This window comes from Microbacterium sp. JB110 (genome assembly GCF_003335195.1).
Classification (GTDB): Bacteria; Actinomycetota; Actinomycetes; order Actinomycetales; family Microbacteriaceae; genus Microbacterium.
On the sequence record NZ_QPGM01000003.1, the window covers coordinates 345,129 to 401,718 of the forward strand.

Sequence of the window (56,590 nt, forward strand, 5' to 3'; positions counted from 1 at the left end):
GACCACAGGTCTCTCCCGCCGCGGGTTGATGCAGGCGGCCGGTGTCACGACGATTGCGGGCCTGGCGGCCGCGACCACGACGGGAGCGGCGGCGGCTCCCGCGGGAGCGGTGAAGAAGCCCTCACGCGGCGACGCCGCACTCGTGCTGCTGGGTACGGCGGGAGGTCCCACGGTGTACGCGGACCGCGCCGGCGTCTCCTCCGCGATCGTCGTCGGCGACGCCTTCTATCTCATCGATCTCGGCCACGGTGCCCTCAGCCAGGTCGCGGCCGCGCAGCTGAGCACCGCGACCGGTCCCGCGGCCCGGCCGCTCAGCGGGTTGGCCGGTGTGTTCCTCACCCACATGCACTCCGACCACCTGGCGGAGTTCTCCTCGCTCATCATCAACGGCATGTGGAACGGCATCACCGATCCATCCGATCCCGTCCCGATCTACGGACCAGGCGATCGCGGCGGGCTGCCGCCTGTACTGGGGGACCGCGACGCGCCTCCCGTGATCGCACCGGATGACCCCACGCCGGGAACCGTGACGATGACCACCCGGGCCATCGAGGGATATGCGCAGGATCTCAACGAGCGGCTTCGCGGCAGCGGCGGCGTCGACCCGGGAGCCGCGTTCGCGCCGCACGACATCGTGCTGCCGGATGGCGTGGACGCACCGGTCGATGCCGCGCCGATGCCGCGCGTCAGTCCCTTCCTCGTGCACGAGGACTCTCGCGTCAGGGTCACGGCCACTCTCGTCGAACACTCACCGGTCTTCCCGGCGTTCGCGTTCCGCTTCGAGACGGAGGGCGGCTCCGTGGTGTTCTCGGGCGATACCGCGCCGTCGGAGAATCTCATCGAACTCGCGAACGGCACCGACATCCTGGTTCATGAAGTGATCGACCAGGCGTGGGCGGAGGCGCGCTTCCCGGAGCCGCGCACGCCCGCTCAGGAGGCGACGCTGAAGCACCTGCTCGAGGCGCACACGACGATCGAGCAGGTCGGGCCCGTCGCGGAGTCCGCCGGTGCGGGCACACTCGTGCTCAACCACCTCGTGCCCGGCGACGGACCCGTGCCGCAGTATCGCAAGGCCAAGAAGGGCTTCAGCGGTCGTCTGGTGGTCGGGCGCGACCTCGACGAGGTCGCCATCGGCGGATGAACTCGCCGAGCGTACCCTCCGTGCCGAACGTACCCCGTGCGTACGCACACAAGTGGGCCACTCGAACACAAGAGGTACGCTCGCGGGGTCTGCGCGTCAGCCCAGGCGGTACTCGGCGACCACGGGGGCGTGGTCGCTCCAGCGGACCTCGTACGACGGGTAGCGGTCGACGCGGTAGCCGCTGGCCCGCTCCGCGAGCGCGGGGGTGACGATGTGGTAGTCGATGCGCCATCCGGTGTCGTTCTCGAATGCCTGACCGCGGTTCGACCACCATGTGTACGGGCCCTCGACCTCGCCGGCGGACTGGCGGCCGAGGTCGATCCAGCCGAGCCCGACGGCACCCTCGGAGAACGAGCGGGTGTCGCTCAGCGGCGCGTTGGATCCGCGCCCGATCGCCTCCTGACCAGCGACCGGCTCGCCGCGACTCGTGAAGAAGCGGTCGAAGTACGCACGCTCCCGTGCGAGATAACCCGACTTCTTGACGTTGCCCTTCCAATTCTTGATGTCGAAGGGCGTGTGCCCCACGTTCAGGTCGCCGGTGACGACCGCGAGCGCACCGTCGGCGGCGAGCTGCGGGAGCCGCTGCTCCATCGCGTCGAGGAACGCCCACTTCGGGTCCTGCTTCGCCGGGGTCTCGGCCTCGCCGGAGAACACGTACGCGCTCACCACCGTGAGGGTCTCGCCTCCGATGCGGAAGTCTGCCTCCAGCCACCGCCCGTGCGAGTCGACGGTGTCGTCGCCGAGCCCGATGCGCGTGTCAGCGATCTCCTCGCGGGCGGCCACGGCGACGCCCGCGCGCCCCTTCTGCAGCGCCTCGTCGTTGACGATGTGCCAGCCGGGCAGCGCTGCCTCGAGGTGCTGCAGCTCGCCGCGCACTTCCTGGATGGTCAGGATGTCGGGGGCCGCTTCGTCGAGCCACGCGCCCATGCCGTTGCGGGTCGCGGCCCTGATGCCGTTGACGTTGACGGAGGCGATGCTGAGGGAACGAGAAGTCATTCCCCCAGCCTAATTCGGGGTTCCGACATCGCCTTCCAGGCGAGAAAGAGGGGGCCAGGCCGAAGCCTGACCCCCTCTTCACACAAGCGCGGGCTCAGCGGCCGCCCTTGATGACGGCCTGCTTCACCTCGGCGATCGCCTTGGTGATCTCGATGCCGCGCGGGCATGCCTCGGTGCAGTTGAAGGTCGTGCGGCAGCGCCACACGCCCTCCTTGTCGTTGAGGATGTCGAGACGCACGTCGGCGGCGTCGTCGCGCGAGTCGAAGATGAAGCGGTGCGCGTTCACGATGGCAGCCGGGCCGAAGTACTGACCGTCGGTCCAGAACACGGGGCACGACGAGGTGCACGCTGCGCACAGGATGCACTTCGTCGTGTCGTCGAAGCGCTCGCGCTCGGCGATCGTCTGAGGGCGCTCCTTGCCCTTCTCCGGCGCGGAGCGCGCCTGCAGGAACGGCTGCACGTCGCGGAAGGCCTCGAAGAACGGGTCCATGTCGACGATCAGGTCCTTCTCGAGAGGCAGGCCCTTGATCGCTTCGACGTACACGGGCTTCGAGATGTCGAGATCCTTGATCAGCGTCTTGCAGGCGAGGCGGTTGCGGCCGTTGATGCGCATCGCATCGGAACCGCAGATGCCGTGCGCGCACGAGCGGCGGAACGCGAGCGTGCCGTCCTGGTGCCACTTGACGCGGTGCAGGGCGTCGAGCACGCGGTCGGTGGGGTACATCTCGACGTCGTAGTCGACCCACTTCGGCTCCTCATCGACCTCCGGGTTGTACCGGCGGAGCATGAACGTGACCAGATAGGACTGAACGGCCTGCTCCTCGGCGGGGGCGGCGTCTGCGACGGCAGTCGACATCAGTACTTCCTCTCCAGCGGCGGGTAGCGCAGCTCGCCGTTCTCGTCCTTCACGAACACGACCGGCTTCCAGTCGAGCTTGATGTGGTCATCCGGGTCGGGCGAGTGGGGGTCGCCCGTGAGGTAGGCCATGGTGTGCTTCATGTAGTTCTCGTCGTCGCGCGTGGAGTAGTCCTCGCGCATGTGGCCGCCGCGGCTCTCCTTGCGGTTGCGCGCGGCGTACGCGACGATCTCGGCGAGGTCGAGCAGGAAGCCCAGTTCGACGGCCTCGAGCAGGTCGGTGTTGTACCGCTTGCCCTTGTCATCGACGTAGACGTTCTGGTAGCGCTCGCGCAGCTCGTGGATGGTGCCCATCACATTGGTGAGCGTCTCTTCGGTGCGGAACACCTGCGCGTTCTTGTCCATCTCGTTCTGGAGAGTGGTCCGGATGTCGGCGATGCGCTCGGTGCCCTTGCGGTTCCGGATCTCGTCGAGCATGTCCCTGACGCCCGCTGCCGGATTCTCGGGGAGCGGCACGAAGTCGGCGTCCTTGGCGTATGCCACGGCGTTCTGCCCCGAGCGCTTGCCGAACACATTGATGTCGAGCAGCGAGTTGGTGCCGAGACGATTCGAACCGTGCACCGACACGCAGGCGCACTCGCCGGCCGCGTACAGACCGGGCACGATGTTGTCGTTGTCGGCGAGCACCTCGCCTGCGTTGTTCGTCGGGATGCCGCCCATCGCGTAGTGTGCGGTCGGCATCACGGGAACCGGCTCGACGACCGGGTCGACGCCCAGGTACGTGCGGGCGAACTCGGTGATGTCCGGCAGCTTCGTCTCGAGCACCTCCGCGCCCAGGTGGGTGCAGTCGAGGTAGACATAGTCCTTGTCCGGCCCGGCGCCGCGACCCTCGAGGACTTCCTTGACCATCGAGCGGGCGACGATGTCGCGCGGCGCGAGGTCCTTGATGGTCGGGGCATAGCGCTCCATGAAGCGCTCGCCCGACGCGTTGCGCAGGATCGCTCCCTCGCCTCGGGCGCCCTCGGTGAGCAGGATGCCGAGTCCGGCCAGCCCGGTCGGATGGAACTGGAAGAACTCGATGTCCTCCAGCGGCAGGCCCTTGCGCCAGACGATGCCGACGCCGTCGCCCGTGAGGGTGTGGGCGTTCGAGGTGGTCTTGAACATCTTGCCGAAGCCACCGGTCGCGAATACGACCGACTTGCCCTGGAACACGTGCAGGTCGCCCGTGGCGAGCTCGTAGGCCACGATGCCTGCCACGCGGGTCGTGCCGTCGTCCTGCTTCACGGTGAGCAGGTCGAGCGCGTAGAACTCGTTGTAGAACTCGATGCCGAGCTTGACGCAGTTCTGGAACAGCGTCTGCAGGATCATGTGGCCGGTGCGGTCGGCTGCGTAGCAGGCACGGCGCACGGCCGATTTGCCGTGCTCGCGCGTGTGCCCGCCGAAGCGGCGCTGGTCGATCTTGCCGTCAGGGGTGCGGTTGAACGGCAGCCCCATGTTCTCGAGGTCGATGACCGCGTCGATGGCTTCCTTGGCCAGGATCTCAGCCGCGTCCTGGTCGACGATGTAGTCGCCGCCCTTGACAGTGTCGAAGGTGTGCCACTCCCACGAATCCTCTTCCACGTTCGCCAGCGCTGCGGCCATGCCGCCCTGTGCGGCGCCGGTGTGCGAACGGGTCGGGTAGAGCTTCGTCACCACTGCGGTCTTCGCGTGCGGGCCGGCTTCGATGGCTGCGCGCATGCCCGCGCCGCCCGCGCCGACGATGACGACGTCGTGCTGGTGGTAGTAGACGCCGTCCTTGTACTCGGCGTCTGGGTACTTGGTAGTCACGTGTTTGCAGCCCCTACAGTTTCGTTGGTCACGCCGCCTGGCAGGCATCCCACAGGACGCTGTCCTGGGTGACGCCGAGGCATGGGTCGAAGGTGAACACGACGAGCGTGCCGAGGACGATCAGCAGGCCGGCCGCGATCCAGATGGCGGCGACCAGCGCGGTGCGCAGCGACTTGCGCTGCACGTAGTCGTTCACGATCGTGCGCATGCCGTTGGCGCCGTGGATGAATGCCAGCCACAGCATCAGCACGTCCCAGATCTGCCAGAACGGTGAGGCGAGCTTGCCTGCGACGAAGGCGAAGTTGATGGCGTGCACGCCGCCCTCTGGGATGATCAGGTTCGAGATCAGGTGGCCGAAGATCAGGACGATGAGCAGCACGCCGGAGACGCGCATGTACAGCCAGCCCCACTTCTCCCAGTTCGACCCGGAGTTGCGGGCGGAGCGCGGAGCGGCGATGGTGTCGGCAGTCATCAGTGACCCCCTCCGAACACGTTCATGAGATGGCGCGGTGTGAACCCGGCCATCACGACGACCCAGGCTCCGATGACGACCCAGAACATCACGCGGTGGTAGCGCGCACCCTTCGACCAGAAGTCGATCAGGATGATGCGCAGACCGTTGAAGGCATGGAACGCGATGGCTCCGACGAGGGCCACTTCACCCACGCCCATGATCTCGGTCTGGTACGTGCCGATGACGGCGTCGTAGGCCTCAGGCGAGACCCGGATGAGCGCTGTGTCGAGGACGTGCACCAGGAGGAAGAAGAAGATGGCGACGCCGGTGATGCGATGCAGCACCCACGACCACATTCCTTCGCTGCCGCGGTAGAGCGTTCCCCGCGGCGTCTTCGAGGTGGTGTCCGACACGGACAGCGTCTGTCGTGTGGAAGTGGACACGAGACTGCCTCCTAGTCGATGCAAGCGTGTCGACGCGCACACAGACCGCCACGTCGATGCCACCAATCCTATTCCCGCCGACGGCTTTCAGCGACAAAGGCGTGCCTAACTATCTTGATGTCGAGAGAAACTTCCTGGTTTCGCCGCGGGCCGCCACGGCGCAGGGGTCGCGTGGGCCGCACCGATAGCCTGAGACCATGACATCCGGAATGGACGACTTCTTCGCCGTCATCCCCGCCGGCGGCGTGGGATCGCGCCTCTGGCCGCTCTCGCGCGCCGACGCACCGAAGTTCCTGCACGATCTCACCGGCTCTGGCGCCTCGCTGCTGCGCGGTACGTGGGACAGGCTGCTGCCGCTGACGGGAGAGGACCGGATCGCCGTGATCACCGGCGTCGCACACGGCGATGCCGTTGCGAGGGACCTCCCGGACATCCGGCAGGAGAACGTGTTCCACGAGCAGGATCCGCGCGAGTCCGCCGTCGCGATCTGTCTGGTCGCCGCCGTGCTGCACAAGCGGAATCCGGATGTCATCGTCGGCTCGTTCGCCGCCGATCATGTGATCACCAGGCAGCGCGCGTTCGAGTTCGCCGTGCAGCAGGCCGTGGCCGTCGCGCGTGAGGGGTACATCTGCACGATCGGCATTCAGCCGACAGAGCCGTCCGTGGGCTTCGGGTACATCAAGACCGGGGCGGAACTCGTGATCGACGGCGCCCCGACGGCGGCGATCGTGGAGCGGTTCGTCGAGAAGCCCGATCTCGACACGGCGAGGCGCTACTTCGCCGACCGGTCGTTCCTGTGGAACGCCGGCATGTTCATCTCGCGCGCCGACGTGCTGCTCGACGAGCTCGCCGCTCATCAGCCGGAGCTGCACGCCCAGATCCGAGAGATCGCGGAGGCGTGGGACGACCCCGATCGCCGTGACGAGGTCGTTGCGCGCGTGTGGCCGGAGCTGAAGAAGATCGCGATCGACTACGCCGTCGCCGAGCCTGCGGCCGAGAGCGGCAGGCTCGCCGTGGTCCCCGGTCAGTTCGACTGGGACGACGTGGGCGACTTCGCCAGCCTGTGGAACCTCGTCTCGAGCGGCAGCAGGCAGGAGATGACGATTCTCGCCCGCGAGGACCACGTGCTCGAATCGGAGTCCACGGGCTTCGTCGTCTCGCAGACGGACCGTGTGATCGCCGTCGTCGGCCTCGACGAGGTGATCGTCGTCGACACCGAGGACGCCCTGCTCGTGACCAACAGCGCGCACGCCCAACTCGTGAAGAACGTGGTCGGGACTCTCCACCAGCAAGGCCGCGACGCCGTCCTCTAGCCCGGCGCGTCGCTGGCACGCGCATCGCGGCGTTCTCCTCGGTCGACGTGCGGAGCACGCCTCCCTCGTCGGCCTTGCGCTGCACGCACCATCGACGCGCCGGGTAGGGAGTTGCTGGCGCGCACATCGCGGCAGCCGCGGTCAGGGCGACTGCTGCAGGTGGTGTCGCAGGGCGTCTGCGGCGAAGCAGGCGGCTTCGCGCGTGCCGAACGCCCGGTGGAAGGCGGGGTCGGTCTCGTACTGATCGGCGATGCCGAGGACCATGGCAGCGGACTTCTCGGCGTCTCCGGCGTGCGCCGGCGTTCCCGGGATGTCGGCGAACCAGGCCACGTGCACGGCGGCGTGCTCCTGAGTCGCTTGCGCATCGGGATCGAATCCGCTCTCCTGCAGTTCGCGCCAGCGGGCGAGGAGGGCCTCCGCGTTCCGCTTCCACTCGCGCTGCTGCGCAACGGACTTGCTGTGCCACCAGCGGTTCGATGCATCGAACGCCTCGCGTCCCCAGCGCTGGACGACCTCGTCCTCGTAGCGGTCGTTGAAGCCGTCGAGCATCACATCCATCCGCGGTTCACCGCCCTGCTGTCGCATCTGGATGGTGTGCCTGACCGCATCGATGCGCCGGTCGATGGCCGTACGGTCCCGTGCTAACCGTTCCAGGTGCTCCTCGAGCGCCTCGAGCTCCGCCGAGGGCGACTCCGGTGCGTCGAGCACCGCGGCGATGTCGACGAGCGGCATTCCCGTGTCGCGCAGCAGCAGAACTCGCTGGAGGCGAGCGACGGCATCCGGTCCGTAGTAGCGGTAGCCGTTGGCGCCCACGCGGTCGGGCGGGAGCAACCCGATTCGGTGGTAATGGCGAAGCGTGCGGCCGCTGATGCCAGCGCGCTCGGCGAGTTCGGCGACCGTCCACTCCATGGCTGCCTCCCGTCTCGTCCGTGTTGTTCAGTATCCCTCGGTGCGCGAAAGTCCGAGCCGAGGCAGAGCGGTGCGGATGATGTCGGCCGCCGGGGTGCGCACGCTCCGCGCCGCGGTGCCTCCCGCGGCTTCGAGATAGGCACGGACGAGTCGTGCTCCCGCGGCGTAGCCCGCTCCGGTCGGCAGCCCAACGGGTTCCCCGCCGAACCGGCGCGCCGTGGCATCGCCGAGCACCCAGGCGGCGAAGTCATGCATACCCGTGACGTCGAGCCCGGAAGCGACCTTCGCCAGCACGTCGTCGTCTGAGCGGGTCGCATCTGCGACGAAATGCGTGTAGCCCGCGTCGCCGTACAGCTCTGCCGCGAATACATCGGCGAGGCCCTCGGACACGACATGCTCGCCGACGGTCACCGTGGCGGGGTTCCACGCAACGCCACCGGGCGAGTACCGGATGTTGTGGTGCAGCTCGTGAACGGCGATGGCCTCGAGTCTGTCGAGGACGCGCGGCGTGGGCCAGACAGTGATGGCGATGTAGCCGCTGATCCCGCCGAACCCGGAGAGCCCCTGCACCTCGTCGAGGAAGTGCTCGTCGGTCGGATCGCCCAGCACGAGCAGCACGGTCAGGTCCGGAATCGTCGCACCGGGGTCCGCCGATGCCAGAGCGGCGATTCCGTCCTCGAGGGCTCTCTCGATCCGCTTCCATGCGTCAGCGGCGACCAGGGCGTCCAGGCCCTCCCGCACGCGGTCGGACGGGTCGTCCCAGTCGAAACCGAAGCTCTGCCGATGCACGGCGGCCATATCGACACCGTCGGGGAGGAACCGGTACATCCCCGTCATCGGGGCCCACAACTCGCGCACGAGGTCGGCGCGAGCATCCGGGGCGGCATCCAGAACTCGTGCCATCATCGAGCCACTGCTGATCATTGAAACGGTCATAGCGCTCAACGGTAGACATTGCCGCTGCGGCAAGGTCAACCTCAGCGCTCATTCTCCTTCCCCTGTGCATCCGACCGGCGCGCCGCTGTCCGGACGATGTCGGAGGGGCACGGGATACTAGAGGCATGGACATCGACTGGAACGCGTTGCGGCTGAATGCCGTTGAGGCATGCGGGCGGGCGTACGCGCCGTACTCCGGGTATCCGGTGGGCGCGGCGGCTCTCGTCGACGACGGGCGCGTCGTGTCGGGGTGCAATGTCGAGAACGCGTCCTACGGTGTCGGATTGTGCGCTGAGTGCGGGCTGGTGTCGAACCTCACGATGACCGGTGGCGGCAGGCTCGTCGCCTTCACGTGCGTGAACGGCGCAGGCGACGTGATCATGCCGTGCGGTCGCTGCCGCCAGCTGCTGTTCGAACATTCCGCGGACGGCATGCTTCTCGAGACGGTGTCGGGCATCCGCACGATCGACGAGGTGCTGCCTGATGCCTTCGGCCCCCGAGACCTCGAGACGACCGGTGCCTGAGCGCGGCAGCGGCACTTGGACGGACGAAAGCGAGAGACCGATGACAGAGGCATTCGACGCGGTCGACGTGATCCGCCGCAAGCGCGACGGCGGCGCCGTTCCGGAGCCCGAGCTGCGCTGGCTCGTCGATGCATTCACTCGGGGGTATGTATCCGACGCGCAGATGTCGGCGTTCGCGATGGCGACGCTGCTGAACGGAATGGCGCGTGACGAGATCCGGGTGCTCACCGATGCGATGATCGCCTCAGGCGAGCGGATGGACTTCGCCGGGCTCGGCAAGCCCACCGTCGACAAGCACTCGACGGGCGGGGTCGGCGACAAGATCACGCTCCCGCTGGCGCCGCTGGTGGCCTCGTTCGGCGTCGCCGTGCCGCAGCTTTCTGGTCGGGGCCTCGGGCACACAGGCGGAACGCTCGACAAGCTGGAGTCGATTCCCGGATGGCGCGCGAACCTGACGAACGAAGAGCTGCGCGATCAGCTGCGAGACGTCGGGGCCGTGGTGTGCGCGGCAGGGGGCGACCTGGCGCCTGCGGACAAGCGTCTCTACGCGCTGCGCGACGTGACGGGCACCGTCGAGGCGATCCCGCTGATCGCCTCGAGCATCATGTCGAAGAAGATCGCGGAGGGCACGGACGCGCTGGTGCTCGATGTGAAGTTCGGCTCCGGCGCGTTCATGCGCGATGAGGCCCTTGCCCGTGAGCTGGCCGAGACGATGGTCGCCCTCGGCACGGATTCCGGGGTGCGCACGACTGCGCTGCTGACAGACATGAACACGCCGCTGGGACGTACGATCGGCAACGCCAACGAGGTGCGTGAGTCGGTCGAAGTGCTCGCGGGAGGCGGACCGAGCGACGTCGTCGAGCTGACCGTCGCGCTGGCGCAGGAGATGCTGCAGGCCGCGGGCGTGCACGATGCCGACCCGGCCGAGGCGCTGCGGACGGGCCGAGCCATGGACTCCTGGCGCCGGATGATCGAGGCGCAGAACGGTGATCCGGATGGGATGCTGCCGCAGGCGCGCGAATCCGAGACCGTGACCGCACCGCGCGACGGATACGTCACGCGGATGGACGCGTTCGACTTCGGCATCGGTGCCTGGCGCCTCGGTGCCGGTCGGGCACGCGCGGACGACGACGTGGTGCACGCCGCAGGCATCGACCTGCACGCCAAGCCGGGCGACGCGGTGCAGGCGGGGGAACCGCTGTTCACCCTGAGCGCCGACGACGCTGCACGTTTCGACCGTGCACTCGACGCACTGAGCGACGCGTGGGAGATTGGTGATCAGCCGCCGGTCCGCCAGCCGATCGTGCGCGAACGCATCACGTCCTGACCCGCCCGACCCATTCGGAACACTCACACCAGGGAGAACACTCATGCCTCGCCCCAACAACAGCAAGGCCCAGCGCCACGAGGCGACGATCGAGGGCGTGCCGGTGCGGAGCCTGCCGAAGATCGCCCTGCACGAGCACCTCGACGGCGGGCTGCGCGCCGAAACCGTGCTGGAGCTGGCGCGCGAGGCAGGCGTGGAGGTGCCGGTGAGCGACGAAAGGGGGCTGGGCGAGTGGTTCGCCGAGCAGGCGGCAGGCGGGTCGCTCGAGGCGTACCTCGAGACGTTCGCGCTGACGGGGGCGGTGCTGCAGACCGCTGATGCGCTCACCAGGGCAGCGCGAGAGCTCGTCGAGGACCTCACCAAAGACGGCGTCATCTATGCGGAGGTGCGCTGGGCGCCGGAGCTGCACACGTCAGGCGGTCTGTCGATGGCTGAGGCCGTCGACGCCGTGCAGGAGGGCATCGAGCAGGGCGAGGACGACGCGGAGGCCACGGGGCATTCCATTCGGGTCGGTCAGATCCTGAGCGCGATGCGTCAGGCGGAGAACTCGCTCGAGGTCGCCGAGCTGGCGCTCGACTACCGGGACGACGGCGTGGTCGGCTTCGACCTCGCCGGCCCCGAGTCCGGTCATCCGGCATCGGAGCATCGCGACGCGCTCGACCTGCTTGCGACGGAGTTCTTCCCCGTCACGCTGCACGCGGGGGAGGAAGAGGGAACGGACTCCATCCGCAGCGCGCTGCTCGACGGGCGTGCGCTCCGGCTCGGGCACGGTGTGCGCATCGCCGAAGATCTCGACGTGATCGCCGAAGAGGGCGAAGACGTGCGCGTGCGCCTCGGCGACCTCGCCGCGTGGGTCAGGGACCGAGAGATCGCGCTCGAGGTGGCTCCGAGCTCCAACCTCGGCACCGGCGCGATCGCGCGGTGGGGGAGCCAGCTCGAGGATCACCCGTTCGACCTGCTCTATCAGCTCGGCTTCGCCGTGACGGTGAACACCGACAACCGCCTGATGAGCCGAACCACGCTCACCCGCGAGCTGTCGATGCTGGCCGACACGTTCGAGTACCGCCTCGCTGATCTCGAGCGGTTCCAGCTCAACGCCGCGGCCGCCGCGTTCCTGCCCGTCGAGCAGCGCGAGGAGCTCATCGACCTCATCAGCGAGGGCTTCGACCGCTGACAGTGCGGGGCGGCCGCCGTGCCGCACGCTTCTCGCCGAGATGCCTGGCCCCGGATGTCCGGATGTCGATGGGGCGCGGTGCGAGTGCGCCATCCGACCCAGGGAGCGCGTGCACCAGGCGTAGGGCCCCGTGGGCACGGCGCCCTACGCCTGGTGGCGCGCCACCAGACTCCGGATGGGCGGATGCAGCGGGTGCGCGGCGTCGAGTCCTGTGACTTCTGTGGTGAACCCGTCGGCGTCGAGTGTGCGCAGCTTCTCGTGCATCTCGATCGCCTGCTCGTCTTCCGGAGCGTCGAACGACAGGGCGGCATCGACGGCCGACAGCAGTCCGTCGACGCTCAGCCCGCGCTCGGCCGCCTCAGCGGCCGGCCCGATGAAGCGTTCGTGCCGCGACAGCTTGCGCAGCGGTTGCCTGCCCACGCGGGCGACCGTATCGGGCAGGGCGGGGTTGCGGAATCGGCGCAGAATCGTTGACCGGTACTCGGCGAGATCGTCCTCGGCGAAGCCGTGCTTCGCGGCGAGCACGGCGCTGGTCTCGGTGATCGCGGCTGCGACTCTCTCGGCGACCTGCGCATCGGCCAGAGCGTCCGCGATCCGCTCGATCCCGGCCCGTGCCCCGTGGTACGCCGCCGCGGCGTGCCCCGTGTTGACGGTGAACAGCTTCCGCTCGATATAGGGCGTGAGGTCGTCGACGAAGTGCGCGCCGGGAATCGACGGCGGCGAGTCGCCGAACGGCCCGCGCTCGATCGCCCACTCGAAGAACGGCTCCACTGTGACGTCGATGCCCGCTTCCTCGGGCTGCCCCGGCACGATCCGGTCGACGGCGGTGTTCGCGAACGCTGCCCGACCGGCGAGCGTGGTCCACTCGTCGCCCGCCAGCTCCTCGATGTGGGCACGCAGTTGATCGGTGGCGCCGATCGCGTTCTCGCACGCCATCACCTGCACGGGCGGAGCGTCGTCGCCGCGAAGCCGGAGCCCGGCGAGGATGTGCGGCGCGATGAAACGCAGAATCGTCGGTCCGACTGCGCACGTGACCACATCGGCGTCTGCGACCTGCGCGGCCACGCCATCCGGATCGTCCGCGCTGTTGATCGCGTGGAAACCGGTCACGACGACGTCCCGCCCGCCCTCGCCGACCTCGTGCACCGTGTAGCTGTCTGCGGCGTTGATGGCGTCGACAAGACCGCCGGCGACGTCGGAGAACACGATCTCGTAGCCGCCCTCGGCCAGCAGCATGCCGACGAACCCGCGCCCGATGTTGCCCGCACCGAAATGAACCGCTCTCATGATGGACTCCCTCAGCCGATCTCGCCGGCGAGCATGTCGTACAGCTCCTGCTCGGACGAGGCTGCGTTCAGCTTCGCGACGATGTCGTCGTCGCCGAACTGCTGGGCGACGCTGGCGAGGATCTCCAGGTGCGCGCCGCCCTTGCCGGCGATGCCGATGACGAAAGTCGCGGTGTCGCCTTCGCCCCAGTCGACGCCGCCGTCGTAGCGGATCACTGCGAGGGCGGAGCCGAGCACGGCGTCCTTCGCCGCATCCGTGCCGTGCGGAATCGCCAGACCGTTGCCCATGAAGGTCGACACCGTCTCCTCACGGTCCTTCATCGCCTGCAGGTAGTCGGCGGTCACAGCACCTGCCGATTCGAGGATTCCCGCGGCCTCGGCGAGCGCCTCGTCGCGGCTGACGCTGCCGGGGTGGATGCGCACGTACTCCCGCTTGAGCACGGCGTCGCTCGGAGGCGCGTCCTGCGACGCACCCGCCGTGCCCTCGTCCGGGCTCTGTGCCGCATCGGCCGCGGCAGGCTCATCCGGAGTCTCGGCCGCCTCATCCTCGGCGCCGCCCTCGCGCTGAGCGCGGATCATCTCGACGACGTCGTCGTATTCGGGCGCGTTCATGAACTGGCCGACCGAGACGTGCACCGCGTCGGGTTCGTTCTGCCGTGCACGGTCGGTGAGCTGCGCCTGCGTGACGACGAGATCGGCGGTGCCGTCGAGGTTCGCAATCGCCTTGTTCGTGACGCTCACACCCTCGATGCCGGCGTCCTTGATCTTCTTGCGCAGCACTCCGGCGCCCATGGCGGATGAACCCATGCCCGCGTCGCAGGCGAAGATCACGTTCTCGATCGTCTTCGTCGCCGTCGTCTGCGCGGCACTGAGACCACCCAGCACGGAGGACGACTTGCCCTTGTTGGCCTGCGTCTGGGCGACGGCGGCCGAGAAGCTGTCGCGCCCTGCGGCATCCGCGGCGAGGTCGCTCCTGCGGCTGGCGAGCAGGAACAGGGCGCTCACGGCGAACGTGACGGCAGCAGACAGTACGACAGAGAGGATCACACCGAGGTGACTGCCCGGCGCGGTCTGGATGAGCACCGCGAAGATCGAGCCGGGGGAAGCCGGAGCGACCAGCCCCGAGTCGAAGATCACGTTCGTGAGAACACCCGTCGCGCCGCCGGCGATGAGACCGACGATCAGGCTCGGTTTGGCGAGCACGTAGGGGAAGTAGATCTCGTGGATGCCGCCGAGGAACTGGATGATGAATGCGCCGGGGGCGGTTGCGCGTGCAGCGCCCACACCGAATACGGTCAGTGCCAGCAGCAGACCCGCACCGGGCCCGGGGTTCGCCTCAACCAGGAACAGCAGGCTCTTGCCGAGACTCGTCGACTGCTCGGTGCCGATCGGCGTGAACACGCCGTGGTTGATGGCGTTGTTGAGGAACAGGATCTTCGCCGGCTCGACGATGATGCTCGCCAGCGGAATCAGCCCTGTGCTGACGAGCCAGCCGACGGCACCACCGAGCAGATCGGTGAGCCACCGGATGATGGGAGCGAGCCAGAAGAACGCGGCCAGCGCCGTGAAGAAGCTGACGAAGCCGGCGGAGAAGTTGTTCACCAGCATCTCGAAGCCCGCGCGGATCTTTCCGTCCCACAGCTTCTCGATGGTCTTGAGGATCCATGCGGAGCCGGGGCCGGCGATCATCGCACCGAGGAACATCACCGTTCCCTCTGCGCCGATGATCACGCCGAACGCCGTGACGGCGCCGACGACGCCCCCGCGGTGCCCGTACACGACGTTTCCGCCCGTGAACGCGATCAGCAGCGGCAGCAGAAAGGTGATGATCGGGCCGACGAGCCCGGTGTACTCCGTGCCGTCGGATGCGACACCGCCGCCGAGGAACGCGGCGTCGGGCCAGCGCATCCATTCCACCGGGCCCTCGGCACCGAGCCAGCCTGAGGGGATGAACAGCGCCGTGATGAGGCCCCACGCGATGAACGCGGCGATGTTCGGCATGATCATTCCGGAGAGGAACGTGCCGAACCTCTGAACGCCCACGCGGAAGCCGCCCGGCGCCTTCGTAGTGCTTGTCTGAGAGGACATGACTGTGTCTGCTTTCGTCATTGACAGGAACGGGAAGGGATCAGGCCGCGTCGCGCGCAGCCTTCTTGGCGCCGGCTGCGTCGCCGGCGGAGACGGCAGCCGCGGCGATGCGGCGCGCGTCGTCGATGGTGTGTCGCTTCAGCTCCGCACGCACCTCGGCCAGAGCTGCAGGCGTCATCGACAGAGACGTCACGCCGAGACCGACGAGTACGACGGCCAGCAGCGGATCTGCGGCGGCCTCGCCGCAGATGCCGACGGGCTTGCCGTTCTTCTCGCCGCCGTCGGCGACCATCCGGATGAGGCGGAGCACGGCCGGATGCCATGGGCTCTGCAGGTGCGCGACGGTACCGAGCAGCCTGTCGGCGGCCATCGTGTACTGCGTGAGGTCGTTCGTGCCGATCGACGCGAAGTCGGCCTTGCGCAGGATCTCCTCGGCCAGGATGGCGCTGGAGGGCACCTCGACCATGACGCCCGTGGTGCGCAGGCCGAGTTCGCGGGCGAGGGCCGTGAAGTACTCCGCTTCGTCGACGGTGGCGACCATCGGCGCCATCACCCAGAGGTCGGCGTCGGTGTCACTGTCCGCCTCGGCGAGGGCGGTGAGCTGGTCGCGCAGCACGTGCTCGCGGTGCTGCAGCGCCCGGATGCCGCGGCGGCCGAGAGCGGGGTTCTCCTCGTCGGCGTCGGTGAGGAACGGCAGCGGCTTGTCGGCGCCGGCGTCGAGTACGCGCACGACGACCTTCTTGCCGGCGAATGCTTCGAGCAGCAGCCGGTAGCTCGCGGTCTGGTCGGCGACCGACGGCGCCTCGTCGGAGGAGAGGAACAGGAATTCGGTGCGGAACAGGCCGACGCCCTCCGCGCCCAGTTCGAGTGCCTCGGTCGCGCCGTCGGGCGAGCCGAGGTTCGCCAGCAGCGGCACCTCTGTGCCGTCTGCGAGGGCGCCTGGAGTGATCGGCGCGCTGACCGCGGCGGCCCGCGCCGCTGCGCGCTGGTCAGCGGCGGCGATCTCATCCGGTGTCGGGTCGGCGACGACCACGTCGCCTGCGGCGTCGACGATCACGGTCTGCCCCTCGGTGAGCGACGCGTCTCCCGTGCCGACGACCGCCACGATGCCCTTCTCCCTGGCGAGAATCGCCGTGTGCGAGGTCGGGCCGCCGTCAGTCGTCACCACCGCGAGCACCTGATCGAGGTCGAGCAGTGCAGTGTCGGCCGGTGCCAGATCGCGCGCGACGAGCACGAACGGATGTCCGAGGTCGGGAACGCCAGGGGCTGCCGCACCGCGCAGCTGGGCGATCACGCGCTGTGCCACGTCGGCGAGGTCGGCGGCACGCTCGCCCAGGTACCCGCCGATCTCAGCGAGCTGCTCGGCGAACTCGGCGAACGATGTGTGCACCGCGTATTCGCCGGTCGCGCCGCCGTCGATCTTCGCCTCGACGGCCTCGGCGAGCGTCGGATCCTCGGCCATCATGGCCTGCGCCTCGAGCACGTCTCTGGCTGAGCCTCCTGCGCGCTCGCCGCGCTCGTTCAGGTCGGCCGCCGTCGCCGACACAGCCGATGCGACCAGCGCCTTCTCCTCATCCGGAGTCCGCGTCGACGGCGCATCCGTCGGCGGTTCCAGCGGTGCGGCCATCAGCGCGACCGGGCCGTGGGCGATGCCGTGGCCGATTCCGACGCCTGCGATCTCGGTCACGCCGCTCACTCTCCGTCTTCGAGCAGCATCGCCGAGAGCCGGTCGAGCACCGTCTCGGCCTCGTCGCCTTCGACCGTCAGCGTGACGTCGTCGCCCTGGTCGGCGCCGAGTGCGATCACGCCGAGGATGCTCGCCGCATTGGCCGGCTTTCCGTCGCCCTTGACGATGGTGACGTCGGCGCCGGAGTTCTTCGCGGCCTCGGCGAACAGCTTCGCGGGGCGGGCGTGCAGCCCGTGCGACGATGCGATGGTGACAGTGCGAGTGGCCATGGTGGCGTCCTTCCGTTGGGGCGGTTCAGCAGCCCGCGACGCGGCGGGCCGGATGAGTGACAGCACGCGCGTGCCGTCGCGGTCTGCGGCGATGTCTTCTGGGAGGAGGATCACCTCGGCGTCAGGCAGGGCCAGGCGCACGCGGTCGGCGGCGTCGTCCGGCAGATGCGCGCCGAGCAGCACCGTGTCGGTGCCTTCCGCGCCGGCGGGGAGATCGGCGAGCGCGGCAGGGGCGACGGACATCGCTGCGCCCGCGGATGCTGCGGCGCGCTTCAGACGCATGGCGACGAACGTGCTCGACGCGCCGGCGCCGCAGATGACGGTGATCCTCATCGATCTCAGTGCTCCTTCTTCCCCTCCAGCATGGGAGGAGGCGCTGCTTCCGGCAATGCACTCGTGTTTCCGCTCCGGCGGAAATCCCCTTCCGCCCCGCACGTGGTTGACTGGTCTGCCATGACGGCTGAGCGGCAGGAGCAGGTGCTGGGCATCCTGCTGCGCCGTGCCGGCTGGGTGACGGCCGCGGACCTTGCAGACCGACTCGGCGTCACCGCTCGCAGTGTGCGCTCGTACATCACGGCGATCAACGCGCTCGCTCCTGCCGGCGATGCGATCGAGTCGGGCCCGCACGGCTACCGTGCGATGCCGTCGGCGGCAGCCGTGCGCGACGAGCTCGCCGGAGCGCAGCACGGTGCACCGCGCGAGCGCGTGCGCGGGATCATCCGGAGGCTCATGGGCGCACCGGAAGGCATCGACGTGTTCGACACGGCCATGTCCCTGCACGTCAGCGACGCCACGGTGGAGGCCGACCTGCGGCGTGTGCGGGGCATGCTCACCGACAGCGAGCTGACCCTGCAGCGAGACGACGGCATGGTGGCGCTGGCCGGCACCGAGCGCAGCCTGCGGCGGTTCCTCACCAGAGTCGTGCTCGACGACCTCGATGAGCGGGTCTTCGACACCGAGGCGCTGGAGCGGGCAGCAGATGCGATGGGCGTGCCCGCGCCGGGGCTGGCGGAGTTCCGCGCGGGGCTGATCGCACGGCTGTCGGGGCTCGGGTTCGCGGTGAACGAGGTCGCCGCGGCCGAGGTGATGCTGCGCGCAGCGATCGCGGTCGAACGCACGCGGCGAGGGCGGTCGACACCGGAAGCGGACGACGACGGCGGACCGGATCGCGTGCGGGTGGGTGAGGTGCTCGACGAACTCGCCGCGAGGCACCTCGGTTCGCATCTCACGCCGGCTGACCGGCGGCATCTGGCGGGCGTCGCGCTCGTCTCACTCGTGGAGCCAGGCGAATCCTCCGATGAGCCGGAGCGGCGCGTGGCGGAGGCGGTGAGTGTCGCGCTTCGTCGTGCGGCGGCCACGTACGGCATCGACCTGAGCGAGGAGGATTTCGTGCGCGGCTTCGCGCAGCACGTGCACAACGTGGTGCAGCGCTCGCACGAGCATGTCGGTTCGCGCAATCCGATGACGCGGGCGGTCAAGCTCGCCTCTCCTCTGGTCTTCGAGATCGCCGTCTCGGTGGCGGGCGACCTCGCCGATGAGCTGGGCGTGGCGATACCGGATGACGAGATCGCCGACATGGCGATGCGGATCGGCAGTCTGGTCGGCGCGGAGCCCGACGCGGGAGATGTGCTGACGGCGGTGCTCGTGTGCCCGGGGTTCGAAGGCATGCGGAATCGGCTGCAGGTGCATCTGGAGCGTGCACTGGGCCACGAGCTGGCGATCACGCGCGTGGAGACCGGATATGCGCAGGATTGGGCAGGCATCGACGCGGACCTGGTGCTTTCGACGATCGACCCTTCCAGTACCGGCGACGACCGGATCGTGCGGATCCAGCCGTTCCTCACATCTCGGGACATCGCACGCGTAGCGGACGCGGCGCAGCGCGTGCGGCGCCAGCGGCAGCTGCGCGGTCTGCGCTCGCAGATGCGCCCGTGGTTCGCGCCGACGGCGTTCATCCGGAATGCGCGAGCGGCTGCGCCCGAGGCGATGATCCGTCTGCTCGGCGACGCGCTCATGCGCGAGGGCGTGATCGACGAGGAATATGTGGCCAGCGCGATCGAGCGCGAGGCGCGTTCATCGACTGCGTTCACGGAGAGCCTGGCGGTTCCGCACGCGATGACGATGTCGGCCGTGCGCACCGCGATCGCCGTAGCAGTCAACGAGCAGTCGATCGATTGGGGCGCCGAACGGGTGCACGTCGTGGCTCTCGTGGCGTTCAGCGAGACCGACCGCGCCGCGTTCCAGACTGTGTTCGAGCAGTTCGTCGACGTCTTCGCCGACCCCGACAATGCCGCACGCATCGTGCGCCGCGGTGACACCCTCGAAGCCTTCCTCGACGAGATCGCCGCCCTCATCGACGCCCCCGCCTGACCCGCGCGCCGGCTGCCGAGATGCGCACTTGTCGTCGAGATGCGCCGGTTCTGACGTGATCTCGTCGGAAAAGTGCGCATCTCGCGAGCCCTTCTGGAGCATCCGGTCAGGAACCTTGTTGTGCAAGTCTTGTTATGCAAGATAAAGTTGCGGTGTGGACCAGCCGCACGAGCGCATCGCGACGAACATCCGGAAAGGGGTGCTCGAGTTCTGCGTGCTCGCCATGCTCCGCCGGCGTGACATGTACGGCCTCGAGCTCGCCGATGCGCTCGTCGCGCGGGGGCTCAGTGCCAGCGAGGGCAGCCTGTACCCGCTGCTCGCGCGGATGCAGCAGGCAGGGCTGGTCGGGTCGCGCCGCGAGGCTGAGGCCGGCGGCCGCCCGCGCAAGTACTACGAACTGACCGACGCGGGCCGTGCGCAGCTGGCGGCCTTCACCGAGGTCTGGGGTCTCATCGCGCCGCAGGTGGCGGAACTTCTGGAGGAACGATCATGACGACGAATCCGGCATTCGCGGCCGAGCGATATCTGGAGAAGCTGCACGCTCAGCTCGCGGCGCTTCCGGATGGGCAGCGGCGCGTGATCGTCGAGGGCGTCGAGGAGCACATCGCCGACGCGCTCGCCGAAGGTCGCGACATCGACGAGGTTCTGACGGGGCTCGGTTCACCCGACCAGGTCGCCGCCCAGTACGGGGAGGAGCTCGGTGCGCGCGTCGGTCCGGATCCGTCGCGGCGGGCGACGCGCCTGCTGAGTGCGACGGCGGCACTGACAGCGATCGTCGCAACAGGTGCGAGCCCGCTGCTGCTGGGATTCGACGGTTTCGCCTCCGCGATCGATATCGCGTCGTCGATCGCGATGTTCGTCGTTCCTGTTGTGCTGGCCGCGCTTCCGCTGGTGCTGCCCCGAGCATCCGGATACGTTGTGGCGGCTCTCGGCGCCGTGGCGGTGATGGCACTCGCGCTGCTCGCGCTGGTCGGCATGCTGCCGGATGCCTCGCCGCTGAGCCAGGCGTACCTGCTGCTGCCAGTCGGCTTCGCGATGTGCGCCACGGCGATCGTGCCGCCGGTGACGCGGCTGTCGCCGAGATGGCGGACAGGGAGCCGGATGATCGGAGCGGTGCTGACGATGATCCCGGCCGTCCTGCCGCTGATGGGCACGCTGTCTGGGGCGGTGGAGATGACTTGGGTGCCGCTCGTCTCGGCGGCCGTGGGGCTCGTGATGGGAGTGCTGTATGCGTGGGGGCATCGCGCGGTGTGCATCGTGCTCGCGACGCTGGGCGCCGTGGTGCTCATCGCCGCGCTGATCGACCTCGGAATGATGTTCCTGGCGTTCTGGGTGGTCGGGGGCTGGTGGCTTGCCCTCGGCATGGGCGGGTTCGCCGCGCTGTCTTCCCGCGCCCGACGCGTGTAGAGCGCCCGCCGAATGTTTTCACTTTCGGCGGTGACCTCATCGACCTAGACTCGAAGGTCAGAGGCGGGAATCGTCCCTGATGACGCGCGACAGCATGGCCGCGCGATCCGAGCGCGGGAGGCCGCCGATGATGTCGATTCCGCAGACGATGAGTGCAGTCAGGCTCATGGGCCACGGCGGGCTCGAGCAGCTCGTCTATTCCGGCGACGTGCCGACGCCGAGCCCAGCGCCAGGTGAGGTGCTGATCGATGTCCACGCATGCGGGATGAACAACACCGACGTGTGGGTGCGGGAGGGCGCCTACGGCAGCGACACCGACCCGCAGGAGGTCTCCTCCTGGCGGCGCGGCCGCTCCACGCTGGAGTTCCCCCGCATCCAGGGCACCGACATCGTCGGCCGGATCGCCGCGGTGGGGGAGGGCGTCGATGAGAACCGCATCGACCAGCGCGTGATGGTCGACTTCAGCATCTACAACCGGCCAGAGGGCGATGACAGCCTGGCCGATATCGACTACATCGGCCACGGCCGGGATGGCGGCTACGCGGAGTACGTCGCGGTGCCCTCGGAGAACGCGCACGAGACGCGCGCCGACATCACCGACGCGGAACTGGCGACATTCTGCTGCGCCTACCTCACCGCCGAGCAGATGCTTGTGCGCAGCCGCCTCGCCGAAGGGGAGCGAGTGCTGGTCACCGGCGCCTCCGGCGGCGTCGGCTCCGCCGTCATCCAGCTCGCCAGGGCGCGAGGAGCGATCCCCTACGCCGTCACCAGCGCGGGCAAGGAAGAGGCGATGCGCGAGATCGGTGCCGAGGGCGTCATCCTCCGCGGCACCGACGACCTGGTCGCCGAGGTCGAGCGAGTGGTCGATGCCCCGGTGGATGTGGTCGCCGACCTGGTCGCCGGTGGGATGTTCAACGACCTGCTGCGGATCCTGCGTCCTGAGGGCCGCTACAGCACCGCCGGAGCCATCGGAGGGCCGGTGGTCGACCTCGACCTGCGCACCATGTACCTCAAGCAGCTCGAGCTGCACGGCTCCTCCCAGGGAACCCGCACCGCGTTCCGACGCTTGTCCGGCTACATCGAAGACGGCACGATCCGGCCGCTGCTGGATCGAACGTTCCCGCTCTCGGACTTCCACGAGGCACAGCGCACCTTCATGGGCAAGACCTACATCGGCAACCTGGTCGTCGTGCCCGACCGGCACTGGGAGAGCGTGGGGGCTCAGCATGCATCGTGAACGCGCTCTCGAACTGATCGACACCCAGGCAGGCGGAGACGTCAGCCGCATCGTCACCGTCGGCATCGAACCGCTGCCAGGGCGCACCGTGCTCGAGAAGGCGCGGTTCCTGCAGAAGGAGGGCGACGGCCTGCGCCGGCTGCTGCTCTCTGAGCCCTACGGCGACCCTGCCATGTCGGTCGATCTCATCGTCGAACCCGGCCACCCCGACGCTCAGGCCGGCTACATCATCATGGAGGCGATGGGGTACCCGATGTACTCCGGGTCCAACACCATCTGCGCCGCCACCGCTCTGCTTCAGAGCGGTGCGATCCCGATGACCGAAGGATCGCAGCAGGTGGTCTTGGAGTCGCCAGCTGGACTTGCTCGGATCACCGCGCACAACGTGAACGGACGCGTGGAATCGATCACCACCCAGGGCGAGCCGGCCTACGTCGCCGAACGCGGCCTGTCGGTGAACGTCCCCCACTACGGGCGAGTGGAGTTCGACCTGGTCTGGAGCGGCGCCTACTTCGCCATGCTCGACGCCGGCGCCCACGGCTTCGAGCTCACAGCCGACGAGCAGATCGCCCTGACCGCTTTCGGTGACGCGTTCGTCCGCAAGGCCCGTCCCGGTCTGCGCCAGGAACATCCGACGCTGGGCGATGTGGGCCCGTTGCCCTTCGTCCACTTCATGGGGCGGGTGCGCACTCTGGAGAACGGCAAGGTCGAGTCCCGCTCGGCGACGTACGTGCATCCGGGCGTGATCTGTCGCAGTCCGACGGGAACCGGCACCTCGGCCCGCCTGGCGCTGATGGCGGGGCAGGGCGAGCTCGCCCCGGGCGACACGCTGGAGACGATCTCACCGCGCGGCAACCGCTTCGTGGGCACTGTGATCGGCGAAGCCACCGTGGGCGACTTCCCCGCGTGGAACTCGACGATCACGGGCCGGGCCCGGCTCATGGCGCACTCGCGGATCATCGTCGACTTGGATGATCCGTTGGTGGATACGTCGGATCTGGAGAAGCTGCTGACGCCGTGACGGAGCGCTTTCTGCGTGCCGGGCCGGCGACAGCAGGGCTCAGGCAAGTCGGGCTCGGACCGCCGTCTCCAACGCGGTGAGACGGGCCTCGGCGTCGGCGGGGGAGGTGCCGCGCACGTCGAGATACACTTTGAGCTTCGGCTCCGTTCCGCTGGGGCGGAAGATCACGCGCGACCCGTCGTCGAGCATGTAGCGCAGGATGTCGCCGGATGGGGCGTCGCCGGATGCCGCGAGCAGGTCGGTCGCCTCCGTCACGGTGCGCTCACCGAAGGCCGTGGGAGGCTCTGCGCGCAGCGACGCCATCGCGTGCGCGATGACCGAGGTGTCGTCGACCCGGATCGATACCTGGCCGCTGGAGTAGTGACCGATCTCGTCTGAGACCTCGTCCACCAGATCGGCGAGCGTGCGGCCATCGGTGCGGGCCTCAGCGGCGAGGGCGAGCACCGCCACTGCCGCCGAGATGCCGTCCTTGTCGCGCACTGTCTCGGGGTTGACGAGGTAGCCCAGCGCCTCCTCATATCCGTACACCAGGTCGGGCGTGCGCGAAATCCACTTGAATCCTGTCAGCGTCTCGGCCGAGCGCAGCCCGTAGCGCTCCGCGATCGCCGAGAGACCGGGGGAGGAGACCAGCGAGCATGCCAGGGTGGCGTCGGGGTCTCCGGATGCGGCGCGCGCTGCCCGCAGCCCCAGCAGGAGACCGACCTCGTTGCCGGTGAGCCGCCGCCACTCACCGTCGGGGCCGGGAATCGCGACGGCGAGCCGGTCGGCGTCGGGATCATGCGCCAGCGCGAACTCGGCATCGGCCTCGCTCGCCGCTTCGAACACGAGGTCCATCGCGCCCGGTTCCTCCGGGTTGGGGAACGCGACGGTGGGGAACGCTTCGTCCGGATGGAGCTGAGCGGCAGCGGCTGCGGGCCATGGGAACCCCGCCTCATCGAGCACGCGCTCGAACGTCTCCCAGCCGACGCCGTGCATCGCGGTGTACGCCCACGCCATTCCGTCCGCTCCGCGCGGAGCCCTGGCCCCGGCGACGGCCGCCGTCGCGCGCACGTACGCGTCGACGGCCTCGTCGCCCGCCACGCCGTAGTCACCGGAGCGCGGCAGGTCGGCCACAGAACCCTCCGCGACGCGGTCGATGTGTGCGGCGATGTCGCCGTCGGCGGGCGGCACGATCTGCGCGCCGCCGTTGTCGCCGCCGAGATACACCTTGTAGCCGTTGTCAGCCGGCGGGTTGTGACTGGCGGTGACCATCACGCCCGCGTCGGCGCCCAGGTGCCGCACGGCGAACGCGAGCACGGGGGTCGGCAGCATCCGCGGCAGCAGCACTGCGCGCATCCCTGCGCCGGCGAAGATCTCCGCGGAGTCGCGGGCGAACACGTCGGAGTTGCGGCGGCCGTCGTACCCGATCACGACGACGGGCGCGCGTCCGCTCGCGGTCTCGCGCAGGTAGGCGGCGAGCCCCGCGGCGGCCTGTGCGACCAGCACGCGATTCATGCGCATGGGGCCGGCGCCGAGCGCGCCGCGCAGCCCCGCCGTGCCGAACTGCAGGCGCCCCGCGAATCGGGAGCGCAGCTCGTCTGCGGCATCCGGCTCTTCCTGAGCCCGCGCGATCAGCATGTCGAGTTCGGCGCGGGTCTCGTCATCCGGATCCTGCGCGCTCCACGTCCGCGCCGCCGCAACGACATCGTCCAGCGCGCCCGCACCCTGTTCGCTCACGACTTCCTCCCGATGCTCCTGTCCCGTGCGGTGCCGTATCGGCCGGCCGCGGCATCCGGGCCGGCACCCCGCCCCAGGGAGCTCATCAGATCTTTCCGACGACGTCGGCCAGCAGCTGCGAGATCCGCCCCTCCGCCGAGCGCCCGGCCTCGATGACCTCCGCGTGGCTGAGCGGGGTGGGGGAGATGCCGGCTGCGAGGTTCGTGATCAGCGAGAAGCCCAGCACCTCCATGCCCGACTGGCGGGCGGCGATCGCCTCGAGAGCGGTCGACATGCCGACGATGTGCCCGCCGAGGGTCCTCGCCATCTGCACTTCGGCCGGCGTCTCGTACTGCGGCCCGCGGAACTGGCAGTACACGCCCTCATCGAGCTCCGGATCGACCGAGCGTGCCACCTCGCGCAGCCGTGCCGAGTACAGATCGGTCATGTCGATGAAGGTCGCGCCCTCGAGCGGACTGTCGGAGGTGAGGTTGAGGTGGTCGCTGATCAGCACGGGCTGCCCCGCCGACCATGCGGGCCTGATGCCGCCGGCACCGTTGGTGAGCACCATCACGGTCGCGCCGGTCGCCGCCGCCGTGCGCACGCTGTGCACGACTCTGCGCACGCCGTGGCCCTCGTAGTAGTGGGTGCGCGCGCCGATCACCAGCACGTTCCTGCCGCCGGGAGTGCGCACGCTCCGGATGGTGCCGACGTGGCCCTCCAGCGCGGGCTTCGAGAAGCCGGTGACCTCGGTCGCGGGAATCGTCGCGACCGTTTCGCCGAGCAGCTCCGCTGCCTTGCCCCACCCGCTGCCGAGGGTGACGGCGATGTCGTGCTCGGCGACGCCGGTGAGCCTCGCGATGTCATCTGCCGCGGCCTGCGCGACGGCGAACGGGTCTGCCGGATGGTCGAGCGGGTGCGTCATGCGACCACCTTAAGCACAACCGCCGACATCGCGCCCTGCCCACGGCATCCGGTTCGTCGTGTCCGTCCGCCGCGGCGGCCGCAGGGTGCTGAGACCGGAGCGCGGAGTGACAGAATGGAGCCATGAGCTTCGACTTCGAGCGCAAGCAGCGGATCGCGATCATCGGCGGGGGCCCTGGCGGCTACGAAGCGGCGCTGTCCGCTGCGCAGCTCGGGGCCGAGGTGACTCTCGTGGAGAACACGGGCGTCGGAGGTGCCGCGGTGCTCACCGATGTGGTGCCTTCCAAGACACTGATCGCGACGGCCGACGCCGCGCAGGCGATCGATGCCGCAGGCGACCTCGGCGTGCAGTTCTACGCGAAGGGCGCAGAGGACAAGCCGCTCAAACCCGAGACGGCCATCAACCTGCTCGCGGTGAACAAGCGGATCCTCGCTCTTGCCGGTCAGCAGTCGGAGGACATGCGCGAGCAGCTGCTCGAGGCCGGCGTGAACGTGGTCTCCGGTCACGGCCGGATGAAGGGCGACAACGCCGTCGTCATCTCCACAGGCCCCGACGGCACGGACTTCGATCAGATCGAGGCCGACACGATCGTGATCTCGACCGGTTCGACCCCGCGTGAGCTTCCTGCGGCCAAGCCCGACGGCAAGCGCATCCTCACCTGGAAGCAGGTGTACGACCTGCCGGCCGTTCCTGAGCACATCATCGTGGTCGGCTCAGGCGTCACCGGCGCAGAGTTCGCCTCGGCGTACATGAACCTCGGCGCGAAGGTCACACTGGTCTCGAGCCGCGAGCAGGTGCTGCCGGGCGAAGATCCGGATGCGGCAGCCGTGCTCGAGAAGGTCTTCACCCGAGGCGGCATGACGCTGCTGGCGCGCTCGCGCGCCGAGAAGGTGGAGAACACCGGTGACGGCGTGGTCGTGACGCTGGCGAACGGCGACGAGATCACCGGATCCCACTGCCTGGTGGCTGTCGGATCGACGCCGAACACGGAGGACATCGGCCTGGAGGAGGCCGGCGTGCAGCTCGCCGACACCGGCCGCATCATGGTCAACCGCGTCGGCCGCACGTCGATCCCGAACGTGTACGCGGTCGGTGACTGCACCAACCTGATGCCGCTCGCCTCGGTCGCGTCGATGCTCGGACGAACCGCGGTGTTCCACGCCATGGGCGATGCGGTCATCCCGTTCGCGAACAACAAGATCGCGGCGAACATCTTCACCAGCCCCGAGATCGCCACCGTCGGCTGGACCACGGGCGAGGATGCCGTCGAGTACAAGCTCCCGATCGCCGCGAACGCCCGCGCCAAGATGATGAGCGTGCGCGACGGCTTCGTGAAGCTCTATGCGCGAAAGGGATCCGGCACCGTCGTCGGCGGCGTGGTCGTCGGCCCGAAGGCGAGCGAGCTGATCTACCCGATCTCGATCGCCGTCGACCGCCGCCTCACGGTCGACCAGCTGGCCCGCGTGTTCACCACCTACCCGTCGCTCTCCGGCGCGATCAACGACGCCGCCCGCGCGATGCACGGCATCAACGAGCGCGGCTTCTGACGCAGGCAGCGCGAAAGCGGCGCGGCAGGCCCATCCGGGCCCGCCGCGCCGCTTCTCTTCATTTCTGGCACATCTCCGGGTGGGCGCACCACCGGAGATGTGCCAGAAATGAAGGGATGACCCGCGCTACGCGATAGCGAGGAGGGCGTGGCCGGATGAGATCGTCTGGCCGACTGGGGCGTCGATCGCAGAGACGGTGCCGTCCTTGTGGGCGTGGATGGGCTGCTCCATCTTCATCGCTTCGAGTACGAGCACCAGGTCGCCCTTGACGACCTCCTGGCCGTCCTCGACGGCGACCTTCACGATCGTGGCCTGCATCGGCGACTTCAGCGTATCCCCGCTGGCACCCGTGGCGACCGACGAGCCCGAGTGCGAGCGGCGCGACGGCGGTGCCGCCGCGGGGCGCCCCGTGCCGCCGCTGTTCGTGGTGATGCGGTCGGGCAGGCTGACCTCGAGGCGTTTGCCCGCGACCTCCACGACCACGGTGTGGCGCGACTCCGGCTCAGCGGGAGCTGCCAGCTCGCCGTCCCACGGCGGGATGTCGTTCACGAACTCGGTCTCGATCCAGCGTGTGAAGACGCCGAACTCACCGCTCTCCGCAGTGAACGCGGGGTCGGAGACGACCTTGCGATGGAAGGGCAGCACGGTGGGGAGGCCCGCGACTTCGAACTCCTCGAGCGCGCGGCGCGAACGCTCCAGCGCCTCGGCGCGGTCGCTGCCGGTGACGATGATCTTCGCGAGCATCGAGTCGAATGCGCCAGACACGCTGTCGCCTGCGGTGACGCCGGAATCGAGCCGGATGCCGGGGCCGCCGAAGGTCTTGAAGACGTGGATCGGACCCGGCTGCGGGAGGAATCCGCGGCCAGGGTCCTCGCCGTTGATGCGGAACTCGATCGAGTGCCCGCGCGGGGCCGGGTCGTCGTAGCCGAGCTCCTCGCCCGCGGCGATCCGGAACTGCTCGCGCACCAGGTCGATGCCGGTGACCTCCTCGGAGACCGGATGCTCGACCTGCAGCCGCGTATTGACCTCGAGGAAGGAGATGGTGCCGTCCGCACCGATGAGGAACTCGCACGTTCCCGCACCGACGTAGCCGACCTCCTTCATGATCGCCTTCGACGCCTCGTACAGCACGGTGTTCTGCTCGTCGGTGATGAACGGCGCTGGCGCCTCCTCCACGAGCTTCTGGTGGCGGCGCTGCAGTGAGCAGTCGCGGGTGGAGACGACGACGACGTTGCCCGCCTCATCGGCGAGGCACTGCGTCTCGACGTGGCGCGGCTTGTCGAGGTACTTCTCCACGAAGCATTCGCCGCGGCCGAACGCCGCGATGGCCTCGCGCGTGGCCGACTCGAACATGTCGGGCACTTCGTCGATCGTGCGGGCGACCTTCAGGCCGCGCCCGCCGCCGCCGTACGCGGCCTTGATCGCAATCGGCAGGCCGACCTTCTCGGCGAATGCGACGACCTCTTCCGCCGTGTCGACGGGCCCTGGTGTGCCGGGTGCGAGCGGTGCGCCGACCTTCTCGGCGACGCGGCGCGCGGTGACCTTGTCGCCCAGCGACTCGATCGCCTCGGGCGACGGGCCGATCCAGGTCAGTCCCGACCGGATGACGGTGCGGGCGAACTCGGCGTTCTCTGCGAGGAAGCCGTATCCGGGGTGGACGGCGTCCGCGCCGGAGCGGCGGGCGACGGAGAGGATCTTGTCGATCTGCAGGTAGGTGTCGGCGCTGGTCTCACCGTCGAGGGCGTAGGCCTCGTCGGCGAGCTTCGCATGCATGGCGTCACGGTCCTGGTCGGCGTAGACGGCGACCGACCCGAGGCCGGCGTCGCGGGCCGCCCGGATGATGCGAACGGCGATCTCGCCACGGTTGGCGATGAGGACCTTACGAAGGGCGCGGCTATCGAGCATGGGTTTCAGCCTAGTTCGGAGGTGGGGTGAGAAATTGAGCGACTCCGACAACAAAGCCACGAGTTCGTATCGTGATTCCTACGAGGGGGATGCGGCGGTCAGCCTTCGCGGTTCCACAGACTCGGCCAGTCGATGCCGAGGTCCCGCACCAGGCGCCTGACGGTCGACAGCGACATGCCGACGACGGTCGAGGGGTCGCCGTCCACAGATTCGATGAACGCTCCTCCCAGGCTGTCGACGGTGAACGCGCCCGCCACGTGCAGCGGCTCGCCTGTGGCGACGTATGCGTCGATCTCACCGTCCGTGATGTCGGACGCGAAGGTCACGCGCGCCTCGGCGACCGCGTGCGCCTCGTGCGATCCGTCGGCTGAGATGCGGTGCACGCTGTGCCCGGAGTGCAGCACGCCCGTGCGGCCGCGCATGTCGCGCCAGCGTCCAGCGGCGCGCTCCGGAGTGTGCGGTTTGCCGTAGACGACGCCGCTGAGTTCGAACATCGAGTCCCCGCCGACCACGATCCCTTCGAACCCCTCCGCGGCCAGGCGGCCGGCGACATCAGCGGCCTTGCGGCGCGCGAGCAGCAGCACGTGCTCCGACGGGCTCAGCGCATGCCCCTGTTCCGCCTCGACGGCTTCCACGACCGCGTCCTCGTCGACGTTCGGCGACTCCAGACGCGGCTCGATGCCCGCCTGTCGCATCAGCATGAGGCGGGCGGGCGAGGTGGATGCGAGGCAGACCGGCATGCGTCCAGAGTATTCGCGGGCCTCCGGCACGCAAAGGCACGGCCGCGGCTCGCCGAGATCCGGGCATGGGGCGAAGCGACAGGCATCCGGATGGTCGATTCGCAGGCCGTTCCTGACACGATAGAGGGATGGAAAAGGGCGATCAGATCGAACTCGACATCACCGGCGTCGCGCACGGGGGCGTGTTCGTCGCGCGCGAGCCGGAAGGGCGCGTGGTCTTCGTCGCCGACGCGATTCCCGGAGAGCGGGTCCGCGCCCGCATCACCGAGGTGAAGAAGTCGTTCGCGCGCGCTGAGACGGTCGACGTCCTCGACGCCTCGCCCGACCGCGTGCCGCACGTCTGGCCCGCCGTCGCCGGGGGCGAGCAGCCTGGCGGCGCCGACCTCGGCCACATCGCGCTGCCTCGCCAGCGCGAGCTGAAGGCGCAGGTGCTGCGAGAGGCGTTCGCCAAGTTCGCCGATCTCGAGATCGATGCGCCCGTGCTGGGCCCGGAGGACGTGCTCGGGCACGATCATCCGGATGTCGCGGCCACGAGAGACGGGCTGCGCTACCGCACGCGCATCAGCCTGCACGTCGACGATCGAGGGCGCATCGGCCCGTTCGCCCCGCGCAGCCACCGCGTCGTCGAGGTCGATGATCACCCGCTCGCGACACCGGAGATCGCAGAGGTCGCCGCCGCACTGCGCAGCGCGACGGAGGGGCGGGTCGACCTCGTGCAGCCGGCCGACGGCGGCATCCGGACCCTGCGGCGCCCTGCGCGCCGCCCCGGCGTCCGGACGCCGCGCGAGGAGCCGGAGGTCATCGTCGAGGCGGTGGCGGGCCGCGAGTTCCAGGTCGACGCAGGCGGCTTCTGGCAGGTGCACCGCGCCGCAGCCGAGATGCTCACGGACACCGTGCGTCAGTCGCTCGGCCCGCTGGAGTCCGACGCGTGGAACCTCGACCTGTACGGCGGCGTCGGCCTGTTCGCGGCGACGCTGGGCGAGCTCGCGGAGGGCGCGCGACTGACGACCGTCGAGTCGTCGCAGCGCGCGTCGCTGCACGCAGAGCAGAACCTCGCCGACTTCGGCGCAGAAGCGCTCGACCTGCGCGTGGAGCACTTCCTCACGCAGCTGTCGAACCAGGCCAGCCTGCTCGACCGCGAGATGCTCACACGAGGCGTCGCGCTGCTGGACCCGCCGCGCTCGGGGGCAGGCAGGGATGTCGTCGAAGGCCTTGCCGGTCTCGGGCCATCGCGCGTCGCGTACATCGCGTGCGACCCCGTGGCACTCGCCCGCGATGTCGGCATCTTCCGCGGCCTCGGCTACGAGCTGGAGTCGCTGAAGGCGTTCGACATCTTCCCGCAGTCGCACCACGTCGAGGCCGTCGCCGTCCTGGCGCGCTGAGCCGGCAGCGATCGGCACCGCCCCGCGGTCGGCGTGCCCGCAGTCCGCACGACGTGAATCGCGCGGCGGCTCGATAGGCTGGCCCGATGATCCGGGTTGCACTGATCGATGATCACGAGTCCGTCCGTCTCGGCCTCGTGGCCGCGATCAGGCGAGCGGGGTGGGAGGCGATCTACGCGGGCGCGAGCGTGGCCGACTTCCTTGCGTGGCGACAGGCGGAGCGAGCGGCGGCCGCGGACGTCGTGCTGCTCGACCTCACCCTCGGCGACGGCACGACGGTCACGGAGAACGTGACGCGGCTCGCTCGGGAATCCTCGGTCATCATCCACTCGGTTGCCGACCGTCCGTCCGCTGTGCGTGAGGCGCTCGTGGCCGGCGCAGCCGGTGTGGTGAGCAAGGCGTCCCCGCTCGACGATGTGATCGACGCGGTCGGCGTCGTCGCGCGTGGGGACCAGCTCAACAACGTCGAATGGGCGAGCGCCGTCGAGGGCGACAGAGCGTTCGCCGACGCCCAGTTGTCGATCAGAGAGCGCGAGGTGCTCCGGATGTATGCGGCCGGGCTGCCGCTGAAGGCCGTCGCGGAGCGCCTCGGGGTCGCCTACTCCACCGCCAAGGAGAACGTCACTCGGGTGCGGGTGAAGTACACCGAGGTCGGACGCCCCGCTCCGACGAAGGTCGATCTGCTCAGGCGGGCGGTGGAGGACGGGCTCGTGGACGGATTGTCCGAGGACCCACCGCGTGCCTGACGAACAGTCGCTGATCGACGAAGCATGGCGTCGGATCCCGCAGGAGCAGAAACAGGCGAGCCCAGGGCGATTCACCAGGGCGAGGTTCGAGCGGATCGCGCAGGTGCTCGTCGCGGTCGCAGGCGCGGTGCTCGGAGGCCAGACTCTGGTGATCGCGGTCATGGACGGCCAGTTCCAGGCGCATCCCGTGGTGCTCGGCATCACGATGAGCGCTTTGGCGGCGATGATCGTGACCGCGGCAGTGGGCCGCTTCGCCCGGATCGCGGCCGGAGTGTTCGCCGTCGTCTACGTCGCCGCGCTGGCGTGGTGGTGCTTCGTCGACATAGGCGGCGTCGATCCGATCGCGCAGCCGTGGCCCTTCTTCCTGCTGTCGGTCGCGACGGGGGCGGCGCTGGTGGCATTCAGTCTGCCGTGGCAGATCGCGTGGGCGGTCGTCCCTCCCATCCTCTTCGGCATCGCGCAGCTGCTGCGTGCCGGCTTCGTCGAGACCGCGTGGGAGGCGCTCGGCTACGACACCTCGATCGCGATCCTGCTCAATCTGCTCATCATCGTGCTCGGCTGGATGTACCGCGGTATCGCCGACGGTGTCGACGAGGCACGCGGCCGCGTGGTGGAGGCGTATACGGGGGCCCGTGTCGTGGAAGCCGCGGAGCGGGAGCGCATCGAGATCGCGAGCCTCATGCACGACAGCGTGCTGGCGGCGCTCATCGCCGCGGCGCGCGCGGAGTCGCCGAGGGAGCGCCGACTCGTCGTCGACATGTCGCGTGAGGCACTCACCCGCCTCGCCAATGCGGAGACCGCGGGGCCTGAGGGGAGCGATGCGCCACGAGAGGCCGGCGAAATGGCCGCTGCGATCGAGCATGCGGCGAGCGAGCTCGGCGTCACTCTGGCCGCGCCCGTTCACGTTCCGGACGGCGACGTCGAGATCCCTGGCAGGGTCGCGCGTGCGATGGTGCTCGCGGCGAAGCAGGCGGTCGCCAACGCCGTGCACCACGCCGACGCCGTGGGGCTCGCGGCGAGCGTGAGCGCCGACAGCGCAGGCGTCAGCGTCGAAGTGTCCGACGGCGGACCCGGCTTGGACGTCAGTACGATCCCCGCCGATCGCCTCGGCATCCGGGCCTCGATCATGGCGAGACTGGCGGCGGTCGGCGGCGAGGCCCACATCGATTCGGGCCCGCACGGCACACGGGTCACGCTGGCCTGGAGTGCCTCGGATGAGGAAGAGGGGAACGCGACATGACGCTGCGCCGCGTTCTCATGACGATCGCCATCGCCTTCACCGCGTACTTCCTGGCCAGGAGCGTCATCGTCGCGACCGTCGTGCCGGATACGCCGCTCCACCTCGCCGCCGTGGTGCTGTGGCTGGCCACCGTGGCGGTCGTGCTGTGGGTGCCGGGGCGCGATCCCCGTTCCCACGGGGTGGGGAATCGATCGCCGTCACGGCTGCCGCTGTGGGCGGCGATCGTCGTCGTCGTCGTCATCACGATCGCGCAGTCGCAGGCGATCTGGGCGAGCGGCGACCACATCCACGACCCGATCGTGGCGACGATGTTCGGCGCGAACGGCCAGGTGCTGACGATCCTGATGGTGCGCCGCCGCCCGTTCTGGGCCTGGTGCGGCGTCGCCGTCGTCGCTGCCCTCGGCGTCGCCTCGATGGGAGCGGGGGAGGCGCTGGGGCGCGGGCTGCTCGGCACATTCCTGTGGGTGGGCATCGCGCAGCTGATGCTGTGGTCCGTTGACAGGGCGTACCTCGACACGGCTCGACTGGCGAGACTGCAGCAGGCTTCGGCGGCGTGGCAGGCGTCCCAGGACGCACGGCGCGCCGAGCGGCGCAAGCGGGTGCGCTTCGCCCTCGCCGTGGCAGGGCCCGTGCTGACCCGCGTCGTGCAGTCCGCAGGCCGACTCGACGAGGCGGAGCGCAGGGAGTCGCTGATGGCGGAGGGCACACTGCGCGATGAGCTGCGTGCGCACCGGTTGCTGGATGACGACGTGCGTGCGGCGATCCGGAGGGCACGCGATCACGGTGCGACCGTGACGGTGATCGACGACGACGCCCTCACCGACCTCGGCGACGATGCACTCGGACAGGTGCGCGCAGCGCTGGCGGAGGCACTGCGCGACACCGATGCCGACCGCATCATCGTGAGGACCACGCCCGACCCCGACACAGCGGTGACCGTCGTCGGCCGACGTGCCGCCCCTGAGCCCGACGAGGACGCCCTCGCCCTGTGGCAGGAGATCCCCCGTCCCGCCCCTGACCTGATGGCCTGAGCGCCGCGCCGGCAGACGACAGCGGAAAGAGAAGGTCCCGGGCGGCGTATTCGCCACCCGGGACCTTGGGGACGCGGAGCAGTTACCCGAAAACCGTCCGCGAGGGAACTGGCGCGTGCCGCCATCCCTAGGGCGGCGCACCAGAGCGCTTGAGCGCGTTTCCATACTCAGTATTTCAAGCTGAGGCGCCCGCGTCTGTAGGTACTTTGGGGGACATCTGCTGCGCGACCCGACAGGCTCAGCCCGAGAAACGACCCCACTGGCGTCCCGGTGTGCGCCGCATCCGCCTCGAACGGTTCCACGCGCTGCGCGCCGTCTGCTCGTCGGCCGTGGCGTGTTCGGTCTCCTCGAGGTACGCCAAGGGGAGCACACCGGCCAGTGCGGCCAGATCTTCCTCAGACGGAGTCCCCCTGGTGATCTCGACGCTCGGCAGCTCGCCGCGCCCGTGCGTGCCTTCGGCGCTCACAGCGGAATGTTCCCGTGCTTCTTCGGCGGCCGCTCGGCGCGCTTGTTGCGCAGTGAGCGCAGCGCTTTCGCGACCGACACGCGAGTCTGCGCCGGCTCGATGATGCCGTCGAGCTCACCGCGCTCTGCTGCCAGGAACGGTGACGCCACGTTGTAGGTGTACTCGTTCGCGAGCCTGGTGCGCACCTCGGCGAGGTCCTCGCCGTTCTCAGCCGCCTTCTTCAGTTCGCCGCGATACAGGATGTTCACCGCACCCTGGCCGCCCATCACAGCGATCTCGGCGGTCGGCCACGCCAGGTTGACGTCGGCGCCGAGCTGCTTCGACCCCATCACGATGTACGCACCGCCGTACGCCTTGCGCAGGATCACGGTCACCAGCGGCACGGTCGCCTCGGCGTACGCATACAGCAGCTTCGCCCCGCGACGGATGACGCCCGTCCACTCCTGGTCGGTGCCAGGCAGGTAGCCGGGCACATCGACGAGCGTGACGATCGGGATCGAGAACGCGTCGCAGAACCGCACGAACCGTGAGGCCTTCTCGCCCGCTTCGATGTTCAGCGTCCCCGCCATCTGCTGCGGCTGGTTCGCGATGATGCCCACAGAGCGTCCCTCGACGCGACCGAAGCCGACCACGATGTTCGGCGCGAACAGCGGCTGCACTTCGAGGAACTCGTCGTCGATGACCTGCTGGATCACCTGCTTGACGTCGTAGGGCTGATTCGGTGAGTCAGGGATGACCGTGTTGAGCGTGCGGTCCTCATCCGTCGTCTCGAACTCGAAGCCCGTGTCGTACGCCGGAGGGTCGGCCATGTTGTTGTCCGGCAGGAAGCCCACCAGGCCGCGCGCGTAGTCGAGCGCGTCATCCTCGTCGTCGGCGAGGTAGTGCGCCACGCCGGAGCGGGTGTTGTGCGTGTACGCACCGCCGAGCTCCTCCATGCCGACGTCCTCGCCGGTGACCGTCTTGATGACATCCGGGCCCGTGACGAACATCTGGCTGGTCTTGTCGACCATGATCACGAAGTCGGTCAGCGCCGGTGAGTATACGGCGCCGCCCGCGGCTGGCCCCATCACGATCGAGATCTGAGGGATCACGCCGGAGGCAGCCGTGTTCAGCCGGAAGATCTCGGCGTACTTGCCGAGCGCGAGCACGCCCTCCTGGATGCGCGCTCCGCCGGAGTCGAGGATGCCGATGATCGGCATGCCGCCGCGGAGGGCGAACTCCATGATCTTGATGATCTTGTCGCCGGACACTTCGCCGAGCGACCCGCCGAAGGTCGAGAAGTCCTGCGAGTAGACCGCGATGTTGCGGCCGTGGATGGTCGCCGTGCCGGTGACGACGGAGTCGCCGTACGGGCGGGAGCGGTCCATTCCGAACGACGTGGTGCGGTGCCGCACGTATTCGTCGAATTCGACGAAGCTGCCGGGATCGACGAGCATCTCGATGCGCTCGCGCGCCGTGAGCTTGCCCTTGGCGTGCTGCTTCTCGACAGCATTCTCCTCAGCCTGAGTCACGGCTTCGGCGTAGCGTTCGCGGAGGTCGGCGATCTTGCCTGCGGTCGTAGAGAGATCCGGTTCGGTCACGCGTTCCACCCTAACCTCGCGAAGCCCGCTGCTTTTGGTGGCCACGCACAATGACTTCGAAGATCGTGTGTGCGATCCGGATGATCGAGCTGGGGCAGGATATGCGGTGGTCGGCGCGTACGCTGACGGAGTGACGTGGGAGAAGACGCGCGGCGCTGCCGCGAGAGTGACGGAGCTGGAGCACACAGGGTCGACGAACGCCGATATGGCCAGTCGAGCCGCGATAGACGCTCTGCCGCACCTGAGCGTGCTGCTCACCAGAGACCAGCGGTCCGGGCGCGGTCGGCTCGACCGACAGTGGCGGGCGCCGGTCGGCGCGTCGCTGGCTGTATCGGTCCTGGTCAGAGTCGACGGCGTGCCGTTCGCCTCGCGGGGCTGGATTCCGCTGATCGCGGGCGCCGCGATGGCGCGGGCGGTGCGCGCGCAGGCTGTCGGTCATCCGGTAGGGGCGAAATGGCCCAACGACGTACTGGTGGCAGGGCGGAAGATCTGCGGCATCCTCGTCGAGGCGACCGCCGACCTCAGCACGGTGATCATCGGGTCAGGCATCAACACCAGGATGACCGCTGAGGAGCTGCCGGTGCCGACGGCGACATCGTTCGCGACCATCGGCACCCAGTGCGACGAGGACGTGCTGCTGGCCGACTATCTGCGCGAACTGGACCGGCAGCTTGCGGCACTGACCGAGGCAGGCGGCGACGCGGAGCGGGCAGGCGTGCGGCGCGACGTCGTCGACGGATGCATCACCATCGGACAGAGCGTGCGCGTGATGATGCCGGCAGGCGACGACCTGCTCGGCACCGCCGAGGACCTCGACGCGGACGGCCGGCTCGTCGTGCGCACGACGGACGGCCCCGTGCCTGTCGCGGCAGGGGACGTCGTGCACGTGCGCCCCGCGGAGTAGGCGACTGCAGCACCCGGAGCCGCGCGCTCGCCGCGCGCCGACGGGCGCAGGCGGCGCGGACACGGCAGACTGGGAACCCCGCGCGGACAGAAGGGAGCGACCGTGACAGTGCCGAGCATGCCCGATCGCCCCGATCTGCCGCCCCCTGGCGCGCCGAGGCCGGAGGAGCTGCTCGTAGCGAAGTTCCGGCCGCAGGCGAGGCGCCTGATCTGGTCGGCGCTGCTGCTGATCGTGCTCTGCGCCGCTGGCGGCTACGGCTGGGGAAATCTGCCGGACGGATTCAGCAACTGGATGATCCTCGCCGCGGGTGCCGGCCTCGTGCTGCTGTTCGTCGTCGTGCCGTGGCTGGTGTGGCGCTCGCGGGTGTACACGGTGACGACGCGCCGCGTGATCGCCAGGCGCGGCCTGTTCGGACAGAGCAGCATCGAGCTCTCGCACGCCCGCGGCTACTCGATCGAGACACGACGCGGGCTCTGGCAGCGGCTGTGGGGGACGGGCACGCTGACGCTCTCCGACGGCTTGGAGGGGAAGATCGTGCTGGTGAACGTGCTGCGCCCCCGGCTCGTGTCCGAAGTGCTCGCCGACCAGATCGAGGTCAATCAGATCCTCGCCCACCGCGAGGCCGAGTCCCAGCTCTGACCCGTTCCGGACGCCCCGCGTGCCGGGAGGCATCGGTTCCGGATGGCAGGATAGGAGCATGTCCCTGCGTGTCGGAGTAATCGGTGGCGGCCAGCTGGCCAGGATGATGATCGCACCCGCCGTGGAGCTCGGCGTCGAGTTGCGCGTGCTCGCCGAAGCGGAGGGCATGTCGGCGGCGCTGGCCGCGACGGCGGTCGGCGATTACCGCGATCCGGATGTCGTGCTCGCGTTCGCGAAGGACGTCGACGTGATCACGTTCGACCACGAGCACGTGCCGCAGCCGGTGCTGCGTGCGCTGGTCGATGCCGGGGTGAAGGTGCATCCCGGTCCCGACGCGCTGCGCTACGCCCAGGACAAGATCGTGATGCGCACGCGCCTGGCCGAGGTCGGCGCACCGCAGCCCGACTGGGCGGCTGTGCGCGACGCGGGCGAGCTGCAGGCGTTCGTCGACGACCACGGCGGGCGGGCAGTCGTGAAGACCCCGCGCGGCGGGTACGACGGCAAGGGCGTGCGCGTGGTGTCATCCGGGTCCGAGGCCGACGACTGGTTCGCGGACTTCGACGGTGAGCCGATTCTGGTCGAGGAGCTGGTCGACTTCCGTCGCGAACTGGCACAGCAGATCGCGCGCCGTCCGTCCGGTGCGACGAGGGCGTACCCGGTCGTCGAGACCGTGCAGCGCGACGGCATCTGCAGCGAGGTCTTCGCGCCGGCTCCGGGTGCCTCGGCTCGCACGATCGACGTGTCGGCGCAGATCGCGGACGAGATCGCTGCCGGGCTCGGCGTGACGGGAATGCTCGCCGTCGAACTGTTCGAGACGACGGACGAGCGCGTGCTGGTGAACGAACTCGCCATGCGCCCGCACAACAGCGGCCACTGGACGCAGGACGGCGCGGTGACGAGCCAGTTCGAGCAGCACCTGCGCGCCGTGCTCGACCTGCCGCTCGGCGACACTGCGCCCGTGAGCGAAGCCGCAGTGATGATCAACATCCTCGGCGGCCCCGAGGGCGAGGAGCTCACGGACCGGATCGGCGTGGCGGCGGCCGAGCACCCGACGGCGAAGATCCACACCTACGGCAAGGCACCGCGGCCCGGCCGCAAGGTCGGCCACATCAACGCGTTCGGCGACGACCTCGAGGACGCGGCGAACGTGGCGCGAGCGGCAGCGGCTCTGTTCGACTGACTCTGCGGATCCGGGCGTCTGCTATCCGCCGTCGGATTCGGTCGAGCCGGGACGGATGAGCCCGGACTCGTAGCAGAGGATCACCAGGTGGGAGCGGTCGCGCGCCGGAAGCTTGGTCAGCAGACGGCTGACGTAGGTGCGCGCGGTGGCCGGACTGATGTGGAGACTCGCACCGATCTCGTCGTTCGACTCGCCCAGCCCGATCCGGAACAGGACCTCGCGCTCGCGGCCCGTGAGCGACTCGAGCAGCTCGGGGCGCGAGACGGCCCGCGGGTGCGCGGACAGTGCACCCATCACCTGCCGCGTGATCGCGGGGGAGAGCAGGGAGTCGCCCGCGGCGACCGCCCTGACGGCTCGACGCAGGTCGTCCGGGGCGACGTCCTTGAGCAGGTATCCGGCCGCCCCGGCCCGGATCGCGGCGAAGACGTCCTCCTCGTCGTCGAAGGTCGTCAGGATCAGGACGCCGACGCCGTCGAGCGCCGGGTCCGCGACGATCGCGCGTGTGGCCGCGATTCCATCCTGCTGCGGCATCCGGATGTCCATCAGGACGACATCGGGTCTGTGCCGTCGAACGGCGCTGACGCCGGCGATGCCGTTGTCGGCTTCGGCGACGACCTGTACATCGCCGTCGTGCTCGGCGAGCATGCGCAGTCCGGTGCGGACGAGTTCCTGGTCGTCGACCAGTACGACCCGGATCATGGCAGCCTCGCCGGCATCGTGGCTTCGACGGAGAACCCCGAGACGGCGGACGGGCGCGCGGTCAGCGTGCCTCCGAGAAGCCGAACGCGTTCGCTCATTCCCGCCAGGCCGTATCCGCCCGCTGCATCGCCGGCGTCCGTCGTGCCGCGACCGTTGTCGGTGACGCTGATGCGGAGCATGCCCTCGCTGATGTCGACTCGCACTCGAGCGCGAGTCGCACCGGCGTGGCGGATGATGTTGGTGATCGATTCCTGAATCACTCTGTACGCCGCGGCATCGACGGGTGCGGCGAGCTCCGACGGCGCTGCGCTGACATCGACCGTGACCTCGAGGCCGGTTGCGCTCGCGGCGTCCACGAGATCCGGCACAGCGGACAGCGAATGCACGCCGGTCGTTCCGTCGGGACCGGACGCGGACCTCAGGATGCGCACCATCGCGCGGAGCTCGTGCAGCGATCGCGTACTGGCAGCGCGGATGCGATCGAATGCGTCTCCGGCGGCGCGATCGTCGCGTCCGACAGCCTCTGAGCCGACGCCCGCATGCAGGGAGATGACCGACATGGTGTGCCCGATCGTGTCATGCAGCTCTCGGGAGATGCTCTCCCGTTCCGTCTGCATCTGAGATGCCGCTTCGCGCGCGATCTGCTCCTCGGTGAGCCGGGAGATCTCCGCCTGCTGCGCGGACCGGATGCGGCGCGCGCGGACGCTGTACCCGAGCGCGACGCCGGCCGCGATGAGCGCGAGGTTCGAGACGGCGTCGTAGCCCAGGAGATCGCCGAGCGGAGCCTCCGCGTCGCGCAGGCGGAAATACAGCGAGACGGCGAACACGACCGCTCCCGCGCCCACGGCCCAGCGGGTCAGGCCGAGCTCGGCAGCCGAGAACAGCGCGGCGACGACCGGGAGCGCCACCCCGATCGGCGACAGATCGAGGATGTAGTACCCGAACGTTCCGAGCACGCTCACGAGCAGGACGAGCACCGGCGCGATTCTGCGCAGAAGGAGCACCGCTCCGAACCCGCAGGCGAAGACATAGGCCAGCGGGTCCGGAGGCGTCGCCGCGGCCGCATGGGACAGGGCGATGACCGTCGAGAGCACGGCCGCAACGCCCACCGCGAGCAGCGCATCGACGAGCGCAGACCTCCTGCGCTCTCGCCTGGCTGTGGTCATCTCCTCAGCGTAGGAGGCGGGGCGGCCGCTGCCCACCCGCCTCAGGAGACTCCCGGTGTCGCTTCTGAACGTACCGAGATGACGCGGCGAAGCGACCGAGGTCGAGACCGAGGTCCGATGACGGCAGCCGGAAGCCGCTCGTAGCGTCAGAAGCATGACAGAACACACACCCTATTCGTCCGACCCGTCCGCCGCTGTGCCGAGACGCCGTCTCCTCAGACTGCCGCTCATCGCCGTCATCGGGCTCGCTCTGCTCACCGTCCCCCGCGTCGTCCTGCACGACCTCGGCATCCTGCACGAGGGCACGGGAGTCAACGCGCTGTTCGTCTTCGTGCCTGCCGTCGTATGGATCGTCGTCGTTCTTCTCGCCGGTGCGCACCGTCCGTTCCTGACCGTACTCGTGATCGGACTGTTCTCCGGTGTCATCCTGGCTGTCGTCCATCAGCTGCTGTGGAGCACGGCGTTCGCGGGGAATCCGCCGCGGCTCGGAGGAAACCTCGAGGGACTCGATCCCGCGGCCCAGGACGTGATCATCCGGCTGTTCTCGATCCCGTCGAGTCTGTTCACCGGTGCGCTCGTCGGCGCGGTCGCCGGTCTCGTGGCCTGGGGCCTCAGCGCGATCGTCCGCCGCAGCAGCCAGCGTCGGTGAGGGCGTCGCGATGAGCGGAGCACCTCAGAAGCGCGGCGCCGCAGTCGCTCGTATGCTGGGCATCGGCGCCCTCGGCCTGGTCGGCGGGGCACTGCTGGCGCTGTTCGTCCAGGATCTCCTGGCCACTCTGCTCGTCCGGAACGGGGGCGTCTCTGCCTGGCTGCTGCCCATCTTCACCTTCCTGATGCCGGTCGTCTCCGTCGCCTCGGCAGTGGCAGCCGTGCTCGTCGACCGACGTCGAGCCGGCGTGCGCGCGGATGAGGACCGTGGGTCCGACCATGCAGGCGACACGCGCTGGGAATAGCCCGGCACCGCAGACGTTAGACTTCTATAGCCGGGCCGCAGCAAACCCCGGGCTCCAATTTTTGCCGCTTCGAGCGGACCACGCGCCGAGAGGCGTTTTCTGCGGCCCGGTTCTTCTGTCCGCGGCGTAGGGTCGGAACATGACGCGGTTCGCCTTTCTGATCAGCCCGGTCCCGGCGGATGCGACCAGGGACATCGACTCCACGATCACGCAGATCGATCCGGATGCTCCCGCGCTCAGCGTGGGCGATCTCAGCGCGAATCGCGGGGACGGCGTGTTCGAGTCGATCGGCGTCTTCGACGGCAGGGCGAAGCAGGGCGCGCCGCACCTGGAGCGGCTGGCGAAATCCGCGCGACTGCTCGAACTGCCCGAGCCGAACATCGCGCAGTGGAGCCGCGCAGTCGACCGCGCCGTGGCGGCGATCCCCGACCAGGGGGAGTGGACGATCAAGCTGCTGCTCAGTCGGGGCGTGCAGATCGGCGGGCCCGGCGCACCCGCGAGCGGGCCGACCGCCTGGATCACCGCGTCGCCCGCGGCCGACTTCACGGCGGCGCGCGAGAAGGGCATCCGGGTCGTCACCCTCGACCGCGGATACGATTCCGGCGCGGCGCAGCGGGCCCCGTGGCTGCTGATGGGCGCCAAGACGCTCTCGTATGCGGTGAACATGGCCGCGGCCCGAGAAGCGCACAGGCGCGGCGCCGACGAGGCGATCTTCACGACCACGGACGGCTACCTGCTCGAGGCGCCGACCGCGAACGTGATCCTGCGCCGCGGCGACCACTTCATCACACCGGAGCCGACCGCGGGCATCCTGCACGGCACGACGCAGCTCGCCGCATTCGACTGGCTCGAGGAGAACGGCCACCCGACCGGCTACGAGCACATCCCGGTCGCAGCGCTCGCGGCCGCGGATGCCGCGTGGTTCGTCTCGTCGATCAGGCTCGCCGCGCCCGTCACCCACATCGACGGGCGCGAAGTCCCCGTCGACCACGACCTCACTCGAGCACTGAACGCTCACCTGCGCGGCTGATCCGGCCATCCGGGCCCGTGCGTGGCTCGCGAGATGCGCACTTCTTCGACAGAATCACGTCCAAACCTGCGCATCTCGACGAGAAGTGCGCATCTCGGCAGCGGGGCTACGCCGCGCGGCGGATGTGGTCGCGTGCGTGTGCGACGGCGTCGTCGAGTTCCGTGAACAGATGTCGATGGTGGCGCAGCGAGGCGAGCACTCCGACCCTGCGGAAGAGCTCCTTGTGCATCGGCTGGACGCCCTTGATCAGCACCGTGATCCCGCGCCGCTCCAGCGTGCGCACCAGCGTGCTGAGCACGTTCGCCCCTGTCGCATCGACGAGCTCCACACGGGACATCCGCAGGATCGCGACCTGGACGCGCTCGAGGTTCTGTGCGTCGTCGAATACGCGATCCGCGACGGAGAAGATGAGCGGCCCGTCGAATCGCAGGAGCGCGATGCGCTCGTCACCCTCGACAGCGGCGCCGGGCAGCGTCTCCGGAGTGACCCTGGTCGTCCCGGCCAGATGCCGGATCGCGAAGAAGCCGGCGAAGATCACCCCGATCACGACGGCGACGATCAGGTCGAAGGAGACCGTGACGATCGCTGTGAGAATGAAGGCCGCGGCGTCCGACCGCGTCGACCGCAGGATGACGCGCACCGTGGTGAGACGGACCATTCGCACCGCTGTCATGATGAGGACCCCGCCGAGCGCCGCGACCGGGATCGCCGAGACCGGTGCAGAGGCGACGAACACGATCGCCAGCAGGAGCACCGCGTGCGTCACGGCTGCCAAACGCGTGCGCCCGCCGGCGCGGACGTTCACTGCTGTACGGGCGATCGCACCCGTGGCGGGCATGCCCCCGAACATTCCGGCGCCGATGGAGGCGAGTCCTTGGCCGACGAGCTCCCGGTCAGGATGGATCGCGCCGGTGTCGGCGAGTGATGAGGCCACGCGGGCCGACAGCAGCGACTCGATCGCGGCGAGCGCGGCGACCGTCGCGGCCGGGCCCGCGAGCTCCAGGAGCATGGCAGGGTCGACCACGGGCAGGGACGGTGCGGGCAGCGTCGCCGGCAGTGCGCCGATGGTCGTCAGCGGATTCGGGATGACCACGGCGATGATCGTGACCACGACGATGCCGACGAGCGATCCAGGGATCGCCGGATGGATGCGCGGGCACACGATCATGCAGGCCGCGACGATCGCGGCGGCGCCGAGGGCCCACAACGCGTACGTTCCGTTCGCGGTCACGATCGATTCCCATGCGGCGACGGCCGCGTTCGTGTGGTGCGACCCGGCTTCATCCGAGACCAGCGACGGGATCTGCTGCAGGCCGATGATGACGGCGATCCCCAGAGTGAACCCTTCGATCACCGGCCAGGGGATGAAGCTCACGGCGCGCCCGAGCCTGGCCGCTCCCGCCGCGAGGACGATGATCCCCGCCATGACGCTCACTGTGGCGACGGCGCCGAGTCCGTGCTGCGCGACGATCGGGGCGAGCACGACCACCATCGCCCCAGTCGGGCCAGACACCTGCACATGCGATCCGCCGAACACCGCCGCGATCACGCCGGCGATGATCGCTGTGATCAGACCCGCTTCCGCTCCGGCGCCGGAGCTCACGCCGAAGCCCAGCGCGAGCGGCAGGGCGACGATGCCGACGGTGATGCCCGCGATGAGGTCGCCCCGCCAGGTCCGAGGCACCGCCCGGTAGTCGGCGCGCGACGGCAGAAGGCGGGCGAATCTCCGCGCCCTGCCGCTCATCGGGACGGCTCGGTCTCGGCGAGCACGCCCTCGAGGCGGGAACCCTCCTCCGACAGGACATCGAGCAGGAGCGCCCGCGCCACGGTCAGCATCTCGGCCACGCGGGCTCCCGTGATCCGGTAGTAGACGTGGCTTCCCCGCCGCTCCGAGGTCACGAGGCGGTACCGGCGCAGCACGGACAGGTGCTGTGAGAGATGGGAGGCCTCGAGACCGGTCTCGCGCTGAAGGGAGCCCACGCTCAGCTCGTCGCTCTCCGAGAGCAGCTCGAGGATCCGAATGCGCAGCGGATGGGCGAGGCCTTTGAACAGGCTCGCCTTGATCTCATAGAGCGGCCGAGGAAGATCACTGAATGGCATGATGAAGTCATCATATCGCGCCTGCGCCGTTCCGCAGATCCGTCCGTCCTGGTGACGGGGCGTTCAGGGGGCGAGGAGAGCGTCCGCGAACTGGAGGAACCAGGCGCGGGCGATGGTGCGCGTCAGCGCGGTGACACCCTGGGCGCGCTGCGTCGCGAGGCCGTCGGAGTAGGCCGCGAGTTTGAGCGCGGCGGCGTCGGAGTCGACCTCGCGGAACGTGCCGTCGGACGCTCCGCGCGCGATCACCCTGGCCACGCACCGCTCCCAGTGCCGGATGCGCGCGCCGTACGCGTCGTTCATGCCAGGCCGCTGCGAGATCGCCGCCCAGTAGTCCGTCCAGATGCGCCAGTGCGCCTCGACCTCGTCGCCCTCGGCGAACAGCGGCTCGATCAGCATGTCCAGCGCCCGTCGGGCATCCGGCTCCGCATCGGCGGCGGCGACGACCTGCTCGTAGAAGCGCTCGGATTCGGCGATCACGACCGCCCCGAGAATGTCGTCGACGCTGTCGAAGTGATACGTCACCGTGCCCATCGACACGTCGGCCTCCGCAGCGATGTCGCGCAGCGACGACGAGCCGAGGCCCCGCCGAACGATCACGGCGCGCGCCGCCGCGACGATCTGCTCGCGTCGAGCCGCGGGGCTCATCCGGCGCCGCGGAGGCTTCGTCTCGTCGCTCATGCCGACGTGCGCGGAATCGTGTTCGCCTGCGTGCACTCGAAGATCTTCTCGCGCACACCGTCGCGCTCCGCGAAGGCGGTCACGGCGTTTTCGAGATGGAAGCTGTCGGCGTCGCACCGGATGATCGAGCTCGTCTCGATGTCGGCTGCCCAGCCGTCGTTCGACAGTCGCAGCGACCAGCGTGACTCCGTCTCGGGGGATTCCGGATGCCCCTCCCGGATGCGGTAGATCTCCCGCGCGCTCTCGAGGAAGTCGAGACCGTCGGGGTAGTGGCGGGTGCCGCCGTAGTTCGGGTCGATGTCGAGCACGGTCTCCCCTGTGGCGATGTCGCTCGTGACCACGCGCGGCGGGCGCGGTGCGGCAGCGCCATCCGGAACCGTGATCTCGATCGGACGAGCGTGCTCGGCCGGACCGAACGACACCGGTTGCTGGATGTCGGCTGCAAGCGGAAGAGTCACCGTGCTCGCCGACAGGTCCACGTCGAGCGAGCCGTCGACGCCGTGCGGCCAGATCCACGGCCAGTAGTGGTTGCTGATCGCGATCCGGATGGTGTGGCCTGGCTCGAAGCGGTAGCCGGACGCGACGAGGTCGAATGTCACATCGACGTCCTCACCCGGCGTCAGCGGGGCCGAGCGGTCGCGGCCCGCTCTCTTGAGCAGGTTCAGCACGCCGCGGGTGACGAGCGTCGAGGATCCGTCGGGGGCGACGTCGCACAGGCGCACGATCACGTTGCCCCGATCGTGCGTCGACCGCAGCCGCAGGCGCACTTCCGCGCGCCCTAGCAGCTCGAACGGCTCGTCGACGGCGACATCGACGCAGGTCGAACGGCCGTCCTCTGCGCGCTGATCCGGCGGCAGGTCTCCGACGTTGCCGAACGGGAAGAAGCGCCCGGCGTCCTGCCCGGTGTTCCACGGCGAATCGACGATCGCGCGGCCGGTGCCCAGCGGCACCTCGTGTCTGCGGGTCTCGCCCGGCCAGTCGACGCCGACCCAGCGGCCCGGCTGCTCGTCGACGTAGGTGGCGGGCGCGACCGGGTCGTTCACCCACGCGCGCAGGTCGGGGGCGTGCTCGACGCCCGTGTCTGCGCCCTTCAGCCAGCGGTCCCACCAGCGCAGCGTCTCGCCGAGGAAGTCCATGCCGGGCCCCGGCGCCAGGCCGCGGTCGGGGTACTGGTGCGACCACGGCCCGATGATGCCCTTGGTCGGCACCTCGAGGTTCTCGAGCAGGCGCAGCACCGTGTCGCGATACGGGTCGGACCAGCCGCCCACCGCCAGCACTGCGGCGCGGAAGCTGTCGTAGTCCTCGCACGCGCTGCCGTGGCGCCAGTAGTCGTCGCGCTCCTGGTGCGCCAGCCACGTCTCCGCCAGCGGACGCTGGTGCGTGAGACGCTCGCGCCACTGCTCGACCCATCCGTCGCCTGTGACCTCGGGCCGCGGCGGACGGGAAGCGAAGGCGAGCATCGTGCCGGCCCATGCGGCCATGTCGATGGCCAGCACGGCGCCGCCCATGTAGTGCACGTCGTTGTCGTAGCGGTCGTCCGTCGAGCACACCGTGACGATCGCCTTCAGCGCTTCCGGTCCGCGAGCGGCGAGCTGCAGCGAGTTGAATCCGCCCCACGAGATGCCGAACATGCCGACGTCGCCCGAGCACCACGGCTGCTCCGCGAGCCACTCGATGACCCGGATGCCGTCGTCGAGCTCCGCCGCGGAGTACTCGTCGTCGAAGAGCCCTTCACTCGAGCCTGAGCCGCGCACATCGACGCGGATCGACGCGTAGCCGTTCGCGGCGTAGTACGGATGGCGCTCGCTGTCGCGCACGCTCGTCCAGTCGTCCAGTCGGTACGGCAGATACTCCAGGATCGCCGGCACCGGATGCTGCTGTGCGTCCCGCGGCAGCCAGACCCTCGCGTGCAGCCGCACGCCGTCGGGCATCGGGATCCACACGTCGCGCGTGTCGATCTGGTCCTGGTCGATGTCGATCAGCTTCATATCTGGAGCAGGGCCCCCTCATCGTCGCGCACGAAGCGGCCGCCGCCGAGGGCGACCATTCGTGCTTCCGGATTGACGCGGGCGCGTCGGTCGTCCGCGTCGGCATCCGGCAGGTCGGTGTGGCCGGGCTCGACGACGGCATCGAGCAGCGACCGGGTGTACGGGTGGCGTGGGTCGGCGAACAGCTCGGCCGACGGCGCGGCCTCGACGATGCATCCGCCGTTCATCACCACGATCCGATCGGCGACGTTGCGCACCACGGCGAGGTCGTGGCTGATGAACAGGCACGACAGGTCATGGTCGTCGCGCAGCGCGGCCAGCAGTTCGAGCACATCGGCCTGCACCGACACGTCCAGGGCCGTCGTGATCTCGTCGGCGATCAGCAGCGTCGGGTCGGCCGCGAGCGCGCGGGCGATGCCGACGCGCTGGCGCTGCCCGCCCGACAGCTGTGCGGGGATGCGGTCGGCGAATTCCGGCCCGAGCCCCACCTCGGTCAGCAGCGCCTCGACGCGTTCGCGACGGGCGGCCCGGCCGCGCACGCGAGAGAACACCGTCAGCGGACGGGCGATCGCGTCGCCCACGGTGCGCCGCGGGTTCAGCGCGAGATCGGCGTTCTGGAAGATCAGCTGCACCGACCGTCTCACGTCGACCGGCCGCTTCGCGACGGGCTTCAGCAGGTCGTGCCTCGAGCCGTCGGAATCTGTCAGCAGCGCGCTGCCGGAGAGCACGGGCGCGAGCCCGGCGAACGCCGTGGCGACCGTCGACTTCCCGCTGCCGGATTCTCCGACGATCGCGACGGTCTCGCCGCGGTGGATGTCGAGGCCGAAGTCGCGCACCGCGCGCGTCGACGCTCCCGGATACCGGATGTCGATGCCTTCGCATCTCAGCACGGCGTCGTCTGCGCGCTCCCGGACATCCGGTACTGCTGCGCCCTCGATGCGCGGCGCCGCGTCGAGCAGCTTCCGCGTGTACGTCTCGACGGGTCGCTCGAGCACGTCGAGCACTTCGCCGCGCTCGACCTCGCGGCCGGTGCGCAGCACGAGCACGTCGTCGGCGACTGCCGAGACGACGCCGAGGTCGTGGCTGACGATCAGCACCGCCATGCCGAGCTCCGCTCGCAGGTCGTTCACGAGCGCGAGCACAGCGGCCTGGGTGATCACGTCGAGCGCGGCGGTCGGCTCGTCGAGCACGAGGATCTTCGGGTTCGTCGCGACCGCCATCGCGATGCCGACGCGCTGCTGCTGGCCGCCGGAGAGCTCGTGCGGGTAGCGGCGGCCGATCGTCTCGGGGGAGGGGAGGCGCACGAGTCGGAACAGGGAGGCGATCCGCTCGTCGCCCGAAGGGAGGTCGTGCACGCGCAGCGCCTCGCGGATCTGCTCGCCGACGCGGATCGTCGGGGTGAGCGCGTGCCCGGCGTTCTGCGCGACGAGGGCCACCCGCTCGCCGCGCAGCCGCCGAAGCGCCTCGGGTGCAAGCGAGAAGACGTCGTCGTCGAAGACGGTGACGGAACCGGAATCGATGCGCGAGCCGTCCCGCAGTTGCCCGAGCAGGGTGCGCGCGGCGGTCGACTTGCCGCTGCCCGACTCTCCGACGAGGCCGAGTGTCCGGCCTTCGGTGAGGGAGAACGACAGCTCGTCGACGACGGTGACGCGCTGATCACCTGTGCGGTAGGAGATGGTGAGGTCGCGCACCTGTGCGACGGCGGCGGCGGCGGCGGTCATGCGGGCGCTCCTCTCCTCGCGCGGTCGACTCCGAAGTGCTTGCCGAGCCCGTCGGCGGCGAGGTTGAGCCCGACCACCAGAATCGACAGCGCGACGATGGGCGCGAGGGTTCCTGCGGGCGCCACGGTCAGCGCGGCGCGGTTCTCCTGGATCATGAGCCCCCAATCGGGCGTCGGCGGGTTCACACCGAAGCCGAGGAACGACAGCGTCGAGACGAGCAGCACGACCCACGATGCGCGCATCGCGAACTCGACGAGGATCGTGTCGAGGATGTTCGGCAGCACCTCGCGCGCGATGATCGGAAGCGAGCGTTCGCCTCGGGCCCTCGCCGCCGCCACGTAGCCGGTCGAGAGGACGGGGAAGGTCGCTCCGCGCACGACGCGCGCCACGGCGGGAACGTACACGACGGCGACGGCGAGAACGAGCACCCAGAGGCTGTTGCCGAACACGCTCACGATGAGAAGCATCGCCAGCACGGCGGGCACGGCGAGGATCGCATCGAGCACGCGGGTGATGCCGCCGTCGACCCAGCGTCCGTAGTACGCGGCCACCGTGCCGATGAGGGTTCCGACGATGACGGCGACGAGGGTCGCCAGCAGAGCCACGAGCAGCGCGAACCTGCCGCCCTCCAGCGTGCGGGACAGCACGTCGCGGCCGTACTGGTCGGTGCCGAGCAGGTGCTGCCAGCTGGCACCGGCGAGCGCATTCGGCGAATCCGTGGCGATCGGGTCATAGGGTGAGAGCCATGGCGCCACCACGGCGACGATCACGGTGAGGGCGACGAGCAGCAGCCCGATGCGGGTGCCTGCGGTGAGATCGCGGAGCCGGATCATGCGGCGGCCTCCTTCGTCTGGCGAACGGCTCGTCGGTGCAGCGTGCGCTGGCGCGGGTCGATCCACAGTGCGGCGAGGTCTGCCGCGAGATTGACCACGACGTACACGACGGCGCTGACCACGGCGATCGCCTGCAGCATCGGCAGGTCGCGCGTCGAGACCGACTCGATCATCAGCTTGCCGAGTCCGGGGTAGTTGAAGACCGACTCGACCACGACGACGCCGCCCAGCAGCCACGCCACGTTGATCGAGATGACGGGAAGCACGGGCAGCAGGGCGCTGGGTGCGACGTGGCGCCACAGCACGGTGCGCCTTGGCACGCCCTTCAGCTCCGCCGTCACGGCGTACTCGGCTGAGAGCCCGTCGATCGTCGAGGAGCGCATTGCCCGGATGATGTACGCGGCCATCGCGATGATCAGGGTCACCGCGGGCAGGATGATCGACGGCAGCAGATCGGTGAACGCCGCGTCCGGCCCCTGCAGCACGACAGCGGGGAAGACCGGCAGCACGATCGCCAGCAGCAGGATCAGCAGAGTCGCGATGACGAACTCGGGGATGCTCATCAGCACGAGCGAGAGCACCGACACGGACGAGTCGGTCGCCGTGCCGCGGCGGTGCGCGGCGAGCACGCCGAGGGCGACGGCGATGCCGATGCCGAAGACGATGGCGGGGGCGGCGATCATCAGCGTGTGGGAGAAGGCGTTCCAGATCTCGTCGGACACGGGCCCGCCCGAGACGAGCGACGTGCCGAAGTCACCGGTGACGGCACCGGCGATCCAGCTGCCGAAGCGCAACCACACGTTCTGGTCGAGGCCGAGCTGCGCGCGCAGCGTCTCGACGGCCTCCGGCGTGGCGTTCTGTCCGAGCAGCTGCTGGGCGACGTCGCCGGGCAGCGCCTGTACGGCGAAGAAGACGAAGAACGCGGCGAGGAACAGGGTGACGAGGCCCGTCGCGAGGCGCGTTGCGATGAGGCGGAGCATGGCCGGTCAGCCCTCCTTCAGCCCGATGGACATGTAGTCGAACTCGAAGCCATATTCGTCGTAGCCGACGACGTTCTCGCCGAGCCCGACGAGACGGTCGCCGAAGACGGGCGTCATATCGGCGCCGTCGGCGACGATGAGCCGCTGTGCGTCCTGGTACTTCTGCAGACGCGTGGCATCGTTCATGTCGGCACGGGCCTCGTCGAGCAGACGGTCGAAATCGGGGTTGGACCACGCCGATTCGTTGTAGCTGGAGCCGGAGCGGAAGATCTGGTTCAGCAGCTGGTCGATCGGGCGCCCCGTGAACCAGTAGCTGACCATGAGCGGCTCGGCCATCCAGATCTGCGTGTAGTACGAGTCGGCGGCGACGTTCGTGATGTCGAGGTCGATTCCCGCCTGCTTCACCTGTGAGGCGTAGGCCGTGGCGATCGCGGTGAAGTTCGGCTCGTACGCCGAGGTGTGGATCTTCGCGGAGAAGCCCTCCCTGCCGATCTTGGCCAGGATGCTCTTCGCCTTCTCGGGGTCGTACTCGCGCTGTTCGTCGACGAAGGCGGCCAGCTGGGGAGGCACAGGGTTGTCCCACCCGGGTGTGCCGGTTCCCTGCAGGGCGGTGTCGAGGACGGCACGCGGATCGTAGGCGAGCTTCATCGCCTGGCGCATCTGCGGGTCGGCGAACTCGTCGCTGGTGTGCAGCATCGGGATCGTGTACCACTGCGCGTTCTCGACGCGGGAGACGGTGACGCCGGGGGAGCCGGAGACGACGCGCGCCGTGGGGTTGTCGAGATTGGTCTGCGAGAGGAGGTCGACCTGACGGGCGAGCAGCGCGTTCACCCTGGCCGAAGTGTCCTGGATCGAGAAGAACTCGATCCGGTCGAGGGCGGCGCGACCGCCGAAGTACTCCTCGTTCGCCCGGATGGCGCCCTGGCCGGCAGGTGTGAAGCTCTCCAGCACGAACGGACCGGTGCCGATGCCGGTGCGGCCGATGTCGGCGGCCGAGTCCTCAGGAATCACGTAGCACTGGTAGGCGGTCAGCAGCGAGGGGAACTCCGCATTGGGGGAGGTCAGCCGGAACCGGACGGTGGTCGCATCGACGGCCTCGATGCGCTCGATCTGCTCGAGGGGGCCCGCCTGCGGCGACGCCGTCTCCGGATCGAGGATGTGCCCGAACGTGTATCGCACGTCGCGGGCGGTGAGCGCGCGGCTGTCGTGGAACGTCACGCCGCTGCGCAGGCGGAAGTCCCACACCGTCGCGTCGGCGTTCGCCGACCAGTCAGTCGCGAGATCCGGAACGGTCTCGCCCGCACGGTCGAGCTTGACGAGGCGGTTGTAGATCGCGCCGAGGTACTCGTATGCGGACAGTGAGCTGGCCGGGTCGAGGGTCTCGGCGGCCGAGGCCGCGGGGCGGGCGATGCGCATGGCGGCGCCGGGCTTCGCCTTGCCGGTTGCCGCGGTGTCCGCGAGTTGCAGGGGCGGTGCCCCGCACGCGGCGAGGCCGAGGGTTGCGGAGGCTCCGAGGAGCCCTCCGAGGATGTGTCGACGGTTGAGAGTCACAGGTTTCTTCCAGACGCTAATCGTTCGCTTGCACGATACAGCGATCTGTCAGGAACCCAAATCGGCCACCGATCGGGAGCGGCCCGCTCGCAGCGCCGCCTTCCCTGTCATGCGTAGGGACCATCCGGAATCCGACACGCCGCAGGAACGACTCGCGTCGAAGGGGAGGGGAGCGTATGCATGCGAATATAAATGCCAGATCCGGGCCCGTGTGCGGCTCGCGAGATGCGCACATTTTCGACCGAATCACGTCCAGAACGGCGCATCTCGACGAGAAGTGCGCATCTCGGCAGCTGGTGGGTGCGAGGTGAGGTGAGCGGCGGGGGACGGGAAAGGCCCCGTGCGCGGGGCGCACGGGGCCGAGAAGCCGGATGATCCGCGTCCCCCGAGGTGCGGATCATCCGGGGACGGGTCAGCCGAAGCGGCCGGAGACGTAGTCCTCGGTGGCCTGGACGGCCGGGCTGGTGAAGATCTTCGTGGTCTCGTCGAACTCGATCAGCTTGCCTGGCTTGCCGGTGCCCGCGATGTTGAAGAACGCCGTCTTGTCGCTGACGCGGCTGGCCTGCTGCATATTGTGCGTCACGATCACGACGGTGTAGTCGTTCTTCAGCTCTGCGATCAGCTCCTCGATCGCGAACGTCGAGATCGGGTCGAGGGCCGAGCACGGCTCGTCCATCAGGATGACCTCGGGCGAGACCGCGATCGCGCGTGCGATGCACAGGCGCTGCTGCTGCCCGCCGGAGAGGCCGGAGCCGGGCTTCTCGAGCCGGTCCTTGACTTCGTTCCACAGGTTCGCGCCGCGCAGCGACCGCTCGACGAGATCGTCCTGATCGCTCTTCGACATCCGGGAGTTGTTCAGCTTCACACCGGCCAGCACGTTGTCGCGGATCGACATCGTCGGGAACGGGTTCGGGCGCTGGAACACCATGCCCACCTGTCGGCGCACCAGTACGGGATCGACGCCCGGGTCGTAGAGGTTCTTGCCGTCCAGCAGCACCTCACCCGCCACGCGGGCGCCGGGGATCACTTCGTGCATCCGGTTCAGGGTGCGCAGGAAGGTGGACTTGCCGCAGCCGGACGGACCGATGAAGGCCGTGACGCTGCGCGGCTGGATGTCGATCGAGACGCCCTCGACGGCGAGGAAGTCGCCGTAGTAGACGTTCAGATCGTTGACTTCGATGCTCTTGGACAACGTGATTCCTTCTTATCGGGACTTGGGCGCGAAGATCTTCGCGATCAGGCGGGCGACGAGGTTGAGAACCATCACGATCAGGATGAGCGCGAGTGCTGCGCCCCACGCGTTCGCCACAGCCGCGTCCGGTGTCGTTCCCTGGTTCATGTACGAGTTGTAGGCGAACACCGGAAGGGTCATCATCTGGCCGTCGAACAGGTTCGTGTTCATCCCCATCGTCATACCTGCGGTGAGCAGCAGCGGAGCCGTCTCACCGATGACGCGCGCGATGGCGAGCATGATGCTCGTGACGATTCCGGCGATGGAGGTGGGCAGCACGATCTTGACGATCGTGAGCCACTTCGGCACTCCGAGTGCGTAGGAGGCCTCACGCAGCTCGTTCGGCACGATGCGCAGCAGTTCCTCGCTGCCGCGCACCACGACGGGGATCATCAGCACGCTGAGCGCGAGAGAGCCCATGAAGCCCATGGATATGCCAGGGCCGATCAGCAGGGCGAACACCGAATAGATGAACAGACCGGCGACGATCGAGGGGATGCCGGTCATGACGTCGACGAAGAACGTGATCGCCTTGGCGATCCTGCCGCCGTTGCCGTACTCGACGAGATAGATCGACGTCATCAGCCCGATCGGCACGGAGATGAGCGTGGCCATCAGCGTGATCAGCACGGTGCCCCACATCGCGTGCACGATGCCGCCGCCCTCGCCGACGATGTTGCGCATCGAGTAGGTGAAGAACTCCCCGTCGAAGCGCAGGATGCCGTTGCTGACGACGGTCCACAGCAGCGACAGCAGGGGCAGCAGCGCGAGGACGAACGCCGTGCTGACCAGACCCGTCATCAGGCGGTCCATTGCGTGTCGTCGGCTCTCGGCGGCGAGTGAGACGGTCACGATCAGCACGATGTACAGCAGCATCGCGACGATGACGGCGCCGGCGACGTTGAAGCCCGCCAGCCCGTCCTCGCCGATCGCGACGATGCCGAAGACGGCGAACGAGACGATGAAGGCGACGGCGACGAGGCCCCATGGGGCCCAGCCGGGCAGACGGTTCGCGGTCAGCGAGACGGAGGCGCTCGAGGGCGCGGCCGTTGTGGTCACTGTGGTCATGTCAGTTCGCTCCCGAGAACTCGGCGCGGCGGTTGACGACCCAGCGCGCCAGCGCGTTGACGGCGAAGGTCACGACGAACAGGATGAGACCGGTCGCGATCAGGGCGTTGACGCCTTCGCCGTGGGCCTCGGGGAAGGCCAGGGCGATATTGGCGGGGATCGTGGTGGGGTTGACCGAGGTGAGCACCTCGAAGGAGACGACGCCCGTCACCGAGAGCACCATGGTCACAGCCATCGTCTCGCCGAGCGCGCGGCCGAGGCCGAGCATCGCTCCGGAGACCATGCCTCCGCGTGCGAACGGGAGCACCGCCATCCGGATCATCTCCCAGCGTGTGGCGCCGAGCGCGAGTGCGGCCTCCTCGTGCAGGCGCGGCGCCTGCAGGAACACCTCACGGCAGATCGCGGTCATCACGGGCAGGATCATCACCGCGAGCACGAGCGACGCCGTGAGGATCGTGCGGCCCGTCGGTGAGACCACGCCGCCGAACAGCGGGATCCAGCCGAGGTACGCGTTCAGCCATGCGAATCCGGGCTGCAGCAGCGGGGCGAACACGAGGCCGCCCCACAAGCCGAACACCACAGAGGGCACGGCGGCCAGCAGATCGATGACGTAGCCGAGCACCGCGGCGAGTGCGCGCGGCGCGTAGTGCGAGATGAACAGCGCGATGCCGATCGCGATCGGCGTCGCGATGATGAGCGCCAGGAACGACGACCAGACCGTGCCGAACACGAACGGGCCGACGTAGGACCAGAACGACTCGCCCTCGAGGATGTGGTTGCCGCTGGTGTCCGGCTTGAACGCCGGGATCGACTGCACGACGAGGAAGACAGCGACAGCGGCGAGGACGAGCAGGATGATCCAGCCGGCACCGAGCGCCGAGCCGGAGAAGATGAGGTCTCCTGGGCGCTTCTTCGCCTTGATCGCACCCGGCTGGGCCTGGGATTCGGACTCGGGCGACGGCTTCTCGGCGTCGGCCGTTTTCTCAGACGCGCTCATTGGCTCCTGGTCCTCGGATTTCGGTGGTTTCGACTCGGGGAATCGTGGCGGTGCCCCCGTCGCCTCTCACGCGTCGTGCGCGTCAGAGAGCGACGGGGGCACCGGCGACCGATCAGACGATCAGCCGACCTGGATGGTGTCGATCGCGCCGAGCACCTGCTCGCGGAGCGAGTCGGAGATCGGTGCGTTGCCCGCGTTCTCGGCTGCGGCGTCCTGACCCTCAGCGCTGGCCATGTACTCGAAGTAGCCCTTCACCAGAGCGGCGACGTTCTCGTCCTCGTACTGCTCGCACGCGATGGCGTAGCTGACCAGGGCGATCGGGTAGGCGCCACCGGTGGCGCCTGCCGGGTC

The 56,590-nt window shown here is 69.1% G+C and carries 52 protein-coding genes and 1 pseudogene (2 of these 53 only partly in view); 21 read left to right on the forward strand and 32 right to left on the reverse strand.

Going from position 1 to position 56,590, the window contains the following annotated elements:
* Positions 1-1,141, forward strand: the 3' portion of a protein-coding gene (locus CIK77_RS07785; RefSeq protein WP_249268688.1) for an MBL fold metallo-hydrolase. It extends 20 nt beyond the left edge of the window; the window shows 1,141 of its 1,161 coding nt (coding positions 21-1,161); its start codon lies beyond the left edge, outside the window; its stop codon occupies positions 1,139-1,141.
* 96 nt (positions 1,142-1,237) lie between these two features.
* On the opposite strand, the gene CIK77_RS07790 is transcribed toward CIK77_RS07785, so the two are convergent.
* The 5 genes from CIK77_RS07790 to sdhC form a co-directional block, all read right to left on the reverse strand.
* Complete coding sequence (locus tag CIK77_RS07790) at positions 1,238-2,137, reverse strand: exodeoxyribonuclease III (protein ID WP_087055985.1); 900 nt, start codon at positions 2,135-2,137, stop codon at positions 1,238-1,240.
* A 94-nt stretch (positions 2,138-2,231) separates the two neighbouring features.
* Entirely contained in the window at positions 2,232-2,993 is a 762-nt protein-coding gene (locus CIK77_RS07795; protein WP_087055986.1) for a succinate dehydrogenase iron-sulfur subunit, read from the reverse strand.
* Positions 2,993-4,819 carry a succinate dehydrogenase flavoprotein subunit gene (sdhA, locus tag CIK77_RS07800; protein WP_087055987.1) on the reverse strand — a complete coding sequence of 609 codons (1,827 nt, stop codon included), beginning with the start codon at positions 4,817-4,819 and terminating at the stop codon, positions 2,993-2,995. The genes CIK77_RS07795 and sdhA overlap by 1 nt, the downstream gene beginning before the upstream one ends.
* 28 nt (positions 4,820-4,847) lie before the next feature.
* On the reverse strand, positions 4,848-5,291 hold the full coding sequence (gene sdhD, locus CIK77_RS07805) for a succinate dehydrogenase, hydrophobic membrane anchor protein (RefSeq protein WP_087055988.1): 444 nt from the start codon (positions 5,289-5,291) through the stop codon (positions 4,848-4,850).
* A complete protein-coding gene (sdhC, locus tag CIK77_RS07810; RefSeq protein ID WP_258861454.1) occupies positions 5,291-5,716 on the reverse strand; it encodes a succinate dehydrogenase, cytochrome b556 subunit in 426 nt (141 codons plus the stop codon). Before sdhC ends, sdhD begins: the two co-directional genes overlap by 1 nt.
* 197 nt (positions 5,717-5,913) lie before the next feature.
* Between sdhC and CIK77_RS07815 the strand changes: the two genes are divergently transcribed.
* The gene (locus CIK77_RS07815) at positions 5,914-7,029 is read left to right on the forward strand and encodes a mannose-1-phosphate guanylyltransferase (RefSeq protein WP_087055989.1); all 1,116 of its coding nucleotides are present in this window, start codon (positions 5,914-5,916) and stop codon (positions 7,027-7,029) included.
* Between the two features lie 141 nt (positions 7,030-7,170).
* Here the strand turns inward: CIK77_RS07815 and CIK77_RS07820 are convergent, their stop codons facing one another.
* Together CIK77_RS07820 and CIK77_RS07825 are read right to left on the reverse strand one after the other, a co-directional pair.
* Entirely contained in the window at positions 7,171-7,938 is a 768-nt protein-coding gene (locus tag CIK77_RS07820) for a MerR family transcriptional regulator (RefSeq protein ID WP_087055990.1), read from the reverse strand.
* 27 nt (positions 7,939-7,965) lie between these two features.
* A complete protein-coding gene (locus tag CIK77_RS07825) occupies positions 7,966-8,874 on the reverse strand; it encodes a DUF2268 domain-containing protein (protein ID WP_087055991.1) in 909 nt (302 codons plus the stop codon).
* Between the two features lie 125 nt (positions 8,875-8,999).
* Between CIK77_RS07825 and CIK77_RS07830 the strand changes: the two genes are divergently transcribed.
* The 3 genes from CIK77_RS07830 to CIK77_RS07840 are packed head-to-tail and all read left to right on the forward strand — an operon-like array spanning position 9,000 to position 11,899.
* Entirely contained in the window at positions 9,000-9,398 is a 399-nt protein-coding gene (locus CIK77_RS07830) for a cytidine deaminase (RefSeq protein WP_087055992.1), read from the forward strand.
* Positions 9,399-9,438: 40 nt separating this feature from the next.
* Positions 9,439-10,725: a thymidine phosphorylase gene (locus CIK77_RS07835; protein WP_087055993.1), complete on the forward strand. Its 1,287-nt coding sequence runs from the start codon at positions 9,439-9,441 to the stop codon at positions 10,723-10,725.
* Positions 10,726-10,768: 43 nt separating this feature from the next.
* Positions 10,769-11,899: an adenosine deaminase gene (locus CIK77_RS07840; protein ID WP_087055994.1), complete on the forward strand. Its 1,131-nt coding sequence runs from the start codon at positions 10,769-10,771 to the stop codon at positions 11,897-11,899.
* A gap of 144 nt (positions 11,900-12,043) precedes the next feature.
* Here the strand turns inward: CIK77_RS07840 and CIK77_RS07845 are convergent, their stop codons facing one another.
* The 5 genes and pseudogenes from CIK77_RS07845 to CIK77_RS18125 all read right to left on the reverse strand — a co-directional run.
* Positions 12,044-13,186 (reverse strand): mannitol-1-phosphate 5-dehydrogenase, encoded by a 1,143-nt coding sequence (locus CIK77_RS07845; RefSeq protein WP_087055995.1) that lies wholly within the window; start codon positions 13,184-13,186, stop codon positions 12,044-12,046.
* An 11-nt stretch (positions 13,187-13,197) separates the two neighbouring features.
* Positions 13,198-15,273, reverse strand: coding sequence for a PTS mannitol transporter subunit IICBA (locus CIK77_RS07850; RefSeq protein WP_087055996.1), 2,076 nt, complete (start codon positions 15,271-15,273; stop codon positions 13,198-13,200).
* A gap of 40 nt (positions 15,274-15,313) precedes the next feature.
* On the reverse strand, positions 15,314-16,960 hold the full coding sequence (gene ptsP, locus CIK77_RS07855) for a phosphoenolpyruvate--protein phosphotransferase (RefSeq protein ID WP_087056317.1): 1,647 nt from the start codon (positions 16,958-16,960) through the stop codon (positions 15,314-15,316).
* A gap of 5 nt (positions 16,961-16,965) precedes the next feature.
* Entirely contained in the window at positions 16,966-17,229 is a 264-nt protein-coding gene (locus CIK77_RS17895) for an HPr family phosphocarrier protein (protein ID WP_087056318.1), read from the reverse strand.
* Between the two features lie 156 nt (positions 17,230-17,385).
* Positions 17,386-17,562 (reverse strand): annotated as a pseudogene (locus CIK77_RS18125) (PTS sugar transporter subunit IIB); the annotation flags it as partial.
* Positions 17,563-17,682: 120 nt separating this feature from the next.
* Between CIK77_RS18125 and CIK77_RS07865 the strand changes: the two are divergent.
* The 5 genes from CIK77_RS07865 (at position 17,683) to CIK77_RS07885 (ending at position 23,264) form a co-directional block, all read left to right on the forward strand.
* Entirely contained in the window at positions 17,683-19,599 is a 1,917-nt protein-coding gene (locus tag CIK77_RS07865) for a BglG family transcription antiterminator (protein ID WP_170934215.1), read from the forward strand.
* Positions 19,600-19,753: 154 nt separating this feature from the next.
* On the forward strand, positions 19,754-20,092 hold the full coding sequence (locus CIK77_RS07870) for a PadR family transcriptional regulator (RefSeq protein ID WP_249268689.1): 339 nt from the start codon (positions 19,754-19,756) through the stop codon (positions 20,090-20,092).
* Positions 20,089-21,006, forward strand: a complete 918-nt coding sequence (locus CIK77_RS07875) for a DUF1700 domain-containing protein (protein ID WP_087055998.1) — start codon at positions 20,089-20,091, stop codon at positions 21,004-21,006. The genes CIK77_RS07870 and CIK77_RS07875 overlap by 4 nt, the downstream gene beginning before the upstream one ends.
* A 148-nt stretch (positions 21,007-21,154) precedes the next feature.
* Positions 21,155-22,243 (forward strand): alcohol dehydrogenase family protein, encoded by a 1,089-nt coding sequence (locus CIK77_RS07880; protein WP_087056320.1) that lies wholly within the window; start codon positions 21,155-21,157, stop codon positions 22,241-22,243.
* On the forward strand, positions 22,233-23,264 hold the full coding sequence (locus CIK77_RS07885) for a proline racemase family protein (RefSeq protein WP_087055999.1): 1,032 nt from the start codon (positions 22,233-22,235) through the stop codon (positions 23,262-23,264). Before CIK77_RS07880 ends, CIK77_RS07885 begins: the two co-directional genes overlap by 11 nt.
* Positions 23,265-23,303: 39 nt before the next feature.
* Here CIK77_RS07885 and CIK77_RS07890 read toward each other — a convergent pair whose 3' ends face one another.
* Positions 23,304-24,980, reverse strand: a complete 1,677-nt coding sequence (locus CIK77_RS07890) for a phospho-sugar mutase (RefSeq protein ID WP_249268690.1) — start codon at positions 24,978-24,980, stop codon at positions 23,304-23,306.
* 85 nt (positions 24,981-25,065) lie between these two features.
* Positions 25,066-25,884 (reverse strand): purine-nucleoside phosphorylase, encoded by an 819-nt coding sequence (locus CIK77_RS07895; RefSeq protein ID WP_087056000.1) that lies wholly within the window; start codon positions 25,882-25,884, stop codon positions 25,066-25,068.
* Positions 25,885-26,006: 122 nt separating this feature from the next.
* Between CIK77_RS07895 and CIK77_RS07900 the strand changes: the two genes are divergently transcribed.
* Complete coding sequence (locus CIK77_RS07900; RefSeq protein ID WP_087056001.1) at positions 26,007-27,431, forward strand: NAD(P)H-quinone dehydrogenase; 1,425 nt, start codon at positions 26,007-26,009, stop codon at positions 27,429-27,431.
* A 126-nt stretch (positions 27,432-27,557) separates the two neighbouring features.
* On the opposite strand, the gene CIK77_RS07905 is transcribed toward CIK77_RS07900, so the two are convergent.
* The gene (locus tag CIK77_RS07905; RefSeq protein ID WP_087056002.1) at positions 27,558-29,336 is read right to left on the reverse strand and encodes an acetyl/propionyl/methylcrotonyl-CoA carboxylase subunit alpha; all 1,779 of its coding nucleotides are present in this window, start codon (positions 29,334-29,336) and stop codon (positions 27,558-27,560) included.
* A 98-nt stretch (positions 29,337-29,434) separates the two neighbouring features.
* Entirely contained in the window at positions 29,435-30,076 is a 642-nt protein-coding gene (locus tag CIK77_RS07910) for a Maf family protein (protein WP_087056003.1), read from the reverse strand.
* A gap of 128 nt (positions 30,077-30,204) precedes the next feature.
* Between CIK77_RS07910 and CIK77_RS07915 the strand changes: the two genes are divergently transcribed.
* The 4 genes from CIK77_RS07915 to CIK77_RS07930 all read left to right on the forward strand — a co-directional run bounded on the left by CIK77_RS07915 (position 30,205) and on the right by CIK77_RS07930 (position 34,475).
* Positions 30,205-31,458, forward strand: coding sequence for a class I SAM-dependent RNA methyltransferase (locus CIK77_RS07915; RefSeq protein ID WP_087056004.1), 1,254 nt, complete (start codon positions 30,205-30,207; stop codon positions 31,456-31,458).
* An 86-nt stretch (positions 31,459-31,544) separates the two neighbouring features.
* Positions 31,545-32,204, forward strand: coding sequence for a response regulator transcription factor (locus CIK77_RS07920; protein ID WP_087056005.1), 660 nt, complete (start codon positions 31,545-31,547; stop codon positions 32,202-32,204).
* Positions 32,197-33,444: a sensor histidine kinase gene (locus tag CIK77_RS07925; RefSeq protein ID WP_087056006.1), complete on the forward strand. Its 1,248-nt coding sequence runs from the start codon at positions 32,197-32,199 to the stop codon at positions 33,442-33,444. Before CIK77_RS07920 ends, CIK77_RS07925 begins: the two co-directional genes overlap by 8 nt.
* Positions 33,441-34,475, forward strand: coding sequence for a hypothetical protein (locus CIK77_RS07930; protein WP_087056007.1), 1,035 nt, complete (start codon positions 33,441-33,443; stop codon positions 34,473-34,475). The genes CIK77_RS07925 and CIK77_RS07930 overlap by 4 nt, the downstream gene beginning before the upstream one ends.
* Positions 34,476-34,713: 238 nt before the next feature.
* On the opposite strand, the gene CIK77_RS07935 is transcribed toward CIK77_RS07930, so the two are convergent.
* Positions 34,714-34,941, reverse strand: a complete 228-nt coding sequence (locus CIK77_RS07935) for an acyl-CoA carboxylase epsilon subunit (protein WP_087056008.1) — start codon at positions 34,939-34,941, stop codon at positions 34,714-34,716.
* Positions 34,938-36,530 carry an acyl-CoA carboxylase subunit beta gene (locus tag CIK77_RS07940; RefSeq protein ID WP_087056009.1) on the reverse strand — a complete coding sequence of 531 codons (1,593 nt, stop codon included), beginning with the start codon at positions 36,528-36,530 and terminating at the stop codon, positions 34,938-34,940. The genes CIK77_RS07935 and CIK77_RS07940 overlap by 4 nt, the downstream gene beginning before the upstream one ends.
* A 121-nt stretch (positions 36,531-36,651) precedes the next feature.
* On the opposite strand from CIK77_RS07940, the gene CIK77_RS07945 reads away from it, so the two are divergent.
* From CIK77_RS07945 to CIK77_RS07955, 3 genes are all read left to right on the forward strand, one after another.
* Positions 36,652-37,425, forward strand: coding sequence for a biotin--[acetyl-CoA-carboxylase] ligase (locus tag CIK77_RS07945; RefSeq protein ID WP_249268691.1), 774 nt, complete (start codon positions 36,652-36,654; stop codon positions 37,423-37,425).
* A gap of 117 nt (positions 37,426-37,542) precedes the next feature.
* Positions 37,543-38,064 carry a PH domain-containing protein gene (locus tag CIK77_RS07950; protein WP_087056010.1) on the forward strand — a complete coding sequence of 174 codons (522 nt, stop codon included), beginning with the start codon at positions 37,543-37,545 and terminating at the stop codon, positions 38,062-38,064.
* Positions 38,065-38,122: 58 nt separating this feature from the next.
* On the forward strand, positions 38,123-39,244 hold the full coding sequence (locus CIK77_RS07955) for a 5-(carboxyamino)imidazole ribonucleotide synthase (protein ID WP_087056011.1): 1,122 nt from the start codon (positions 38,123-38,125) through the stop codon (positions 39,242-39,244).
* A 21-nt stretch (positions 39,245-39,265) separates the two neighbouring features.
* Here the strand turns inward: CIK77_RS07955 and CIK77_RS07960 are convergent, their stop codons facing one another.
* Positions 39,266-39,943 carry a response regulator gene (locus CIK77_RS07960; protein ID WP_087056012.1) on the reverse strand — a complete coding sequence of 226 codons (678 nt, stop codon included), beginning with the start codon at positions 39,941-39,943 and terminating at the stop codon, positions 39,266-39,268.
* Positions 39,940-41,109: a sensor histidine kinase gene (locus tag CIK77_RS07965; protein ID WP_170934216.1), complete on the reverse strand. Its 1,170-nt coding sequence runs from the start codon at positions 41,107-41,109 to the stop codon at positions 39,940-39,942. Before CIK77_RS07965 ends, CIK77_RS07960 begins: the two co-directional genes overlap by 4 nt.
* Before the next feature lie 154 nt (positions 41,110-41,263).
* Here CIK77_RS07965 and CIK77_RS07970 point away from each other — a divergent pair, with 154 nt between their 5' ends.
* The 3 genes from CIK77_RS07970 (at position 41,264) to CIK77_RS07980 (ending at position 43,092) form a co-directional block, all read left to right on the forward strand.
* On the forward strand, positions 41,264-41,758 hold the full coding sequence (locus tag CIK77_RS07970) for a hypothetical protein (RefSeq protein ID WP_087056014.1): 495 nt from the start codon (positions 41,264-41,266) through the stop codon (positions 41,756-41,758).
* 10 nt (positions 41,759-41,768) lie between these two features.
* Positions 41,769-42,062, forward strand: coding sequence for a hypothetical protein (locus CIK77_RS07975; RefSeq protein WP_140403562.1), 294 nt, complete (start codon positions 41,769-41,771; stop codon positions 42,060-42,062).
* Between the two features lie 139 nt (positions 42,063-42,201).
* Entirely contained in the window at positions 42,202-43,092 is an 891-nt protein-coding gene (locus CIK77_RS07980) for an aminodeoxychorismate lyase (RefSeq protein ID WP_087056016.1), read from the forward strand.
* 106 nt (positions 43,093-43,198) lie between these two features.
* Here CIK77_RS07980 and CIK77_RS07985 read toward each other — a convergent pair whose 3' ends face one another.
* The 12 genes from CIK77_RS07985 to CIK77_RS08040 form a co-directional block, all read right to left on the reverse strand.
* Positions 43,199-44,836: a SulP family inorganic anion transporter gene (locus CIK77_RS07985; RefSeq protein ID WP_087056017.1), complete on the reverse strand. Its 1,638-nt coding sequence runs from the start codon at positions 44,834-44,836 to the stop codon at positions 43,199-43,201.
* Complete coding sequence (locus tag CIK77_RS07990; RefSeq protein WP_087056018.1) at positions 44,833-45,192, reverse strand: ArsR/SmtB family transcription factor; 360 nt, start codon at positions 45,190-45,192, stop codon at positions 44,833-44,835. Before CIK77_RS07990 ends, CIK77_RS07985 begins: the two co-directional genes overlap by 4 nt.
* Before the next feature lie 63 nt (positions 45,193-45,255).
* Complete coding sequence (locus CIK77_RS07995) at positions 45,256-45,870, reverse strand: TetR/AcrR family transcriptional regulator (RefSeq protein ID WP_087056323.1); 615 nt, start codon at positions 45,868-45,870, stop codon at positions 45,256-45,258.
* Positions 45,867-47,858 (reverse strand): CocE/NonD family hydrolase, encoded by a 1,992-nt coding sequence (locus CIK77_RS08000; RefSeq protein ID WP_087056019.1) that lies wholly within the window; start codon positions 47,856-47,858, stop codon positions 45,867-45,869. Before CIK77_RS08000 ends, CIK77_RS07995 begins: the two co-directional genes overlap by 4 nt.
* Positions 47,855-49,579: a dipeptide ABC transporter ATP-binding protein gene (locus CIK77_RS08005; protein WP_114347234.1), complete on the reverse strand. Its 1,725-nt coding sequence runs from the start codon at positions 49,577-49,579 to the stop codon at positions 47,855-47,857. The genes CIK77_RS08000 and CIK77_RS08005 overlap by 4 nt, the downstream gene beginning before the upstream one ends.
* The gene (locus tag CIK77_RS08010; RefSeq protein WP_087056021.1) at positions 49,576-50,412 is read right to left on the reverse strand and encodes an ABC transporter permease; all 837 of its coding nucleotides are present in this window, start codon (positions 50,410-50,412) and stop codon (positions 49,576-49,578) included. The genes CIK77_RS08005 and CIK77_RS08010 overlap by 4 nt, the downstream gene beginning before the upstream one ends.
* The gene (locus CIK77_RS08015; RefSeq protein WP_087056022.1) at positions 50,409-51,392 is read right to left on the reverse strand and encodes an ABC transporter permease; all 984 of its coding nucleotides are present in this window, start codon (positions 51,390-51,392) and stop codon (positions 50,409-50,411) included. Before CIK77_RS08015 ends, CIK77_RS08010 begins: the two co-directional genes overlap by 4 nt.
* A gap of 6 nt (positions 51,393-51,398) precedes the next feature.
* On the reverse strand, positions 51,399-52,943 hold the full coding sequence (locus CIK77_RS08020) for an ABC transporter substrate-binding protein (RefSeq protein WP_087056023.1): 1,545 nt from the start codon (positions 52,941-52,943) through the stop codon (positions 51,399-51,401).
* Positions 52,944-53,355: 412 nt separating this feature from the next.
* On the reverse strand, positions 53,356-54,135 hold the full coding sequence (gene pstB / locus CIK77_RS08025) for a phosphate ABC transporter ATP-binding protein PstB (RefSeq protein WP_087056024.1): 780 nt from the start codon (positions 54,133-54,135) through the stop codon (positions 53,356-53,358).
* Positions 54,136-54,147: 12 nt separating this feature from the next.
* Positions 54,148-55,242 (reverse strand): phosphate ABC transporter permease PstA, encoded by a 1,095-nt coding sequence (pstA, locus tag CIK77_RS08030; RefSeq protein WP_087056025.1) that lies wholly within the window; start codon positions 55,240-55,242, stop codon positions 54,148-54,150.
* Between the two features lies 1 nt (position 55,243).
* Positions 55,244-56,239, reverse strand: coding sequence for a phosphate ABC transporter permease subunit PstC (pstC, locus tag CIK77_RS08035; RefSeq protein ID WP_087056026.1), 996 nt, complete (start codon positions 56,237-56,239; stop codon positions 55,244-55,246).
* 120 nt (positions 56,240-56,359) lie between these two features.
* Positions 56,360-56,590: the final stretch of a phosphate ABC transporter substrate-binding protein PstS gene (locus CIK77_RS08040; protein ID WP_087056027.1), read on the reverse strand. The gene runs 879 nt beyond the window's last position; 231 of the gene's 1,110 nt are visible here — the last part of the coding sequence; the start codon falls outside the window, past its right edge — the gene reads right to left on this strand; the stop codon is at positions 56,360-56,362.

Excerpts from the sequence above, each read along its gene's own strand:
- CIK77_RS07885 (WP_087055999.1), top strand. The coding sequence starts at position 22,233 with ATGCATCGTGAACGCGCTCTCGAACTGATCGACACCCAGGCAGGCGGA.
- CIK77_RS07795 (WP_087055986.1), bottom strand. The coding sequence starts at position 2,993 with ATGTCGACTGCCGTCGCAGACGCCGCCCCCGCCGAGGAGCAGGCCGTT.
- CIK77_RS08005 (WP_114347234.1), bottom strand. The coding sequence starts at position 49,579 with ATGACCGCCGCCGCCGCCGCCGTCGCACAGGTGCGCGACCTCACCATC.
- CIK77_RS07975 (WP_140403562.1), top strand. The coding sequence starts at position 41,769 with ATGAGCGGAGCACCTCAGAAGCGCGGCGCCGCAGTCGCTCGTATGCTG.
- CIK77_RS07920 (WP_087056005.1), top strand. The coding sequence starts at position 31,545 with ATGATCCGGGTTGCACTGATCGATGATCACGAGTCCGTCCGTCTCGGC.
- CIK77_RS07910 (WP_087056003.1), bottom strand. The coding sequence starts at position 30,076 with ATGCCGGTCTGCCTCGCATCCACCTCGCCCGCCCGCCTCATGCTGATG.
- CIK77_RS07790 (WP_087055985.1), bottom strand. The coding sequence starts at position 2,137 with ATGACTTCTCGTTCCCTCAGCATCGCCTCCGTCAACGTCAACGGCATC.
- CIK77_RS07960 (WP_087056012.1), bottom strand. The coding sequence starts at position 39,943 with ATGATCCGGGTCGTACTGGTCGACGACCAGGAACTCGTCCGCACCGGA.
- CIK77_RS07845 (WP_087055995.1), bottom strand. The coding sequence starts at position 13,186 with ATGAGAGCGGTTCATTTCGGTGCGGGCAACATCGGGCGCGGGTTCGTC.
- CIK77_RS07895 (WP_087056000.1), bottom strand. The coding sequence starts at position 25,884 with ATGACGCACCCGCTCGACCATCCGGCAGACCCGTTCGCCGTCGCGCAG.
- CIK77_RS07950 (WP_087056010.1), top strand. The coding sequence starts at position 37,543 with ATGCCCGATCGCCCCGATCTGCCGCCCCCTGGCGCGCCGAGGCCGGAG.
- CIK77_RS07840 (WP_087055994.1), top strand. The coding sequence starts at position 10,769 with ATGCCTCGCCCCAACAACAGCAAGGCCCAGCGCCACGAGGCGACGATC.
- CIK77_RS08010 (WP_087056021.1), bottom strand. The coding sequence starts at position 50,412 with ATGATCCGGCTCCGCGATCTCACCGCAGGCACCCGCATCGGGCTGCTG.
- CIK77_RS07965 (WP_170934216.1), bottom strand. The coding sequence starts at position 41,109 with ATGACCACAGCCAGGCGAGAGCGCAGGAGGTCTGCGCTCGTCGATGCG.
- sdhD (WP_087055988.1), bottom strand. The coding sequence starts at position 5,291 with ATGACTGCCGACACCATCGCCGCTCCGCGCTCCGCCCGCAACTCCGGG.
- CIK77_RS07835 (WP_087055993.1), top strand. The coding sequence starts at position 9,439 with ATGACAGAGGCATTCGACGCGGTCGACGTGATCCGCCGCAAGCGCGAC.
- CIK77_RS07980 (WP_087056016.1), top strand. The coding sequence starts at position 42,202 with ATGACGCGGTTCGCCTTTCTGATCAGCCCGGTCCCGGCGGATGCGACC.
- CIK77_RS07905 (WP_087056002.1), bottom strand. The coding sequence starts at position 29,336 with ATGCTCGATAGCCGCGCCCTTCGTAAGGTCCTCATCGCCAACCGTGGC.
- CIK77_RS07875 (WP_087055998.1), top strand. The coding sequence starts at position 20,089 with ATGACGACGAATCCGGCATTCGCGGCCGAGCGATATCTGGAGAAGCTG.
- CIK77_RS07850 (WP_087055996.1), bottom strand. The coding sequence starts at position 15,273 with ATGTCCTCTCAGACAAGCACTACGAAGGCGCCGGGCGGCTTCCGCGTG.
- CIK77_RS07820 (WP_087055990.1), bottom strand. The coding sequence starts at position 7,938 with ATGGAGTGGACGGTCGCCGAACTCGCCGAGCGCGCTGGCATCAGCGGC.
- CIK77_RS07985 (WP_087056017.1), bottom strand. The coding sequence starts at position 44,836 with ATGAGCGGCAGGGCGCGGAGATTCGCCCGCCTTCTGCCGTCGCGCGCC.
- CIK77_RS08015 (WP_087056022.1), bottom strand. The coding sequence starts at position 51,392 with ATGCTCCGCCTCATCGCAACGCGCCTCGCGACGGGCCTCGTCACCCTG.
- CIK77_RS07995 (WP_087056323.1), bottom strand. The coding sequence starts at position 45,870 with ATGAGCGACGAGACGAAGCCTCCGCGGCGCCGGATGAGCCCCGCGGCT.
- CIK77_RS07825 (WP_087055991.1), bottom strand. The coding sequence starts at position 8,874 with ATGACCGTTTCAATGATCAGCAGTGGCTCGATGATGGCACGAGTTCTG.
- pstC (WP_087056026.1), bottom strand. The coding sequence starts at position 56,239 with ATGAGCGCGTCTGAGAAAACGGCCGACGCCGAGAAGCCGTCGCCCGAG.
- CIK77_RS07815 (WP_087055989.1), top strand. The coding sequence starts at position 5,914 with ATGACATCCGGAATGGACGACTTCTTCGCCGTCATCCCCGCCGGCGGC.
- CIK77_RS08000 (WP_087056019.1), bottom strand. The coding sequence starts at position 47,858 with ATGAAGCTGATCGACATCGACCAGGACCAGATCGACACGCGCGACGTG.
- CIK77_RS07915 (WP_087056004.1), top strand. The coding sequence starts at position 30,205 with ATGGAAAAGGGCGATCAGATCGAACTCGACATCACCGGCGTCGCGCAC.
- CIK77_RS07955 (WP_087056011.1), top strand. The coding sequence starts at position 38,123 with ATGTCCCTGCGTGTCGGAGTAATCGGTGGCGGCCAGCTGGCCAGGATG.
- CIK77_RS17895 (WP_087056318.1), bottom strand. The coding sequence starts at position 17,229 with ATGGCCACTCGCACTGTCACCATCGCATCGTCGCACGGGCTGCACGCC.
- CIK77_RS07970 (WP_087056014.1), top strand. The coding sequence starts at position 41,264 with ATGACAGAACACACACCCTATTCGTCCGACCCGTCCGCCGCTGTGCCG.
- CIK77_RS07990 (WP_087056018.1), bottom strand. The coding sequence starts at position 45,192 with ATGCCATTCAGTGATCTTCCTCGGCCGCTCTATGAGATCAAGGCGAGC.
- CIK77_RS07930 (WP_087056007.1), top strand. The coding sequence starts at position 33,441 with ATGACGCTGCGCCGCGTTCTCATGACGATCGCCATCGCCTTCACCGCG.
- CIK77_RS07865 (WP_170934215.1), top strand. The coding sequence starts at position 17,683 with ATGACGGCTGAGCGGCAGGAGCAGGTGCTGGGCATCCTGCTGCGCCGT.
- CIK77_RS07900 (WP_087056001.1), top strand. The coding sequence starts at position 26,007 with ATGAGCTTCGACTTCGAGCGCAAGCAGCGGATCGCGATCATCGGCGGG.
- pstA (WP_087056025.1), bottom strand. The coding sequence starts at position 55,242 with ATGACCACAGTGACCACAACGGCCGCGCCCTCGAGCGCCTCCGTCTCG.
- CIK77_RS07830 (WP_087055992.1), top strand. The coding sequence starts at position 9,000 with ATGGACATCGACTGGAACGCGTTGCGGCTGAATGCCGTTGAGGCATGC.
- CIK77_RS07880 (WP_087056320.1), top strand. The coding sequence starts at position 21,155 with ATGAGTGCAGTCAGGCTCATGGGCCACGGCGGGCTCGAGCAGCTCGTC.